The sequence below is a fragment of the Komagataeibacter sp. FNDCF1 genome (genome assembly GCF_021295335.1).
Classification (GTDB): domain Bacteria; phylum Pseudomonadota; class Alphaproteobacteria; order Acetobacterales; family Acetobacteraceae; genus Komagataeibacter.
Genome location: NZ_JAIWOT010000001.1, coordinates 3,339,422 through 3,385,000 on the forward strand (window position 1 = coordinate 3,339,422; position 45,579 = coordinate 3,385,000).

Genomic DNA, 45,579 nt, shown 5'->3' on the forward strand with positions numbered 1-45,579 from the left:
ACCCGGCCATGCCTGACTGGGCCGGGACCGAGACGCTGGCGGGCGCGCTGGAAGGCTTCGGGCTGGATACAGGGCGGATGCATACCGCATCGCGCAGGGATGACCCGGTCATGGCTTATGTCGAGGCCCATATAGAACAGGGTCCGGCGCTGGAAGCACGGGACCGCCCGCTGGGCGTGGTCAGCGCCATCGCCGCCCAGCAGCGCTACAGCATGACCCTGCACGGCATGGCGGGCCATGCGGGCACGGTGGCCATGGCGCTGCGCCGTGACGCGCTGGCGGCGGCGGCCGAGATCGTTCTTGCGGCCGAGCGGATCGGGCGCGCGGGGGCGGACGGGCTGGTGGCCACGGTTGGCGCGCTGGACGTGGCGCCGGGGGCGGCCAACGTGGTGCCGGGGACGGTGGTGATGAGCCTTGATGTCCGCGCCGGTACCAATGCGGCGCGTGACGGGGCGGTGGCCGCCATACTGGATGTGGCCCGCCAGACCTGCCGCACGCGCGGGCTGGAAATCGACATTACCCTCAAGCTGGACCTTGATGCCACGCCATGTGACGGGCGGCTGACCGCGCTCATGGAACGCGCGGTGGACAGCGTGACCGGCCTGCCCGCCCCCCTGCTGGTCAGCGGGGCGGGGCATGATGCGATGATCATGGCGCATCTGGCCCCGGTTTCCATGCTGTTCATCCGCTGTGCCGGAGGGATCAGCCACAACCCCGCCGAATCCGTGACCGGGGCGGATGCGGATGTCGCGCTGCGTGCCCTGATTGCCTTTGTCGGATTTTTGGAAAGACATCCTGGATGACACAGCCCTTCCATGGCCAGATCAACCCTCCCGCCCGGCTGCTGATGGGACCGGGGCCGGTCAATGTCCACCCGCGCGTGCTGCGCGCCATGGCAGCCGACATGCTGGGGCAGTTCGACCCCGAAATGACGGACTACATGAACCAGACGATGGACCTTTACCGTCAGGTTTTCATGACCGCAAACCGCTGGACCATGCTGGTCGATGGCACGGCGCGCGCGGGTATCGAGGCGGCCCTCGTCTCGCTGGTCGAACCGGGGATGAAACTGCTGATTGTGCGCGCGGGCCGCTTTGGCCTGCTGCTGTCGGAAATCGCGGCCCGCATCGGGGCCGAAATCGCAACACTGGACATTCCGTGGGGGGAAGTGGCCACGCTGGAGCAGATCGAGGCGGCGATCAGGACCCATCGGCCGCAGGTGCTGGCATGCATCCATGGCGATACCTCCACCACCATGGCCCAGCCGCTGGATGGCCTGGGCGCGCTGTGCCGCCAGTACGATGTGCTGTCCTATGTCGATGCCACGGCCACGCTGGGCGGCATGCCGGTTGCGACCGACTGCTGGGGGGTGGATGTGGTCAGCGGTGGCCTGCAGAAATGCATGGGCGGGCCGCCGGGTTCATCGCCCATCACCATTTCCGACCGGGCGGCTGCGCATATCTTCGCCCGCCGCCATGTGGAAGCCGGCATCCGTGGCAGCGATACGGCGGATGGCACGCGCCTGCGCATTGCGTCGAACTATCTCGATCTGGCCATGATCATGGATTACTGGTCCGAAAGGCGGCTCAACCACCATACCGAGGCGACAAGCATGCTGTACGCCGCGCGCGAGGCGGCGCGCGTGATGCTGGAAGAAGGGCTGGATGCCCGCTTCGCCCGCCATGCCGCTGCTTCGAAAGCCATGGGGGCGGGCCTGCGCGCCATGGGGCTGGAACTGTTTGGCAGCGACATGCACCGCATGACCAACGTGACGGGTGTGTACATTCCCCAGGGCATTGATGGCGAGCGCGTGCGCGCCCGCATGCGTGAGGATTTCGAGATCGAGATCGGCTCCGCCTTCGGCCCGCTGCAGGGCAGGATCTGGCGTATCGGTGCCATGGGCTACAATGCCGAGAAGCACAAGGTGCTGCTTACGCTGGGCGCACTGGAAGCGGTACTGCGCGCCGAAGGCTACGGTTTTACCGCCGGTGCCGGTGTTGATGCTGCTCTCGCCACCTATAACGCCTGATAACCGGAGAGCACGCCAGTATGCCTGAAGCACAAGCCTACCCGCGTGATCTTGTGGGATACGGGCGTAATCCGCCCGATGCGAAATGGCCCGGCGGGGCGCGCATCGCCGTTCAGTTCGTGATCAATTATGAGGAGGGGGCCGAGAATTCGGTCCTGCACGGTGATCGCGGGTCAGAGGCGTTCCTGTCCGAAATGGTGGGCGCGCACTCCATTCCCGGCGCGCGCGCCATTGCAATGGAAAGCCTGTATGAATATGGCGCGCGCGCCGGATTCTGGCGGCTGCACCGCATCTTTACCCGGCGCCAGCAGCCACTTACGGTATTTGGCGTGGCGGCGGCCATGGCGCGGAATCCGGAAGCGGTGGCTGCGATGAAGGAAGCCGGGTGGGAGATCGCATCCCATGGGCTGCGCTGGATCGACTACCAGCATGTGCCCGAAGCGGTGGAACGGGCGCATATACACGAATGTATCGCACTGCATGCCAGACTGACCGGATCACGCCCGCTGGGCTGGTACCAGGGCCGCACCAGCCCCAATACCGCCCGTCTGGTCGCGGAAGAAGGCGGCTTTGTATACGACGCGGATTCCTATGCCGATGACCTGCCGTATTACGACCGCAGCCATGGCCGCGCGCAGTTGGTCGTGCCCTATACGCTGGATGTGAACGACATGCGCTTCGTGGCCCTGAACGGCTTTACCGAAGGGGAGCAGTTCTTCAACTACCTGCGCGACACCTTTGACGAACTGTATGAGGAGGGGGCGGACAAACCGCGCATGATGTCGGTCGGCCTGCACTGCCGTGTTGCGGGCCGTCCGGGCCGGGCGCGGACGGTGGCGCGTTTTCTGGATTACATTGCCACGCGTGAGAAGGTATGGGTCGCGACACGGCTTGATATCGCGCGCCACTGGCTGAAGGTGCATCCGGCATGAAAAACGTGATGGACCGGGTCGATGCAATGTCCGCGGTGCGGTTTGTCGAACTGTTCGGCCCGATATACGAGCACTCGCCCTGGATTGCCCGGCGCGCACACGCCCATGCGCCCTTTGCGGACCGCGATGCCATGCTCGCTGCCATGCGTCATGAACTGGACCGGGCGACGGAGGCGGAAAAGATGGCGCTGATCCGCGCCCATCCCGAACTGGCGCAGCGCATGGGCGTGGACCCGACGCTCACATCGGCTTCGGCTGCCGAGCAGGCGTGCGCCGGGCTGGACCGCCTGACACCGGACGAATTCGCGACCTTCCGCGCCCTGAATGATGCCTATACCGCCAAATTCGGCATTCCGTTCATCATCTGCGTGCGGCAGTCGGACAAGGAGGGCATTCTGAACGGGCTGTACGCCCGGCTGGAAAACACGTTCGAGGCCGAACAGCAGGCCGCCCTGCGTGAAATCAACAGGATTGCCGCCCTGCGGCTGGCCGATGTGCTGGCACGGCTGGAGCAGGAACCATGAGCACCCTTTCCACCCACGTTCTCGACCTTGTTTCAGGCAGGCCCGCCGCAGGCATGGCGATCAGCCTGTGGGCGGGGCAGGGCTGCCTGTTCCGTGGCGTGACCAATGCGGATGGCCGCTGCCCGGAACTGGGCCAGCAGACCGGGGACATGCAGGCCGGTTCCTACCGTCTGGAATTCAGCGTGGCGGATTATTTCCGCAGCCGCGCTGTCGCGCTGTCGGACCCGCCATTCCTTGACGTGGTGCCCATCGCCTTTGGCATGGCGCGGGGGGCACCGGGGGAAAAAGGCGGGCATTACCACGTGCCGCTTCTGGTCTCGCCCTACGGGTTTTCGACCTATCGCGGCAGTTGAGGGACCGAGATAAGGTTTTGGTGAAGCTTTTTTCAAAAAGCTTCGAAGCACGCCGCCTTTCTGAAAAAAGGCGGCACCCAAAAACTTTTCCTGCCCCTCTTTGGCCATCCCAAGGAAAAAGGGCCGTGGCGGATCAAACGCCACGGCCCTTTTCCATATTCCGCGACAGGCTGGCTGCCGCAGGGTCAGACCGTATCAGACCAGCGCCTGCTTCAGGGCTGCGGTCAGGTCGGTCGTGGTGGCCTTGCCGCCCAGATCACCCGTGCGCACCGCGCCGGAGGTGATGACCTTCTCGATGGCCTTGTCGATGCGGCTGGCCAGATCCTGGCGGCCCACATGCGCCAGCATCATGTTGGCAGCCAGCAGCAGCGATGTCGGGTTGGCCTTGTTCTGGCCCGCAATGTCGGGCGCCGAGCCATGCACGGCCTCGAACACTGCAGCCTTCTCACCAATATTGGCGCCCGGTGCCAGACCAAGCCCGCCAACCAGGCCCGCCGTCAGGTCGGACAGGATGTCACCGAACAGGTTGGTGGTGACGATGCAGTCATACTGCCACGGGTCGGTCACAAGCTGCATGGCGCAGGCGTCAACGATGCGCTCGTTCACTTCCACGCGGCCTTCATATTCCTTGGCGACCTTGCGGCCTTCTTCCAGGAACAGGCCGGTCAGCAGCTTGAGGATGTTGGCCTTGTGCACCAGGGTCACGCGCTTGCGGTTGTTCTTGACCGCGTATTCAAAGGCGTAGCGGACAATGCGGTTGCATTCCCTGCGTGTGGTGTAGCCTGCGCTGGTGGCGATGGCGTGCGGGTCATCACCGTAGGGAATGTAGTTTTCCATCGCCGCGTAGTACCCTTCGAGGTTCTCGCGGAAGATGACGAGGTTGATGTTCTCGAACCGGCCGCCGGGCACGATGGTCTTTGTGGGGCGGACATTCGCGAACAGGCCGAACTCCTGGCGCAGTGTCACGTTGATGGACTTGAAGCCGCCACCGACGGGCGTGGTCAGCGGGCCCTTCAGCGCAAGGCCGGTGCGGCGGATGCTCTCGATGGTTTCCTTGGGGAGCGGGCTGCCGGTGGCGTCGAGTGCCGCGACACCGCCAAGGGCCTTTTCCCATTTGAAGGGTGCATCGACCGCATCCAGGATCTCGACAACGGACTGGACAATCTCAGGCCCGATTCCATCACCGGGAATCAGGGTAGCGGGAATTGTTTTTTCTGTGGACATTCTCGAACGTCTCCCTTTGTGCTTGCTACTGAAAAGCGTTTCAGCATGCGCACCGGCTTGGCGGACCCGGTTCGTTGCCGGGTGCCCCGTCGGAACTGGTTAAAAGTCCTAGGCCGCCCCGCCCCGTGTGACAATCGGGCCACGGGGCCATGGCCGTGCTTTTGCAGTCACATTATCCGGCGTGCAGCGGCGCGCAGGCGGCTTCAAGCCATGTGCGTGCCGGACTCTCCAGATGTGGGGCGATCCTTTCGAAAACCCGTGCATGATAGCGGTCCAGCCATGCAGTTTCGTCAGGTTGCAGCAGGACTGTATCAATCAGCCGCCGGTCAAACGGGGCATGTGTCAGCACCTCGAATTCCAGGAAACTGCGCCTGGCCTCCCCAATGGCGGAAGGCTGGACCAGATGCAGGTTCTCAAGCCTGATGCCGAACGCGCCGGGGCGGTAGTAGCCCGGTTCGTTGGACAGGATCATCCCCGCGCGCAGCGGCACGGGGCGGAAGACGGGGGCAATCGTTGCCGGGCCTTCATGCACGGACAGGTAGCTGCCAATGCCATGGCCTGTGCCATGGTCGTAATCCAGTCCCCCTTCCCACAGGGCATGGCGGGCCAGCGCGTCCAGCGCGTGGCCCGTCACGCCGGTGGGGAAACGCGCGCAAGCCAGGGCAATATGCCCGCGCAGCACGCGGGTGAAGGCATCGCGGACCGTATTGTCCGGTGCGTCAGGCCCGGTCCAGACGGTGCGGGTGATATCGGTGGTGCCAAAGGGATACTGCCCGCCACTGTCGATCAGATAGACCTCGTTCGCACGCAGGGCGCGGTTGGTCCCGGGGGTGACACGGTAATGGATGACCGCGCCGTTCGGTCCCGCGCCGGAAATGGCGGGGAAGCTTTCCTCACGGTAATCGGGGCTTGCGGCCCGGAAGCGGTCGAGCTGTTCCGCCGCGTCCAGTTCCGTGGTGCGGGTGGCGTTGTGGTCCAGCCAGTGCAGGAAGCGGCATATCGCCACGCCATCCAGCAGGTGAGCGCGGCGGCTGCCTTCCTGCTCGGTCGGGTTCTTGACCGCCTTGGGCAGCACGCATGGGTTTTCCTTGCGGATCACCGTGGCGCCCGCATCCGCCAGTGTCTGGATGAACCAGATGGCGTTGCTGGTCGGGTCGACCTGCACGCGGGCCGGGGCCAGCGCCCGCAGCGTGTGCTCCAGCGCATCGGGGGGCAGCACGGTCACGTCCGCCCCCAGCCAGGCGCGGGTCGTGTCCGACAGCTTGGCCGGATCGACCAGCAGGGTCACATGCCCGGTATCATGCATGATGGCGAAGGACAGGGTAAGCGGGGTATAGGGCACGTCACGCCCGCGGATATTGAGCAGCCAGGCAATGGAGGCCGGATCGCTCAGTACCAGCGCGCTTTCACCCGCGTCGCGCAGGCTGGCGGCAAGGGTGGCGCGCTTGTCGTGGCTGGACTGGCCTGCCAGGTCCTCCGGCTGGGGCACGCAGGGGGTGCAGGGTGCGGCGGGGCGGTCGGTCCAGATCCGGTCCACCGGATTGGCGGGCAGGGCGACAAGCGTCAGCCCCGCATCGCTGAAGGGGCGCAGCGCGCTTTCGCTGATCAGGCGCGGGTCGTAGCCGATGCGCCGCGTGCCGCCATGGGTCGCAAGCCAGGTGGGGGGCGGCGTTTCGCGGATGTGCAGCCGCTCCCATGCGGTGGCGTCCACCTGCTGGTCCATCTGGGTGGTATAGCGCCCGTCGGAGAACACGGCGGCACGGTCGGGCAGGATGGCCGCCATGCCCGCACTGCCGGTAAAGCCGGTCAGCCATGCCAGCCGTTCGGCACAGGGGGCGACGTATTCGCCCAGATGTTCATCCCCACGGGGCAGGATAAAGCCGTCAACGCCCATCTGGCTGAGAACGGTGCGCAGCGCGTCAGGTCGGCTGGGGACAGGGGACATGGAAATATCCTTGGTCGGGGGTGATGGGGTCAGGCGGCCGACATGATGCGGTAGAGGAATAGAAGATCCATCCACCGCCCGTATTTCGTGCCGCATTCGGGCAGCAGTCCGCCATGCTGGAAGCCAAAACGCTCGTGCAGCCTGCGTGAGGCGATGTTGGTGGAGGTAATGCCCGCGATCATCACGTGCACACCCGCCGCCTTCGCCCGCTCGCACAGGGCCTGCAGCAGGATGCTGCCAATGCCACGGCGCTTGTAGGCCGGCGCGATGTAGAGCGAGTGTTCAACCGTGTAGCGGTAGCCCGAAAACGGACGGAACGTTTTCCAGCTGCTGTAGCCCGCCACATGGCCATCGGGCATCTGCGCCACCAGCACGGGAAAGCCGCTGGCCTGGCTGGAATGCAGCCATTCCAGCCGGGCGGCAACGGTGGTCTCGTGCGTTTCCCACATCGAGGTACTGTTGAGGATGGCGTGGTTGACGATCGCGACAATGGCGGGAATGTCCGCATCCGTTGCATCGCGGATCAGGATGTCGGATGGATCAGCCATGGGGCCTGCGCAGGATGAGCGTGCCCCAGTCTCCTTCCCGCAGGTGGCGCTCCAGCACCAGTCCGTGGCGGCGGTGGGCGGCCAGCACCATGCGGACCTGCGTGTTCAGCAGCCCCGCAAGGATGGCGGTGCCACCAGGCAGCAGGTTGTGGGCCAGATCGGCCGCCATGGCGCAGAGCGGGCGGGCCAGGATATTGGCGAACACAAGGTCATAGGGCGCATGGTGGCGGATGGCGGGCGTGGACCAGCCATTGCCCAGATGGCACGACACAAGGTTGCCCAGCCCGTTCATCGCGGCGTTGCGCCGGGTCACGCGCACGGACCACGGGTCGATATCGGTCGCCAGCACCGGCGTATGCAGCAGGGCGGCGGCTGCCATGGCCAGGATGCCCGAGCCGCAGCCAAGGTCGAGGATGCGGCGTGGCCTGCGATGGGCCACCATTTCCAGCGCGCGCAGGCAGCCGCGCGTGGAACCGTGCTCGCCCGAGCCGAAGGCAACCCCCGCATCCAGCGTGATGGTGATGCGCTGCGGGTTGGGCGCATCATCCAGATGCGTGCCACGGATGGCAAAGCGCTGCCCCGCAAGCTGTTCGGGAAAGGATTCGTAGGTGCGGGCCAGCCAGCCTTCGGACTCGGTATGGCTGCGTTCCAGTCCGGCATCCACGCCGGTGGCAAGCGCGGCCATGATCAGCCCCGCGCGGAGTTCCTCCTCCCCGCTGCCAATGTCCTTGACACCTTCCACCCGCCACAGGGTCTGGTTGTCGTCCACTTCGAATATGCCAATGGTGGCGCATACGGTGGACAGGGCGGCTTCGTAGGCTTCAACCGCATCCGGGGGTACCGTGACCGATATGGTTTCCAGTTCTGTGGCGTGACGCCGGGGGGAAAGGCTCATTTATACCTGCTCAACAAATGTATCGATCACCCGCTTGGGGCCTGCTTTTTCAAACGCGACTTCCAGCCGGTTTCCCTCGACGGAAGTAATGGTGCCGTAGCCGAATTTCTGATGGAAGACCCGTACGCCAGCCGTCATGCCCGATGCGGTGGCGGTGGGCGTGACATCATGCACGCGCCGTGCGGCCACCAGCGGGAAGGGTGTGCTGCCAAACACGGCGGGGCGGCCAGCGAAGCCGCGCCTGCCATTGGATGTGTCGCCCCGGCTTTCGATATGTTCGGCAGGAAGTTCCTCCACGAAGCGGCTGGGGATGGCGGACTGCCAGTTGCCATAGATGCGGCGGTTGGCGGCGTGGCTTATGATCGCCAGTTTCCGTGCCCGCGTAATGCCGACATAGGCCAGGCGACGTTCTTCCTCCAGCCCCTTCAGCCCCCCTTCATCCAGCGTGCGCTGGGAGGGAAAGACCCCTTCCTCCCATCCCGGCAGGAACACGGTATCGAACTCCAGCCCCTTGGCGCCGTGCAGGGTCATGATGCTCATGCTGTCGGCGCCCGAGCGGTCCTCGGCATCCATGACAAGGGCGACATGTTCAAGAAAGCCGCCGAGGTTCTCGTAATCCGCCAGCGAGCGGACCAGTTCCTTCAGGTTTTCCAGCCGCCCCGGCGCATCGGGGGATTTGTCGGCCTTCCACATGTCGATATAGCCGCTCTCCTCCAGCAGGTGGTCGATGGCGACGACATGTCCCTCGCGCCCCAGCATGTCGCGCGTGGCGCCCAGCGTGCGCATGAGGGTGGCAAGCTGCTCCTTCGCCCGGCCCCTGATCTCGCCCGCCGCCAGCATTTCGAGCACCGCGGCAGTCAGGGGCATCTGGCGTTCGCGGGCATGCATGTGCATCTTCTGCAGGCCCGTGGTGCCCACGCCCCGGCGCGGCACGTTGATGATGCGTTCGAACGCCAGGTCATCGGACGGCTGGCTGACCACGCGCATGTAGGCGATGGCGTCACGGATTTCGGCGCGTTCGTAAAAGCGCAGGCCACCCACCACGCGGTAGGGCAGGCCCAGCGTGATCAGCCGTTCTTCAAACGCGCGGGTCTGGAAGCCCGCGCGGACAAGGATCGCGATCTCCGCCATCGGGTGGCCATCGGCGCGCAGGCGTTCGATCTCCGCGCCGACCATGCGGGCCTCGTCATCCGAATCCTGCACGGAAATCACGCGTACCTTTTCGCCTTCCGCGTCCTCGCGGCCGGGGTGGAGCGTCTTGCCCAGACGTTCCTCGTTATGTGCGATCAGGCCCGATGCCGCACCCAGAATCTGGCGGGTGGAGCGGTAATTGCGCTCCAGCCGCACCACGCGCGCGCCGGGGAAGTCACGTTCAAAGCGCAGGATGTTCTCCACTTCCGCCCCGCGCCATGAATAGATCGACTGGTCATCATCGCCCACGCAGCAGATGTTGGATGGCTGGCTGTCACGATGGGCCAGCAGCCGCAGCCACAGGTACTGGATGGTGTTGGTGTCCTGATATTCATCCACCAGAATGTAGCGGAAGAAACGGTGGTACTGCGCCAGCACGTCGGGGTGCCTGCGCAGGATTTCCGTCATGTGCAGCATCAGGTCGCCAAAATCGCAGGCATTGAGCTGCTTCAGGCGCTGCTGGTAGTCGGTATAGATCTCGGCACAGCGACCATTGGCGAAGTCCGTGTCCTCCGCTGCCGTTATGGCGTCGGGTACCAGCCCGCGGTCCTTCCATCGCTGGATCACGCCCATGATTGCCTGTGGCGGCCAGCGCTTGGTGTCGATACGGTAGGGTTCGAGCACCTGCTTGAGCAGGCGCAGCTGGTCGTCGGTATCAAGGATGGTGAAACTGCTGGTAAGCCCCACATATTCTGCATGCCGGCGCAGCATGCGCGCGCACAGGGCATGGAACGTGCCCAGCCACAGTCCTTCCGCCGGTTCGCCCAGCAGGGCGCCCACACGCTCGCGCATTTCGCGCGCGGCCTTGTTGGTAAAGGTCACGGCAAGGATCTGGTTGGGGCGCGCACGGCCCGAAAGCAGGATATGCGCGAACCGCGTGGTCAGCACCCGCGTCTTGCCCGTGCCCGCACCGGCAAGGACCAGCAGGGGGCCGTCCGTGGTCTCGATCGCGTCCCGCTGTTCGGGATTGAGGCGGTTCAGGTAATCCGGCGCACGGCCGGTTGGGATAAGGCTGTCCATGGCACTGTCTTCTATAGCAATCCCTGCGCGGGGGCACCAATGCTATCAGTCAGGGCCACATAATGCGGTTGCGATGCCACGATGGGCTGGAGGAGAATGCGGTTGAAGGCTGGGGAGATTGTAAAAAAAGCCGTGGCCACGGGGCCGGGTGGCCACCGGGCACGCATGCGCCAGCGCATCCGCATGGCTGGCGCGCAGTCGCTGGCGGATTATGAACTGCTGGAAGTCCTGCTGTTCGCGGCCGTTCCCCGGCGGGATACCAAGCCGCAGGCCAAGGCGCTGCTGGCGCATTTCGGCAGCCTGGAAGCCGTGCTGGAGGCCACGCCCGCAGGGCTGCGTGCGGCAGGGCTGGGGCCGCGCGGGGTTGCGGTCATGGCCTGTCCCGCGCTGGCGGCCCGGCGGCTTGCCCATGCCGACCTGCGCGGGCGTGTGCTCCTGCCCGACATGCCAACGGTGCTGGACTACTGCGACCGCCTGCCCATTCATGATTCCAGCGGGGTGCGGATGCTCCATCTTGACGCGGCGGCCCATCTGCTGGCCGATGAAATCGTGCCGATGGATACACCCGCAGCCCTGTGCCGTGCCATCCTGGCGCGTGCGCTGGACCTGCATGCCGTATCACTGATTGCAGTGCGGGACACGGGCGCATCCCCGCCGCCCGCGCAGGCGGACACGGCGGACCGGCGCTGGGCGCGCATGCTGTACATCCACGCCCGGCTGATGGGGCTGATGGTACAGGACTGTCTGCTCCGGGGGGCAGGCACGACGGTCAGCCTGCGCGCCTTCATGCAGGACTGACGCTTCGTTCAGCCATGGGCATCGGCTGCGGCAAACTGCTGGCGGATGGCCTCCAGCAGTTCGGATGGCTGGCTGACCAGCGCATCGGCCCCGGCTTCCGTCAGTTCGGCCCGGGTGCCATAGCCCCACAATACGCCCAGTGCACGGACATGATTGGCGTGCGCGCCACTGATGTCGAAGCGGCGGTCACCAATCATGAGCGCGTCTTCGCGGTTGATGTCCTGCTCGCGCAGCAGGGCTGCGATCAGTTCGGGCTTTTCGGCACCGCTGTCATCCGCCCGCGCGCCGGCCAGCCCGTCAAAATACTGCACGAGATTACGCAGGTGCAGGATCTTGCGCGCCAGGTGCCGCGGCTTGGATGTCGCCACAAACAGCCGCACGCCCCCGGCCGAGAGCGTCTCGATCACTTCGCGCATGTGATCGAACACGGGGCTTTTGTGCATGCCTTCCGATTCGTAATGCTGGCGGTAGAGCGCCATTGCCTCCTCTACCCGGTCATCGCCGTAATGGGCGAGAATATGGGCGATCAGTTCCTCCAGCGGGGGGCCGACCACCCATGTCAGGTCTATCGACAGGTCGGGTTCATGCCCCAGGTCACGCAGTACGGCATGGATGGAGTCCACGATGCCATCGCGGGAGCGGACAATGGTTCCGTCCAGATCAAAGAGTACGGTATGGGATTTCTTGAAATGCATGCAGGTCTATAACCTCCTCGTCCTGCCCGTATCATGTACCATCAGGCTGACATTTGTCCTGAAATTGTTGGGAAGTCCCGTTTTGTCCGATCACAGGCCACAGGCTGCCGTATCGGTTCCCCTGTCCGGAACCATAAGCCGGGCGGATGACCATGCCTTCCTGCAGCGCCTGATCCGCACGCTTGATACCAGCCATCCGGCACCGGACCGGATGGCGGCTGAACTGCTGGAGCGTTTCGGTTCGGCCGGAATGGTGCTGTCCGCGCATGTCGGCGCGCTGGATGAGGTGGCAGGCCGGGGCACCACCCTGCCACCCCTGCTGGCCGTGATGCGTGAGGCAGCACTCCGGCTTTATCGCAGCCGGGTGCGCAGGACCGATGTCCTATCCGGGCAGGCGGGGCTGGAAGCCTACCTGCAGGCCTGCATGGGCCATGAGGTGGTCGAGCAGTTCCGCGTGCTGTTCCTTGATGCCGGGTTCCACTTGCTTTCCGATGAATTGATGGGTACCGGCACGGTCAACCATTCCCCCGTCTACCCGCGTGAGATCATGCGCCGCGCCCTGAATCTGGGCGCGGCCCGGCTGGTGCTGGCGCATAATCACCCGACCGGCCGGGCGGAACCGTCGGGCGCGGATATTGAGATGACCATGCGCATCGCCCAGATCGGCAGGCTGATGGACGTGGAGGTGCACGACCATATCATCGTCGGCAATGGTCGTACCCTCAGCTTCCGTGCCGCGGGGCTGCTTGTCTAGTCGCCTTCTTTATCCATCGGGCGCGCCAGCGGTCCAAGGGCGGCATTCACCCCGAACTCCCCTGGCAGGCCACCTGCGGGAAACAGCACGTTGACATGCCCCATCTTGCGGCCGGGCCGGGCTTCAGCCTTGCCATAATGATGGGCAAGCAGGCCGGGAGTGGCCATGATCCGCGGCCACAGCGCCATGTCATCGGGGCCGATCAGGTTTTTCATCACCGCGTCGCCATGGCGGACGGCGGGCGGTAATGGCAGGCCGGTTACCGCGCGCACATGCATCTCGAACTGGTCCACCGGGCAGGCATTCATGGTCCAGTGGCCGGAATTGTGCGGGCGGGGCGCGATCTCGTTCACGCGCAGGCTGCCATCATGGTCGACGAACATCTCGACCCCCAGCAGCCCGACCAGACCGAGCGCCGTGGCGATGCGTCGCGCCAGTGCCTGCGCCTGCGTCGCGATATCGGGGGCGATGCGGGCCGGGGCCAGGCTTATGTCCAGTATCCCGTCACGGTGGCGGTTTTCGGTCACGTCAAAGGTGCTGATCTCGCCCTGTCCGTTGCGCGCCACCATCACGCTGACCTCACACGCGAAGCGCACCATGCCTTCGGCCACCAGCGGGTGGGGGCGCAGCGTGTCGAATGCGTGGTCCAGATCGGCTTTACTGCGGATGCGGGCCTGACCCTTGCCATCATAGCCAAGGCGCGTGGTCTTGAGGATGAACGGATAGCCCAGCGCATCCGCCGCCCGGTCCAGATCAGCCCGGGTCTCCACCGCATGCCATGGGGCGACGGGAATGCCGTTTTCCCCCATGAAGGTTTTTTCGGCAATGCGGTCCTGGCTTATGCGCAGGATGGCGCCCGCCGGGTGCACGGGGCGAATGCTGGAAAGCAGGTCCAGTCCGTCGGCGCTGATATTCTCGAATTCGAAGGTAATGACATCCACCGCATCGGCAAAGCGGCGCAGGGCGTCGTGGTCATCATACTGGCTCACGGTAATGGCGTGGGCGACCTGGGCTGCCGGGCCATCGGCCTCGGTGGTCAGGATATGGGCGCGATAGCCAAGGCGGGCGGCGGCAACGGCGGACATGCGGCCAAGCTGCCCGCCGCCAACAATGCCAAGGACGCGGCCGGGAGGGAGCGCGCTCATCGGGTCGGTTCCCCTGCCACGGATTCCGTCTGCCTCGCGCGCCACGCAGCCAGCCTGTGCCCCAGTGCCGGGTCGGACAGTGCCAGGATGGAGGCAGCCAGCAGGGCGGCATTGGTTGCCCCGGCCCTGCCGATGGCCAGCGTGCCCACGGGAATGCCGCCGGGCATCTGGACGATTGACAGCAGGCTGTCCATGCCCTTGAGCGCATGCGATTCGACCGGCACCCCCAGCACCGGCAGCGCGGTCCATGCGGCACACATGCCCGGCAGGTGCGCAGCCCCCCCCGCACCGGCAATGATGACCGACAGGCCGCGCTCCTGTGCCGTCTTTGCATAGGTGGCCAGGCGGTCCGGCGTGCGGTGGGCGGATACGATGCGCACTTCATGCGCGATCTCCAGCGCCTCCAGCACGGCGGTGGCGTGGCGCATGGTTTCCCAGTCGGACTGGCTGCCCATGATCAGCCCCACGCGCGGGGAAGGTGTGCCGGAGGGCGAAGGGGGAGGGGTGGGCACGATTGGCGTACTCTCGTCTTGTGTATTCAGGCGATGCTGTCCGGGATCAGGCGGCTTTCCAGCCATGTGATCTCATCCTTCAGCAGGAGCTTGCGCTTTTTCAGCCGTTGCAGCTGCAACTGGTCCGTTACCTGCAGGGCCATGCGGCTTATGACCGTATCAAGGTCACGGTGTTCGCTGCGCAGTTCGTGCAGCTTGCGAAGGAGGGTATCCCGATCTGTCAGCATGGCGGCTCGTCTGTTAGGTGGGCATGTCCCTATCCTAAGCATATCCGCCGCAAAAGGCGAAATGCCGGGGGCCGTGTCCTTGGCCTGCAATTTTAACATGGAATTCCGCCGCGCGTCTGGTCTAGCCTGACCGGGTTGCAGCAAAAGACGCTGGAGGATTCCATGTCGTACGAAGCACGTATCAACAGCCTCAAGACCCGTCATGCACGGCTCGATGCCCGCATTTTTGACGAGGACCGCAGGCCCCTGCCTGATGAGGGGACCATACGGCGCCTGAAGCTTGAGAAACTTCGCGTAAAGGAAGAGATCGAACGCCTGGCCCGGCTGGGCTGACCGGGCGGTCTGGTCACGCTTGCGCCGCCCATCACGGGCGGCGGGGCGGATCAGATGGCGTGATCGCCGTCGTCATCCAGTTCCAGCGGCGGCGGCACGGCCTGGCCTTCACGCGCCAGGCGCTCATTGGCGGCCAGCACCATTGCGTTCAGGTCCGTCTGGCTGCACAGGCCCAGCGTGACCGGGTCACGCGGCTTGATGTTGGGGCTGTTCCAGTGCTGCTTGGTCCGCACCTTCTCGATGGTGTCTTTGGTGGTACCCAGCAGCTTGCTGGTCTGCTGCTCGGACAGCTGCGGGAAGTTGCGCAGGATGAAGGCAATCGCATCCGGGCGGTCATTGCGCTTGGCCACAGGCGTGTAGCGCGCGCCCTTGGAACGGCGGTTGATCGGGTTGGCGGGCGGAAGGCCCTTCAGCCGTGCCTCGGGGTCCTTTTCGCAGCGCGTGATTTCCACCTGCGTCAGCTGGTGGTGGGCAATCGGGTCATAACCCCGGATTCCCTGTGCCACTTCCCCGTCGGCGATGGCCTGGACCTCCAGGGGGTGCATTCCACAGTATTCGGCAATCTGGGTAAAGGTCAGTGCCGTCTTTTCAATAAGCCACACGGCGGTCGCCTTGGGCATCAGGGGCAGGGCAGTCATTATCAATCAGGTCCTACAGCGTGTGGCGCCACACGCAGGCACCTGAGAGGGTGTTCGAAACGGTTCCTTCCCGGAGCGGGAACCGTGCGTACCTGCTGGCGCGCCAGAAACAGAAAACACTCGTGGCAGTGATATGACGGTTGCGGGTAGCAAAGGTCAAGACTTCAATCCGTGCGGCCGGGATGTTTCGCATCAATAAAAAACGGGGGCGGACCACTGGCCCGCCCCCGCTGCATGCCGTGGGCACTATCCCTTATGCCGCGCAGCAGCCTGCGGGCCGGGGGGCGGATGCCGTCGCCTGGGCCGCGATGGCGCTATCCATGTCGGCACCATCAGGCCGGTCCGTTCCGGGCTGCCGGTCGTTCTGGGCGTCACCCGCCAGGGACTGCCCGGACGAGACGGGAATGCGGCGCGGCTTGAGCGCCTCGGGCACGATCTGGCGCACGGCTATGCGCAGCAGGCCGTTGGTCAGGTCGGCATTTTCCACCACTACATGGTCGGCCAGCACGAAGCGGCGCTCGAATGCGCGCGTGGCAATGCCGCGATAGAGCATTTCCCTGCCCTGTGCCGGGGCATCGCCCACACGGCCGGACACGATCAACGTGTTGTCCTGCACCGTAAGTTCGATATCATCGGGGCCAAACCCGGCTACCGCCATGGTCAGGGTGTACTGGGCGTCGGACAGTTTTTCGATGTTGTAGGGGGGATAGGACGGGCTGACCGGGTTCTGGGCCGCCGTATCGACAAGCTGGGCCAGACGGTCAAATCCTATGGCGCTGCGGAACAGCGGCGCGAAATCATAAGCCATGTTCATAACCTCCATGAAGCAAGGTCTGCTGCAATGCGGTCCCTCGGTTGAGCGGACCGCCATTTCCGGTTGATGCGCACGGACCCGCTTGGGCGCCCGGCGTATTCCAGACATGGGAATGCCCGGCCCCCCGTTCAAGGGACCGGGCATTCCCGGCAGTACAGACTTCGGTAGTGGGAGGCGTAGGGCGATCAGCCCTTCTTGCGCTGCCCCAGTGCACCGAACTTCTTGTTGAACTTGGCGACCTGGCCCCCGGTGTCCATCATGCGCTGCACGCCGGTCCATGCCGGATGGGACTTCGGGTCGATGTCCAGGCGCAGCGTATCGCCGGGCTTGCCGTAGCAGGAACGGGTCTTGTACTCGGTGCCATCGGTCATGATGACATTGATCTCGTGATAGTCGGGGTGGATGCCGGATTTCATTTCAAACAACTTTCGCGCTGGGCCCACCGATGCCGACCGGGGGCGATGTATCGGCAGGCGTATAGACGACAAGGACCGGCAAGATCAACACCCGATCCCCATAAAAGCCGGTTTGCCCCGCCAGCCGGCCCGGGTGTTACCCCGTTGCATCATGATGGCGCAGGCTGTGGCGGTCGGTGCAATATGGTGTCGTCATGGCGGCGGGATGTTGCTAGACCTGAACCATCTTCGATCAGATCAAAGGATTGGCCTTCATGGCAAAACTGCCGGACCACGTGCCCGAACTGCACGTAAAGGATATTCACGTACCTGGCTGGCTGGGGGAATTCCGCGCCTTCCTGATGCGCGGCAATGTGGTTGACCTGGCGGTTGGTGTGATCGTGGGTGCTGCGTTCACCGCAATCGTGAACAGCCTGGTCAAGGATATCTTTACCCCGATACTGGGCCTGCTGATCGGTGGTATCGACTTTACCAACCTGTTCGTCACGCTGCGCGGGCCGCATCTTGCCACGCTGGCCGAGGCACAGAAGGCCGGGGCGGTCACGCTCAATGTCGGCCTGTTCCTCAATGCCGTGATCCAGTTCATCATCATCGGCTTTGTCATTTTCTGGGTCGTGAAGGTGATCAACCGCCTGACCGTGAAGAAAGAGGCCGAGAAGCCCGCCACCCCCCCGGCACCCCCGCGCAACGAGGTGCTGCTGCAGGACATTCTCGATGTGCTGAAGGCCGACGCCGCCGCGCAGAAGGCTGCGACCACGCCCAAGGCCTGAGCGTTCCCGACAGGCTGCGACTGCATGACGGGCATCCGGAAGGGTGCCCGTTTTTCATGCGCGCGGTTCTGGCCACCTTGTGCCATCCACCGGAACTGCCCAATATCCTCTCCTATGTGGGGGCAGCTGGTTCATGACTGATTTCAAACGATATGTACGCACGGGCCTGCTGGCCGTGGCGGCCACGGGCCTTCTCGCGGGGTGCCACAGTGCAGCGCCGGAGCGGGACATGGCCCACCTGCCGCCCTCCGCGCGGGATTACCTGCTGGTTACATCCTATTTCATGGCGGAAGGAGGGCTGGTCAGCCGCCTGCAGGATGGCGGTCTGTCAGGCCAGCAGGTGTATGACATGGCCATTTCGCTCAAATACGGCAAGCGCATGCTGCTGGCCGCGCTCAGCAAACCCTCCGGCGCCGCGCGGCGCAGGGGGCAGCAGGCGGTGGAACTCATGGTCGCATGCACCAACCAGCCGGATCCCTCCACGCTGGGGGGCAGGACGCCCGCGCGCTGCCTGCCCGGCGCACCGCTTCTTACGACGGTGGCCCCGCCTGATTCACATGGCCCCGACGCAAAAGGGCAGGTGCCGCCACAACCGGCCGCACCTGCCCGCAGGTAATCCCGCGCGCGGAGTCGCTGCGCGAACATTCATGCCCGGTGTAGCGTGGTTAGGTGCGCGCGGGCGGCCGTGCATCACGGCGCAGGCGTTTCTCCCCCATCAGCAGCAGCAGTGGTGCCGCGATGAAGATGGAGGAAGACGTGCCCACCACAATCCCGAACAGCATCACCCACGCAAAGCCCGACAGGCTGGCGCCGCCAAACAGCGCCAGTGGGAGTGCCGCAAGGAACACGGTGCATGACGTGCCCAGCGTGCGGCTGAGTGTTTCATTGATCGACAGGTCAATCAGTTCCGCCAGCGGCATGGTGCGGTATTTGCGCAGGTTTTCACGCACGCGGTCATACACCACCACCTTGTCGTTGGTGGAATAGCCAAGAATGGTCAGGATGGCGGCCACCATCACCAGATCGAATTCGAAATGCGTGATGACCAGGAAGCCGATGGCCTTGGTCAGGTCCAGCACCAGCGTCACCACCGCGCTGACTGCGAACTCCCACTCAAAACGGAACCAGATATAGGCCAGGATCATCAGCAGGCTGATGCCCAGCGCCAGCATCCCGTTGTGGAACAGTTCCTTCGAGACCGAGGCGCCCACCGCATCCGCCCGCAGCACCTGCGCGCCGGGCAGGGTGGCGATGGCATGGCGCACGGAATCGACCATGGCCTGCGTGCGTGCCTCATGGTCGGGTTCGCTGTCGGGCGGGGTATCCAGGCGGATCAGCACGTCATCCGGACCACCAAAGGACTGCACGCCGGCGGCCGTTACATGCTGCGCCGCAAGTGCTGCGCGGATGGCGTTGAAATCCGCCGGTCCCTGCGTGCGCGCTTCCACCACGATACCGCCGCGGAAATCCAGCCCCAGCGTCAGGCCGGGGTGGAAGAACAGGATCAGCGAGGCGATGGACAGCACGGCCGATGTGGCGAGACCGATGAAACGGCCCCGCATGAAGTTGATTTTCGTGCCACGCGGCACGAACCGGAGAAGGGGACGGTCAAACATCATGCGGCGCGCCTCAGACCGGCAGGGTGCTGGGGCGTGTGCGGGCATACCAGCGCACCATCAGCATCCGCGACAGGAGAAGGGTGGTGAACAGGGTCGTCACGATACCGATCGTGATGGTCAGCGCGAAGCCGCGCACCGGCCCGGTTCCGAAAACGAACAGCATCACATGCGCCAGCAATGCGGTGGCGTTACTGTCCACGATTGTACTGGTGGCCCGCTCGAAGCCTGCCTGCATGGCCTGGAGCGCGCTGCGGCCACGGGCCACTTCCTCGCGGATGCGTTCGTTGATCAGGATGTTCGCATCCACCGCCATACCCAGCGTCAGCAGCATGCCCGCCATGCCCGGCAGGGTCAGCGTGGCCTCGAACAGCGACAGGATGGCCGTCATCAGCACCAGGTTGGCCAGCAGCGCCATGTTGGCGTACCAGCCGAACCGGCCATAGAACAGCGCCATGAACGCGATCACCAGCACGAAGCCGGCAGCCAGGCTGTAACCGCCCGCCCGGATCGAATCCGCACCCAGTGACGGGCCGATGGAACGCTGCTCGATCACGTTGAGCGGGGCCGGCAGCGCGCCCGCGCGCAGCAGCAGCGCCATGTCGGTGGCCTGCTGCGCGCTGAACCCGCCGGTGATCTGCCCGCTGCCGCCGGTAATGGCGGTGCGGATGACCGGGGCCTCGATCACCTTGTTATCCAGCACGATGGCGAAGCGCTTGCCCACATTGGCCCGCGTCACGTCACCGAATTCCTGCGCGCCGGTCGAATCGAACGTGAAGTTCACCGCCCATTCGCCGCTCTGCTGGTCGATCGAGGCACTGGCGTTGGTCAGGTCCGCGCCATCCACGTCCACATGCGAGAACACCGGCAGCTTGCTCTGCCCGTCACTCATGGGCAGCATTTCTACGCCCGGCGGCGGCACGGAAGACCCGATGGCGGAATCCGCCACCAGATGGAACGTCATCTTCGCCGTGGTGCCCAGCAGGTTCTTCACCCGCTCGGGGTCGCTGATGCCGGGCAGTTCGACAATGATCCGGTCTTCGCCCTGGCGGGTGATCTCGGGGTCGATGGCGCCGGTTGCGTCGATACGGCGGCGCACGATCTCGATCGACTGGGTCACCGCGTCATAGGCGCGCTGGCGGGCGGCTTCGGTGGACAGGGTGATGGCGATCTGGCCGCCATCGGCCTGTTCCACGCTGAATTCGCCCGGCACGTTCATCGGCATGGCGCGCAGCGCCTTCAGGTCGGGCTGCGTCTCTTCGGGTGTGCGCGGCGTGAACGTCACGCCATGGGCGGTGGCGGCCAGGTTACGGTAGCCCAGCGAATTCTTCAGCAGGGTCTGGCGTGTTTCATCCTGCAGCCCGCGCACCCGGTCGGCCGCCACACTGTTCATGTCCACCTGCAGGAGCAGGTAGGAGCCGCCCCGCAGGTCAAGCCCGAGGTGGATCTGGCGCCAGGGCAGGGATGCCATGGGCTGGCTTATGACATTGGGCAGGCACAGCGCCAGCCCGATCAGACATACGCCAATGACCGAGGCCATTCTGAGCCGACTGTAATACATCATGACTTGATGGAGTGCTCCCTGCGCCCGGCTGCACCGGTTCCCTTGCCCGGCATGGTCAATGTACCGTGTGTACGAAATTCAGTGGCGGGAACATGCCGGTCCGCGCCCGATGATGCAACCGCTGATGCGCCACACGCGCGGCCGACGTTGCCGTTTTGCCGCATTCCCTGCCTCATTCATGCCCGGTGTGACCATGGCGGGGGTGTGCGCCGTGGCCGCTGGCTGCTAATCGGGGTGGGCAGACCACAACAGGGCGGGAACGGGGCATGGCGCAGGCGGCAGGCACGGACAGGGCAGGGCGGCAGCTGCGTATCGGCATTGTGGGGGCAGGGCATTTTGGCCGGTTCCATGCGCTCAAGGTACTGGATTCCACGCGTGAAGTGCTGTCGGGCATCCATGATCCGGACACGCGGCGCGCAGGCGTGGTGGCGCGTGAGGCGGGTGGCGTGCCGGTGCTGTCCTACCCCGACCTGCTGGCCTGTTCGGATGCGGTCATTGTCGCGGCCCCTGCCGAACATCATTTCGCCCTTGCCCGCCAGGCCCTTTTGGCGGGGCGGCATGTGCTGGTGGAAAAACCCATGGCCGCGACGCTGGAGCAGGCCGATGAACTGGCCGCTCTGGCACAGGCGCGGAATGTGGTGCTGCAGGTGGGGCATCTGCTGCGCTATTCGGCCGAGCACCGTGCCATTACCGAGCGCATTTCCCGCCCGCTCTATATCGAGGCCACGCGCATCGCCCCCTACAAGCCGCGCGGCACGGATGTCTCGGTCATCCTTGACCTCATGATCCATGACCTTGATCTGGTGCTGGCCATCGTGGACAGCCCGATCGAGAGCGTGGACGCGCTGGGTGCGGCCGTCAGTTCCCCCTTCGAGGACATTGCCAATGCCCGCGTGCGTTTTGAAAACGGCTGCGTGGCCACCATCGCCGCCAGCCGCATCTCGCTCAAGACCGAGCGGCGGATGCGTGTTTTCTCGCAGGAAGGCTATCTGTCCGCCGATTTCATGAAGCGCGAACTGACCATGATCGGGCGTGAGCGTGGGCTGCCGCTGCCGGGCACGGGCGGCTTCCGGCGTGAAGCTGTGACATGGCGTGACCATGATACCCTTGCCGCCGAGCATGCGGCCTTTGCAGCGTCCTGCCTGGATGGGGCAAAGGTGCTGGTCGATGCAGCGGCGGGCCGCCGCGCACTGGCCGCCGCCCTTGCGGTGACACAGGGCATTGCCGACACCCGCGCGCGGATGGAGGCATCCGGCCTGATCATTCCGCCCGTTCAGGAAGACTGAAGCGTCTCGCGCAGCATTTCCAGCTCAAGCCAGCGTTCTTCCGCCGCCGTCAGGTCGGCCTGTGCCTTTTCCAGCGCGGTGGTGGCGGCGGTAAAGGCAGCCGGATCGCGGGCATAAAGTCCCGCATCGCTCAGGATCGTGCGCAGGCGCTCGATCTCGGCCTCCAGCGCCGCCATCTGTCTGGGCAGCTGTTCCAGCGCGTGCTTGTCCTTGTACGACATCTTGCGCGCGGGCTGGCGGGGTGAGGCCGTGGGGGCGACATCGGTTCTGGGGGATGTGGTTTCCGCGCGTTCCTGCCGGGGGCGGGTGGCCAGTGCGGCATCCTGCCGCTGGGCCAGCATGTCGCTGTAACCGCCGGCATATTCCACCCATTTCCCACCGCCTTCGGCCATCAGGATGGAGGAGGCGACCCGATCGAGGAAGTCGCGGTCATGGCTGACCAGCAGTACCGTGCCGGAGTAGGTGGCCAGCATGTCCTGCAAAAGGTCCAGCGTTTCAAGGTCGAGATCGTTGGTGGGTTCATCCAGCACCAGCAGGTTGGATGGCCGCGCCAGCGCGCAGGCCAGCATGAGCCGCCCGCGCTCGCCACCCGACAGCACGCCCACCGGCGTACGCGCCTGCTCGGGACGGAACAGGAAGTCCTTCATGTAACCGATGACATGGCGCTTTTCGCTACCGACCTGCACCATGTCGCCCCCGCCGCCCGTCAGCGTATCCGCCAGCGTGGTGTCGGGATCAAGCGAGCGGCGCTGCTGGTCCAGTGTCACGACATCGAGCGCGCTGCCGATGCTGATGGTGCCGGAATCGGGTTTGTCCAGTCCCGTCAGCAGGCGCAGGAGCGTACTCTTGCCCGCGCCATTGGCGCCCACAATGCCCAGCCGGTCGCCACGCAGCACGCGCAGGTCCAGATGGCTGACCACCGGATGGGCGGGGTTGTAGGCGCGCGAGATATCCTCGGCTACCGCCACCAGCTTGCCCGACAGGTCGCTCTCGCGTGCTTCCATCTTCAGGCCGCCAGGCTGGCGGATGGCGGTGCGGCGGGTATTGCGCAGTTCCGCCAGTTCGGCCACGCGGCGGACGTTGCGCTTGCGGCGCGCGGTCACGCCGTAGCGCATCCAGTCTTCTTCCCGCGCAATCTGGCGGTCCAGCTTGTGGCTGTCGCGCTCCTCCTGCTCCAGCACCTCTTCGCGCCATGTCTCGAAGCGGGCGAATCCCTGGTCCAGCCTGCGGGTGATACCCCGGTCCAGCCACACGACCGAGCGTGACAGCGTTTCCAGCAGCCTGCGGTCATGGCTTATGATGACCATGGCCGAGGAGAGCGACAGCAGTTCGCGCTCCAGCCATTCAATGGTGGGCATGTCCAGATGGTTGGTGGGTTCATCCAGCAAAAGCAGGTCGGGTTCGGGTGCCAGGGCACGGGCCAGCGCGCAGCGACGGGCTTCCCCGCCCGAAAGGGTGGTCGGGTCTTCCGTGCCGTTCAGCCCCAGTTCGCCCAGCAGCAGTTCGGCGCGGTATTCCGGGTCACCCGGCCCCATGCCTGCGCGCACGTAATCCAGCGTGGTGGCGAATCCGGACAGGTCGGGTTCCTGCGGCAGGTAGCGCACGGTGGTGCCGGGCTGGACGAAAACGGTACCGTCATCGGCCTGGATCTCTCCCGCCGCGATGCGCAGCAGGGTGGACTTGCCACAGCCATTGCGGCCGACAAGGCACAGGCGCTCGCCCGGGCCCACGCCAAATCCCGCCCCGTTGAGCAGCGGCGCGCCCCCGAGGGTAAGGGTAATGTCCTGAAGGAGAAGAAGGGGAGGAGAAGCCATATCCGCTTATGTCCCTTCTGCCGGCCTGTGTGCAAGGCCGCGATGGCGGGGTCAGCCCTGTGCTGCCCCTTCCAGTATGTTCAGGAACGACAGCCCCCAGCCCAGCGCCGTGCGGGTGCCGATGCTGTCCCAGCATGCCTGCCAGCGTTCGCGCCGTTCATCGGCTGACATGAGCATCGCGCGCTCCAGCGCGTCGGCCATGTCATCATGGTCGAGCGGATTGACCAGCACGGCGGCCTCAAGCTGCCTGGCCGCCCCCGCCAGGCGCGAGAGGATCAGCACGCCCGGGTTTTCCGGGTCCTGCGCTGCGATGAATTCCTTGGCCACAAGGTTCATCCCGTCGCGCAGGGGGGTGATGTAGCCGATATCGGCCAGCCGCATGTAGCCCGCCACGGTGGGGCGCGGGCTGCCACGTGTCAGGAAGCGCAGCGGTGTCCAGTCCGCCTGCCCGCGATGGGCATTGAGCTGGCCGATCTGGTGCTCCAGCGTGTTGCGCAGCGCCTTGTAGGAGGGAACGTCCGTCCGGCTTTCCGCCGCGATCTGCAGGAATGTGACCTGCCGCTCGCGCTGCGGGTAGGTTTCCAGAAAGCGCTCGTAACCCGCCAGCCGGTGGTCCAGCCCCTTGGTGGGGTCCATGCGGTCCACGCCAAAGACCAGCCTGCGCCCCGCAAGCGAGCCGGAAAGCCTGCGCAGGTCATCGGATTCCGCTGCTTCCCGCGCCGTGGCGGCAAAGCGCTCGGGGTCGATCTCGACGGGAAAGGTGCCGACCCGTACCATGTGCCCCTCGAACACGAGCCCGTCTTCTCCCTGCGGCACGGCGCCTGCCGTACGGGTGGCGGCAAAGATGAAATTGGCCGTATCGTCCGCCGTCTGGAACCCCAGAAGGTCCGCCTTGAGCAGGTCGCGCAGGAAAGTGCCGCCATCGGGCGCGGTCGCCAGCATGTCCGGCGCGGGAAAGGGGGTATGGAGGAAGAAGCCGATGGGCTGGCGCACGCCGTGGCGGCGCAGCAGGGCCGCCAGTGGCAGCAGGTGATAGTCGTGGATCCAGATGATGTCATCCGCGCGCAGGAGCGGCAGCAGGTTTTCACAGAAGCGTTCGTTGACCGACCAGTAGGTGGCGAGTTCACGCCGCTCGAAATGGATGTGCTCGGGCAGGGAGTGCATGAGCGGCCACAGCGTGGAATTGGAAAAGCCGGTGTAGTAGTTGCGGTGCTCGGCAGGGGTCAGGCCGATGGTGGCGTATTCCACGCCCCCGGCCTTCTGGATCGCGGGGGGGAGATGCGCGGCGTCGGAGTGGCAGGTCCCGTTCCAGCCGAACCACATGCCGCCCTTGCGTGCCAGCAGGTCCATCAGCACGACGGCAAGGCCGCCGGGACGCAGCCCTTCCTTGGGGACGGGAACGCGATTGGAGACGATGACGAGCCGTTTCATTCTGCCCTCTCTGCTAAGCTGTCGCGCGGTGGACAGGCCCCATCCCGCTGCCACGGCAGATGCGGAGCATATACGTAACGGCCGGGGGAGGGGATGCCGCTGGCGCCAGTGCTGGCATGCGGTTGTGTCAGTTCAGTGACACACCGCCGGAAACGGCCTGATAGGTGGAGACCGCAAGCGTGAGCGGCTCGAAGGGCTTGGTGATGACGAAGGCCGGCTCGATGGTGTCCCCCGTCAGCAGGCGTTCGGGATAGGCGGTCACGAAGATGATGGGAATGTCCTGGTGCTGCAGGATGCTGGAGACGGCGTGCATCCCGTCCCCCCCGTCACCCAGGTTGATATCGGCGAGGATCAGTCCCGGGCGGGTTTCGCGTGCCAGGCGGACGGCCTCGGCCTCGCTGCTGGCGACGCCGGCTATGGTATGGCCGCACTGGCGGACCAGTTCCTCGATATCCATCGCGATGATGGGTTCGTCCTCGATGATCAGTACGCTGGTCTGCGCGCACGAGCGCAGGCGGACATGGGCGTCCTCCAGCATGGTTTCCGCCTGCGCGGGTGACAGGGACAGGACCTGCGCGGCATCCGCCACGGGCAGTTCCTCAAGCGATGTCAGCAGGAGCAGCTTGCGCGCGAGCGCTGGCATGCCGACCGCCTGTTCATGTTCCCCCGCATGCGCCGCGTGCTGGCGCGAGATCCATTGGTAAAGACGCAGCCTTGGTGGCATGGAAGGATCATCCACCGCCATGAGTTCACGCAGGCTTTCGGCTACCAGCAGGTCGCCGCTGGACTGGCTGCCACATAATGCGCGGGCATAGCGCCGGGCATAGGGCAGGGCGCGAAGCAGGTCTTGACGCCGTGATAGCGGCATGAGGCATTCATCTCCCCGGATAAACTGTTACACTCCGGATCATGACAGCGTTGGGCTGTGCTGCAAGAGTTGAAGAGTAAACAAACTGGAATCCAGAATACCACTTGATCCGCTGGCGGTCACGCACTTGCGTGGGGAGATGCTCTCCCTTCTGCCGCAACTGCGTGGTTTTGCCCGATTCCTGACCGGACAGCCCGCAGCGGCGGACGATCTGGTGCAGGAAACCGTGCTGCGCGCGCTCGCGGCGCTTGACCAGTTCACGCCGGGCACCAGCATGAAGGCATGGCTGTACACCATCGCGCGCAACCTGTTTTACGAGCAGGTGCGCCACAGGCGGCGTGAACATGACGTGATGTCGGACTATGCCCTGCGTCCCGACCGCCCCGAAAGCACGATGGCGGAAGGCGGGGCGGACACCCTGCGCGACCTGGATGGCGCGATCTGGCGGCTTTCGCCCCGCCTGCGTGAGGCGCTGGTTTTGGTTGGCGTACAGGAAATGACCTATGTCGAGGCCGCCGCCGTATGCGGCGTGACGGTTGGCACCATCAAGGCCCGTGTCTCGCGCGCGCGGCTGCAGATCATGCAGTACATGCGTACCGACGGGGCCGGGGGCGGGACATAGGGCGACTTTACCTGCCTCCTCGCGTTTTCGTTACATGGGCGGATGTAACCTTTCGCTCTTCCCGTTCATTGCCCCTGCATGAACAACACAGAAGGGGAGAAGAAAATGACCAGCAGCTTTCATGACGAGATGATTGCAATCCTGCCCCGCCTGCGTGTCCAGGCCCTGTCGCTCACGCGCAACCGTGCGGCGGCGGATGATCTGGTGCAGGATGCCGTGTGCAACGCGCTTGCCGCACAGCACAGCTTCACGCCTGGCACCAACTTTTCCGCGTGGATGCACCGCATCCTGCGCAACCGTTTCATTTCCGACCTGCGCAAGAAGCGCGAGACCGGCAACATCGATGACGTGCCCGCCGCCGCCATGGCGGGCAGCGGCGCGCATGAAGAACGCCTGGTGGTCAAGGAACTGGCCGAAGCCATGGGGCGCCTGCCCGCCGACCAGCGTGAGGCGCTGGTGCTGGTGGTGATGCAGGGCATGAGCTACGATGAACTGGCCGCCGCCACCGGCTGCGCCGTCGGCACCGCCAAGAGCCGCGTGTTCCGTGCGCGCCGGCAGTTGGCCACCTGGCTCTATGGTGAAGAGCGCGACATGTCGACCGTGGAACTGCGCGGTGCGGTGCAGCGCCTGCGCTCCCGGGTGGAGGAACAGGCCGTGGCATCGTTCTGACAGGCGAATTCCCACTTTGAATTGTGGCGCTGATATGGCACTGACACATATGCCCGCGCCAGTCTCTTGGGATAGAACAGGGTATGATGCGGTCCTGGCATGTGCAGGGATTGTAAAGTGGGAATTTACTTCGGGATAATGCGATGGCTCTGAAGGACAAGTGTCCTCCCAGGCAACCAGGAAAGAAGTCCACAGACAGATCGGATGATGCGTTCGAGCTATGGTTGAAGAGGGGGCTGCATCAGTTGTTCGATGATGTGACCAAGGAACCTGTCCCCGAGGAGCTCCTGCGTCTGATTGAGGAAGACCGGAAACGGACAAAATAATGTCCGTATTCCCATCTTCCGGTCAGGGCAGGCAGCATACCCGCCACCGTAGCCTGTTCACCCGTATCGGGCGTGTGTTCGATGCCGTGCGCGGCCGGATGATGGCCATCATTCTCCTTGCCGCGACACCCATTGCCCTTATCGGGGCGGTGCAGGCCTGGCACAGCTACCATAGCACGCTGGAAGCACCGGGCTACCGCACGGACATGGCCGTGGCGCGCATCGATCTGGAACTGCGCCACGAATCCGAACATCTCGGCTCGCTGCTCCAGGCCGTCTCCCGCATGCGCCTCGATGATGTGGGGATGCGTCACATGCTGGAACTGGTCCAGTCCCTGACCGGCCGGCATTACAGCCAGATCGCCCTGACCGATGACCGGGGCAGCATCCTGTCCGCCGTGGGCCGCATGAGGGACCCGACGCCGCTTACGGTAGATGACATGCCCCGGTTCCAGGGCAATGTCGGCATGCGGGCGATAACCGATCCGGTTACCCATGTTCCCGCCTTCTTCCGCATTACCGTTGCCACCATGATCGGTGATGATGCCGGTCGCCCGGCGCGTCCGGGCTATCTTACCGCCATCATGCCGCTGGCCTGGCGCAGCGGGATCCTGCAGGCCAGCGACCCCCGGCTCGATCTCGTGCAGCATGACGGACCGATCGAGATATGGGTGCTCGGAAACGGTGGGCGCATGGCGGTCCCGCTGTGCTCGGACTGTGCCTGGGCCCCCCGCCCCCCGGAGCGGATCATGCAATGGTCACGTGTCATGATGGCGCAGGGAGAGGAACTGGCGCATATCACGCTGTCCGACGGGGCATTTTCCGTAGGGCGCGTGATGGGCGGGGTCCATGTCCTGACCATGACACGGCGCAACGCGGGTGAGCGGCATGCCGTGGTGATGTTCGCGATCTCGCTGGTCACGAGTGGACTCCTGCTGCTGGTGGGGCTGCTTGGCGCCTCCAAGAGCGCCGACGTGCTGGTGATCACGCCGCTGCGTCGGCTGACCGCATCGGTCAATCAGTGGCAGCTGGGTGGCATGTATGAAGTCCGCTCCAACTGGGCCATGCCACTTGAGGTCAGGCAGCTGGCGCATGCCTTCAGCAAGGCGACACGCAGGCTGGCACGGCATGAAAAGCGGCTGGAACGCGCGCAGGTGCGCCAGGAACTGCTGCTCAAGGAAATGCACCACCGCGTCAAGAACAACCTCCAGATCGTGGCATCCCTGCTCAACCTGCAGGCAGGCCGCATCCGCCTGCCCGCGGCGCGTGAGGAATTTGCCCAGGCGCGCGACCGTGTGCGCGCGCTGGCCACCCTGCACCGCTACCTGTACGCCGATGGTGAACTGTACAGCCTGAACATGCAGAGCTTCGTGCGCGAACTGTGCGGCCAGATCATGCATGCCATAGGCGAATCCGACGAAGGGCGCATCACGCTCGATATCCGTGTGGACGACCTGCTCATGGTGCCCGACCAGGCCGTGCCGCTGGCCCTGATCGTGACGGAGGCGGTCAGCAACACGATCAAATACGCCTTTCCCGACCATCAGCACGGCACGCTGGAGGTGGGCCTGCGCGCGCTGGATGGCGGCCGCGCATGCCTGTGGATTGCCGATAACGGCGTAGGCATGGCCGCCATGCGCAACCAGCCGCAGGGGAATGATCCCGAAGCGCGCAGCGGGATCGGCATGCAGCTTATCCGCGGCTTTGCCCGCCGCTTGGGGGTGAACTCCAGATGTTTGAGGAAAACGGGACGCGATATGTCCTTGTTTTCCCGCTCAAGCAGCCCGAAGAGGACGAAACGGGCGGCTGACCGCATGCAAAAATGCATGGCAGAGTTATGTTATGGGCAGTTTAGGGCGGTTCATGATGACTGTCCCTGTGCCGTGTCATTCGGTATAGGGAGCGGTCATGAGCGATGACAAGACAGTGATGAAGGCGTGGACGAAGACACAGTCGCGTCTGGGGCGCAGGCTGGCCATGCCTGTTGTGTTGCTGGGTCTGGCGGTGGCCATGGTTGCCGTGGGGCAGGTCTGGTGCGTGGCCAATGTGCTGGCCTGCGTGCTGGTGCCGGGCGGCATGCAGGTGGCGCTGTGGCCGCTGGCCGGTCTTGCCATGCTGGCCGTGCTGCGCGCCGCGCTGCAGGTGGGGGCGGACATGCTGGCCGCCCGTGCCGGCATGAAGGCGCGCGCCCGGCTGCGCGGCGGGGTGGTCGATGCGATCCTGCGCGGCGGCCCGGGGCTGCTGCGCAATCATCATAGCGGGGAACTGACCGCACTGGCCGTTGACCGGATCGAGGCGCTGGACGGGTTCTTCTCCCGCTGGCTGCCTGCTTCGGTGCTGTGGATGGCGGCCCCGCTTGTCATCGGTGTCCTTGCTGCCTTGGTCCAGCCAGGTTCCGCGCTGATCATGGCCGTGTGCGGCATTGCCGTGCCGTTTGGCCAGGCGCTGTTCGGTATTGGCGCGGCGGTGGCCTCACGCAACCAGTTCCTTGCCATGACGCGCCTGCAGGCCCGTTTCCTTGATCGCGTGCGCGGGATTGCCACCATCGTGCTGTCGGGCAGGACGGAGGATGAAACCCGCCGCCTCGCCGCCGCGGCGGAGGAACTGCGCGTCCGGACAATGAAGGTACTGCGCGTGGCGTTCCTGTCCTCGGCGTCCATCGACTGCGCGCTGGTGGTGGCGCTGGTGCTGGTGGCGCTGCGTAACGGGGCGCAGGTCATGGCGCTGCATGAACAGGGCGTATCCGCCACGGTCATGGCGGCGTCCGTGGCACGCGGGCTGTTTGTCGTGCTGCTGGTGCCGGAATTCTTTGCTCCCTTTCGCAGCCTTGCCCTTGCCTATCAGGACCGCGCCCATGCATCCGGGGCGGCGGCGGCCATGCGGATCCTGCCCGATGCCGCCAGCGTGCGGTCCCAGGGTCAGGCGCTGCGTGATGCGGGGCACGGTATTGCCGTGACGTTCGAGGATGTCGGCTTTACGTGGGATGCAGCCCGTGGGCCCACGCTGGAACATGTCTCCTTCAGCGTGCCCGCGGGGCAGGCGGTGGTACTGTGGGGGCCATCGGGCTCGGGCAAGTCCACCATCATCGAGATGCTGCTGGGCTTCATCCGGCCCGACAGCGGGCGCATCACCATCAATGGTGCCGACATGGCGGGCATTGACCCCACGGCCCTCATGGCCATGACGTCATGGATCGGGCAGAAACCGGTGCTGTTCGCGGGTACGCTGCGTGAAAACATCCTGTTCGCCCGCCCCGATGCGACCGAGGGCCAGTTGCAGGCGGCGGTCACGGCGGCGGCGGCGGACAGTTTTGTCGCCCTGCTGCCACACGGGCTTGATACCCGGGTTGGTGAAGGCGGGTTCGGCCTGTCGGGCGGCCAGGCGCAGCGCGTGGCCGTTGCGCGCGCCTTCCTCAAGGATGCACCGCTGCTGCTGCTTGATGAACCGACATCCCATCTTGATCCGGAAACGGAGGCGGACGTGTTCACCAGCCTGCGCAGGCTGGCGGAACACCGCACCGTCATCCTGGCCAGCCATTCACCGGCAGCGGCGGGCTTTGGTGGCCAGCGGATCGACCTTGACCACGGGCGTATTGTCACCAGCGGGGAGCATGCATCGTGAAATCCACGGAAAACCGGGAATTTTCGCGTCAGGCACGGCGCGAGGGGGTTCTGGCCCCGGTGCTGCAGATCCTGCACATCTGGCAGCGCCGCGCACCGCTGCTGACGGCGGGCGCGCTCCTGTCGCTTCTGGCCCTGCTGATCGGGCTGCTGCTCATGCGTGCTGCAGGGCTGCGGGTTGCGGCCATGACGGTGGGCATGCTGGTGGTCACCACCGGGGCGCTGCGTATCTTTGGCGTCTCACGCATTGTCCTGCGCTATACCGAACGGCTGGTCACGCATGATGCCATGTTCCGCGCGCTGGCGGACGTGCGGGTCTGGTTCTTCCGTCATCTGGCGCGCGGCGCGGCCGCGGGGCTGGGTTTCCGCCGGGCGGGGGACCTGCTTTCGCGGCTTGTATCAGATGTCGAGACGCTGGATGGACTGTACCTGCGCATCATCATCCCGCTTGCGGGGGCGCTGCTGGTGCTGCCGTTCCTGTTCATTGCCGTCAGCATGGTAAATACCGAACTGGCGGTGGTGGTGGGCGGACTGTTCGCCTGCGGGGCCTTTGGCCTGCCGCTGGTCGCCGCCATGCTGGGGCGGCGCGAGGGCGGGCTGGTCAACCATGCCAGCGCACAGCTGCGTATCGGCGTTCTGGACATGGTGGGCGGCCTGCGCGAGATCGCGACATTCGGCGCGGAAGGCCGCATGCTGGACCATGTCCATGCACGTGACGCGGCATTGTACCGTGCGCAGATGAAGCAGGCGCGGATGCTGGCCATGGCCGGTGCCGCGTCCTATCTGTGCGGGCAGGCGGCTGTCGTAGCGGTGCTGGCGGCAGCCCTGGGGCTGGGCCTGCCACGCATCGCCCCCCTGCCTGCGGCGGCGGTACTGTTCCTGACCGTGGCGGCATTCGAAAGTGTTGGCGGACTGACACGCGCCGGGGCGCTGGCGGGCAACATTACCCGTGCCGCGGCCCGTGTGGTGGCGGTGGGCGCCATGCCCGAGCATGCCCCGCCGGAAGGCACGGAACCAGCGCCCGCGGGAACCGACATCCGCTTTGAAAACGTATCCTTCCGCTGGCAGGCAGAACGTGCGCCGGTGCTTGATGGCCTGAATCTGGCGGTCAGGGCGGGTGAACGTATTGCCGTACTGGGCGCGTCGGGCGCGGGCAAGTCCACACTGGCAGCGCTGCTGCTCAAGGTCGTGGCGCCGGAGGCCGGGCGCATAACCCTGGGGGGGCAGGATATCGCCACCATCCGCGATGAGGCGCTGCGCGAGCGCATTGCGTGGCTTTCACAGGCGACGCATCTGTTTGCCGATACGATTCGCGCCAACCTGCTGCTGGGTCGCCCTGATGCGGATGAGGCCGATCTGTGGGCCGCACTGGAACAGGCCCGCGTGGCCGACGTGGTGCGTGACCTGCCCGAAGGCCTGGACAGCTGGCTGGGGGAAGGGGGCGCAAGCCTGTCCGGCGGTCAGGGCAGGCGCCTTGCCCTGGCGCGCGTCCTGCTTTCACGCGCGCCGATCCTGATTCTGGACGAGCCCGCGACCGGTCTCGATGCACGGACCGAACAGGAATTCCTGCTGACCCTGAACGAGGTGACACGCGGGCGCACGGTCATCCTGATCGCCCACCGGCTGACGGGGGTAGAAAAACTGGATCAGGCATGGCGGATTTCTGGCGGCAAAATGGCGGCTATTGGTGCATAAGAAGGCGGGCATGCCCGCCCAGAGGATTGACGTGCCCTGTCTCACAGGGCACGAAGTAGCGGAAAACCGGGTCGGACACTCCAGAAGACTGAAGGCGGTCCGTCTTGAATCTCTGAATCAGGAGTAAATTCATCATGCGTCGCCTGTCCCTTCTCCTTGGTCTCGGTCTGCTGACAGGATGCGCTGGTGGCCATCCGGGCAAGTATGTCGTGTTCTTTACCGAGAACTCCACCCAGCTTGACGCCCCCGCCCAGACCGTCATCACGCAGGCCGCCCAGCGCGCCGTTGCCAGCCATGCCAAGGTGCGCGTTGAAGGCTATGCCTCCGCCAGCCATGACCTGTCGGCTGATGAACTGCTGGCCATCGACCGCGCCAAGATCGTGGCCCGGCAGCTTGTGGTTGATGGCGTGGATACCAGCCGTATCCGCCAGCAGCCCCGTGGCCCGATGAACAACGAGAGCGGTGCCCTTGCCTCCCGCCGGGTCGAGATCGAGGTGGGTGGAAGCTGAACGAAGAACCCCCGTTTGACGAGATGACGGCATCCACCGGTCCATCGCGCAACCCGCGTGAAGTACTGGCGGAGGTTTTCGGTTTTCCCGATTTCCGTGGCCTGCAGCAGCAGGCCGTGGATGAGGTCATGGCCGGGCGCGACTGCCTTGTGCTCATGCCCACCGGCGGTGGCAAGAGCGTGTGCTACCAGGTGCCGGCCCTGGCCCGCCCGGGCACCGGGCTTGTCATCTCGCCGCTGATCGCGCTGATGGATGACCAGGTGGCCGCCCTGCGCCAGCTCGGGGTCAATGCTGGCGCGCTCCATTCCGAGCTGGAAGCCGACGAGGCCGCCCGTGTCCGCTCCGACCTGGTGGCGGGGCGGCTTGATATCCTCTATGTCTCGCCCGAGCGGCTGCTCTCTCCGGGCATGCTGGAGCGGCTGGGGCGGCTGACGCTGTCCGTCATCGCCATTGACGAAGCCCACTGCATTTCCGCCTGGGGGCATGAATTCCGCCCCGAATATCGCGAACTTGCGGCCCTGCCGCAGCACTTCCCCCATGTGCCACGCATTGCGCTGACCGCCACGGCGGACCCGCGCACCCGCAGCGACATCCTTGAAGCGCTGGCCATGCCGGACGCGACCGTGCTGAAGGCCAGCTTCCATCGTGCCAACCTTGATATCGCGGTCCGGCCCAAGACATCGGAACTGCGCCAGCTGACCGCCATACTGGACCGGCACCGGGGTGCTGCCTCCATTGTCTATTGTGGCAGCCGCAGCAAGACCGAACGGATTGCGCGTTCGCTGGCGGGCAAGGGGTATGCCGCGCTGCCGTTCCATGCCGGGCTTTCCCCGGTTGAAAAGCGCGCGGCCCTGATGCGCTTCCGCTCGGGTGAGCCGGTGGTGATCGTGGCGACCATCGCCTTTGGCATGGGTATTGACCGGCCCGACGTGCGCGCCGTGGTGCATCTGGACATGCCGTCCTCCCCCGAGGGGTATTACCAGCAGATCGGCCGTGCGGGCCGCGATGGTGAACAGGCCGAGACGGTCCTGCTGTATGGCGGTGATGACATGGCACGCGCGCGCTACTGGCTGGAGCAGTCCAACGCGCCCGATGCCCAGAAGCGGATCATGAGCGCGCGGCTCGAAGCCATGATCGCCCTGACCGAGACGACCGGCTGCCGCACCCAGTCTCTCCTGTCCTGCTTTGGCGAGGAACTGGACCACGCCTGCGGCCACTGCGACAACTGCCGCAACCCCGTCGCCACCTTTGACGGTACGGTGGCGGCGCAGAAGGTGCTGTCCGCCATCTACCGTACCGGCCAGCGTTTTGGCGCGGTGCATGTGGTGGGCGTGCTGCGCGGCAAGGGATCGGATATGGTCTCGCGTCACGGGCACGAGAAGCTGAGCGTATTCGGCATAGGCCAGGACCGGCCGGAACCCTTCTGGCGCGGGGTGATCCGCCAGCTGATCGCGCGCGGGGCAATAAAGGTCACGGGTGAATATAATTCCCTGGCCCTTGAGGAAGGGCGCGCGCGGCCCATATTGCGGGGCGAGGAACCGATCATGCTGCGTGAGGACGCGACCGAGGACCTGAAGTCCGCCGGCCGCACGGCGACGGGTACCCCCCGTGCGCAGCGGCCCGAGCTTGCGCCCGATGCGGCGGCACGGTACGAGGCGCTGCGTACATGGCGGCTGGGGGAAGCGCGGGAGCAGGAAATCCCGCCCTATGTCATTTTTCATGATGCCGTGCTGCATGATATTGCCATGGAACGGCCCACCACGCTGGATGAACTGGGCATGATCCGTGGGGTGGGCGGCTCCAAGCTGGCACGTTACGGTGCCGCCGTGCTGGATGTGCTGGCGGAAGTCGGCGCCTGACGCGGCCCGCAGGCGGCCTGTCTGTTTTGCCCCAAGTAATCAGGAGCCGGTTTCGCATGCGTTGCCCCTTTTGTGGAAATGACGATACACAGGTCAAGGACAGCCGCCCGCATGAAGATGGGGCGGCCATCCGGCGCAGGCGCATCTGCGGCTCGTGCGGGCAGCGCTTCACCACCATCGAGCGGGTGCAACTGCGTGATCTCGTGGTCATCAAGGCCGATGGACGGCGTGTGCCGTTCGAGCGTGAGAAGATGGCGCGCTCGGTGCGGATCGCACTGCGCAAGCGCCCGGTCGATGCCGAGCGGATCGAGCGGATCGTCAACGGGATTGTCCGCCATCTTGAAGCCATGGGGGAGACGGATATCCCGTCACGCGATATCGGGCGGCAGGTCATGGAAACGCTGCGCGAGATTGATTCCGTCGCCTATATCCGCTTTGCCAGCGTGCACTGGGACTTTCGGGAAACAAAGGATTTTGCCGATATCCTGGACACGATCTCGGCTTCCGTGTCGGGAGAGGAAGCCAGGGACCTCCCCCCCGTGGACGACAAAGACAAAGATTGAACTGGACCCCGCCGCCCAAAGAGGCGATGAAGCCCTGATTTCGCACCATCGCCACAGCAGGAGTAACGCGCCATGACACAGACAGACGGTGATCGGCAGCCCCGGGTCCGTTCCCGCACCGCATCGCGCGTGGCGGCGGTACAGGCCTTGTTCCAGATCGAGCAGGGCGGTGAAAGCCCCGATCATGTCATAAACCAGTTCAACCGCCACCGGCTGGGCACGTCCGTCGGGCACGACTGCAGCTATGCCGAAGGGCAGGTGCCCGACGCCGATGCCCGCCTGTTCAGCATCGTGGTGCGGGGCGCCGTGGCCCGGCAGGAACGCATTGACGGCCTGCTGCACGAAATCCTGCCCCCATCATGGCCGCTGGCCCGGCTGGACCCGGTGCTGCGCGCGATCATGCTCGCGGCGGGTGGCGAGATGACGGGGGCCGACCCCGTTCCCGCGCGCGTCATCATCAATGAATACATGGATATTGCCCATGGCTTCCTGGCGGGGGATGAACCGCGCATGCTCAACGGCGTGCTGGATGCCCTGTCGCGGCGCGTGGACGAACCGGCCCGCCCCGCGGAGCCCGCAGCCGGAGTGGACACGCCTGCGGAGCAGACGCCGGACAGCCCGGCATCCTGATGTGCGGAAGGGAATGCGGCAATGGCCCTGCCGGATGACGGCTTGCCAGCCGAATTCGGGTTCATAGCCCGTGTTTTCCGCCCGCTTGCGGGCGATGGGGCGCTTGACCTGCGTGATGATGCCGCCGTGTTCGCCCCGCCTGCCGGGCGGCAGCTTGTCATGGCGGCCGACGCGATGGTGGAGGGCATGCACTTCCTGCCCGATGACCCGGCGGACACGGTTGGCCGCAAGCTGCTGCGCTGCAACCTGTCCGACCTTGCGGCCATGGATGCGACCCCGCTTGGCTACCTGCTGACGGTCTCCATGCCCCCCGTGCGGGACGAGGCGTGGTTTGCGGGTTTTGCCGCCGGTCTGGCGCAGGACCAGCAGGAATATGGCATTACCCTGCTGGGAGGGGATACGACATCCACCACAGGCCCGCTTGTGCTGTCCCTGACCGTGGTGGGGCATGTCGCGCCCGGCATGGCCCTGCGCCGCGGTAATGCGCGTGTGGGGGACGGATTATGGGTGACCGGCACGATTGGTGATGGTGCGATGGGGCTGCTGGCGCGCCGTGGCGAGGTTCCCGATCCGGACGGGTATCTTGCCGGCCGCTACCAGTTGCCACGCCCCCGGCTGGGGCTGGGCCTGGGGGGCATCGCCTCGGCCGGCATGGATATATCCGACGGACTGGTGCAGGACCTTGGGCACATGGCGCGCGAAAGTGGCGTGGGCGCGGTCATTCATGCGGGGCAGGTGCCACTCTCGCCTGCCGTGCGCGCGCTGGGGCCGCAATGGCTGCCCACATGCCTGGGCGGGGGGGATGACTATGAACTCCTGCTGGCGGTTCCGGATGCACATGAAGCGCTGATGCTGGAGCATGCGCAGCAGCGCGGCGTGCAGGTCAGCCGTATCGGGCAGGTGGTGGCCGGTACGGGCGTGCGCGTGCTTGATGGCGGCGGGGCTGAGATGGTGCTGGCCCGGCGTGGCTGGAGCCACGTGAAGGATGGTGCGTAAGCGCGTTCAGTCCGCCAGCGGGCGGTCATACACGCGGTAGCGCTTGCACGGCTGCGGCGTGATGCGTTCGATCAGGCGGCGCATGGGCAGGTTGGTTTCCAGCACCCAGCCCAGCTCGACGGTCCGGTAGGGGAGGCTGCGCCCGCGCTTCATCAGTTCGGTAATGGCAAGGGCGGGCATGATGGCCCCCAGCGCCGTCCCGTCCAGCGTCGAGCTGACGCCCAGCAGGATGACACGGGCCGAATGGAATTCATGCCGCAGCAGCCGCTTGCCCAGCTTGAGCCACCCCAGCGGGGAAGGGTCCCCGTTCAGATCCCATGAGATATCGAACACATTGGGCACCACCAGTGCAACGCAGACCGGCTTGCCCGCCTGTTCGATCAGCACGAAATGCTCCGGCCGCAGGATGGGCTTCATCTCCACGATCATGGACTGGATATCCTCGCGCGCCAGCGGGATCGAGCCCCAGTTGTTGCGCCAGGCGTCGTTGTAGAGCGTGCGCAGGATCTCGCCATCTTCTTCGATCCGGTCCATGCGCAGGCCACGGGTGGTGACATTGCCCAGCCGCCCTTCGCCCAGGCGCAGGCTGGCGGGCACCAGATGGGCTTCCTCCGCATCGGGGCCGGTGCGCATCTGGTAGGCCACCAGGTCACGTATCTTGGTGCAGCCACACGCTTCCATCATGGGCGGCAGCCATTGCGGGTGCCATGGCATGGCCACCATGGGCATGGCGTGGTGGCCTTCGATCATCACCCCGAACTCACCGTTGCTGTCCAGTGTCTGGGGGCCGCGCATGAGCTTCATGCCATGCTGGCGCAGCCATGTACCCGCCGTATCCAGCAGGGCGGACACCACCTCCAGGTCATCGATCGCGTCCAGCGCCCCGAAAAAACCGACCGGTTCGCCATAATGCTCCATGGAAATGGGGTCGATCTGGGCCGAGATCCGCCCCACGGCCCGCCCGCCACGCATGGCTAGAAAATACTGTGCCCGCCCCTTCCGGAAAAAAGCGTTCTTGCGTGGTGTCAGCAGGTCGCGCTGGGTCAGGTCCAGCGGTGGCACGTAACCGGGTAGGCCGGCGTACAGGCGGCGGGGCAACTGGATAAAGGTGGTCATCTGACGAAAGCCGGAAACGGGAATGATAGTAAGACGATCGGTTTCGTTCATGACCGGTTCGTTGCATCCTGAACATTACCGGCATGGCCCCTGTTTCCGTGATGGAACCGCGCAGGGTATGCAGGCATGGGTTAAGAGAAGTGATTCGGTGGTCCGTCCTGATGTTGTGCTCATGGCACAGATGGACCCCGAAAAGGAAGATGGACAATGACAGTAAGGACCGCTTCACGCATGGATGAAGGCAGATATGTGCTGATTACAGGTGCATCCAGCGGGATCGGGGCGGAACTTGCCTGGCTTTACGCCGCCCGTGGGCGCCCGCTGGTACTATGGGGGCGCAATGCCGGACGGCTGGAAAGCGTGGCAGCTCGCGCGCGCAGTTACGGGGTGGCGGTCCATACGCGGCTGCTGGACGTGGCCGATGGCGCGGCGGCGATTGCAGCCCTGCGTGAGGATGATGCCACCCATCCGCTCGGTATCGCGATCCTGGCTGCGGGACTGGGTGACATGCGGCGCGGGGATGACGTGGTTGAACGCGCGGAGGACGTGCTCAGGCTGGGGCTGGTCAATTACGCCACGCCATCGGCCATGGCGGCGGCGGCGGCGGAATGCATGGTCCCGCGCGGGCGGGGGCATATCGTGCTGATCGGCTCGGTGGCGGCCTTTCATGCCCTGCCGTTCGCCGCTGCCTATTCCGGCTCCAAGGCGGGGCTCAAACGCTTTGCCGAGGCACAGCAGATGGCGCTTGCCCCTCTTGGCATCGGTGTGACGCTGGTCTCGCCGGGGTTTGTGGATACGCCCATGAGCCGCCGCGTGGTCGGCGCCAAGCCATTCCTGCAGACAGCATCCATGGCTGCGCGCAGGATCGCACGCGCGGTGGACCGTGACCGGCCGCATCTGGTCTTCCCGTTCCTGTTTTCCGTGCTGCGGCTGGTCGATACGCTGATGCCGTGGCCGCTCAAACGGCGCATCCTCTCTGCGATCAGGGCAGATCAGATGGACTGAGCGACAGGGCAGGCATGTAGTTCATGTAATGGAATTTGAAGCTGACCGGAATGATTGTGGCCGTTTCGTGACATTGATCAATGAAATTGCCCGGTACATGGGCTTTTTTTCTAGCCAGATATGCTAACCACGATGCCTGTGGTGCCTGACTTGTGTTGCCTGTTGCTGGCGGTGCATAAGTCAGGCACGGTCGCAGGCTGTTTTTATTTTGTAATTGCGGGCAGGGAGCATGCCGCATGGGCACGGAGCGTGACCGGACATGAAAGAGATCGTAGCAGTTGATATTGGCGGCACGCATGCGCGCTTCGCCATTGCCCAGGTGGATCAGGGGAGGGTTGTCACGCTGGGGGAAGCCACGACCCTGAAATGTGCCGATCACGCCAGCCTCCAGTTGGCATGGGAAGCCTTTGCCCGCGTGGTTGACCGCCCGCTGCCCCGGGCGGCAGGCATAGCGGTGGCCTGCCCCATCAAGGGCGATATCCTCAAGCTGACCAACAATCCGTGGGTGATCCAGCCCGCGTGGCTACCGGTCAAGCTGGGGGTGGACGAACTGATCCTGGTCAATGATTTCGGGGCGGTCGCCCATGCGGTGGCGCAGGTGGGGGCGGACAGCCTCCAGCATATCTGCGGTCCTGACGTGCCGCTGCCCGAGGAAGGTGTCACGACTGTTGTCGGACCGGGCACCGGGCTGGGTTCGGCCTATGTCGTGCGCCGCAAGAACGGTTATTTCGTATGCGAGACCGAGGGCGGGCATATCGATTTCTCCCCGCTTGACCCGCTTGAGGACCGGATCCTGACCGTGCTGCGCCGCCGTTACCGCCGGGTATCGGTCGAACGCGTGGTTTCCGGTCCGGGGCTGCTGAACCTTTATGAAGCCATTGCCGAAATGGGTGAGCTTTCGGTCAAGGCGCGTGATGACAAGGCGCTGTGGACCATGGCGCTGGAAGGTTCCGACCCCGTGGCAGCGGCTGCGCTGGAGCGTTTCTGCCTCAGCCTTGGTACTGTCGCCGGCGATCTGGCCCTGGCGCAGGGTGGCGGCGCGGTCGTGATCGCGGGTGGCCTGGGGCTGCGGCTTGCCAAGCACCTGCCCAGCTCCGGCTTTGCCGAGCGCTTCGTGGCCAAGGGACGCTTCGAGGGCATGATGTCGGAAATGCCGGTCAAGCTGATCACCTATCCGCAGCCCGGCCTGCTGGGCGCTGCTGCCGCCTTTGCCGAGGCGTATCGCTGATCCCGGGCACTTCGTGCCATCCGGCGGCGTTCCTGCCCCACGGGCCATGGGGCCGCCGGACCATCCACAGGCCCCTGATGGCGTAAGCGCGCTGCGTCAGCCGCGCCACAGATGGCCGGGCATGGCATCGTAATGCCGGGTCAGGAAATCCAGCAGCACCGTGATCAGGCGCGCCATGTCATGCGCGTCCTGCCGGGTATGGTAGGCCAGTTCCTGCATCGGCATGTTGTTGATCATGGTGGCGATCAGGATGCGCTCATAGCGGTTGCCGATGATTTCATGAATGTATCTGTAGCGGTTGATGGACCCCATGCGTCCGTTAAGGCGCCGACGTGACAGGCCAAGCGATACCTGATCGAACTGTGGATCATCCTCTCCCAGCACACCGATGCGGTAATCCGTGGCCCAGAAGCGCGCGGCGGCGATATGCTGCGCGTTCAGGGTGCCAATACGGTGCAGCACGTCGATTACGGTCGGCAGCGGCAGGTCGGCGGCACGCTCCTCGCCAAGGGATGCGGGGACAGGGGCGGTAGGGCTGTCAGCGGGCAAGGGGTTTGCTTTCATTGCGGCACATGGGGCGTATCATCTTCATTTTCCCTCATGTGGGTCAATTGAAAGCGTGATGTCCATGCTGCCCGGCATGAAAATATATAAAAACCCGTCCATAAAAAAACGGCATCACCCGGGTTGGGGTGATGCCGCAAGGTTCCGTGAGGAAGATTGGGAAATCGACGGTCGGGACTCTGTCGGGTGACTCACGGGTTGCATTTTCATTAATGATAATAATTATCATTATCAAGAAAAAAATGCATCCAATCCAACTTCCATGCGGTGGACCGGAACGTGAAAACGTGGTGCGATGGCTGCAACAACCCGGAATAACCATCACGGCAGGGGACAGCATGGCCATTACACCGCTTGAAGTCGCCACACGGCGGGCAGGGGGGCGACGCGGAGCCGACATTCTGCTGGAAATTCTGGAAAGTGAAGGGGTTCGCTACATTTTTGGCAATCCCGGCACTACGGAACTGCCGCTGATCGATGCCCTGCAGCGCCGGCCGGATCTGGCCTACATCCTGGCCCTGCAGGAAGCGAGTGTGGTGGCCATGGCGGATGGTTACGCCCAGGCGGCGGGTCGGCCCGGTTTCCTCAACCTGCATACGGCGGGGGGGCTGGGCCATGGCATGGGCAATCTGCTCAATGCCAGTGTCTCCCAGACACCGCTTGTGGTGACGGCGGGCCAGCAGGATTCCCGGCACACGATTTCCGATCCGCTACTGTTCGGTGATCTGGTCAGCATTGCCACGCCTGCCGTCAAGTGGGCGCAGGAAGTGCTGCATGCCGACCAGCTTCCCGTTCTGGTACGCCGTGCCTTCAACGATTCGATGGCCGCCCCTTCCGGTCCGGTCTTCCTCTCGCTGCCCATGGATGTGATGGAGGAGGCGAGTGATGTCGATATCGGGTTTCCTTCCCTGATCAACCGTGACTCGATAGCAGGCGGCCTGCCGGAACTGGCGCGGGCGCTGGCTTCGATCACGCCGGGGCGGCTGGCCATTATTGCGGGTGACGAGGTGCATGGCGCGAATGCGGCAGCCCAGGTCGCGGCGGTGGCCGATGTGCTGGGGGCGCCGGTTTATGGCGCGTCTTGGCCATCGCGCATACCGTTTGCCACGTCCTGTCCGCTCTGGGCTGGCAACATGCCCACGCGCGCGACCGATATCGCCCAGCGCCTGTCGGATTACGATGCGATCTTCGCACTGGGTGGCAAGTCGCTGATCACCATTCTGTATTCCGAAGGTTCTCCCGTGCCGCCGGGCTGCGCGGTCTATCAGGTCTCGGCCGATGCGCGCGACCTTGGCCGCACGTTCCAGACACCGCTTTCACTGGTGGGTAATATCCGCGCATCGCTGGAGGTCCTGCTTCCGCTGCTGGAGCGTGCGACCCATCCCCGCCGGGATGCCTTCATCGCGGCGCGCGACCGTGTCGTGGCCGCCCGCCAGGTCAGGCGCGCACAGGCGGAGGAACTGGTTGCCCACCATCGGGGTGATCCGGTCGTAGCCCCCTGCGTTGCGGCGCATGAGGCCGTGCGCGCCATCGGCCCCGCCGTGGCGATCGTGGATGAGGCGATTGCCACATCCTCCTACACCCGCATGTTCCTTGATAGCGACTGGGCGGCGCAGTATTCCTTCCTGCGTGGCGGGGCGCTGGGGTGGGGCATGCCTGCCGCTGTCGGGGCCTCGCTCGGGTTGGGGCGTGAGCCGGTGGTCTGCCTTGTGGGCGACGGGGCGGCGCTCTATTCCCCCCAGGCCATGTGGACCGCCGCGCATGAACGGCTGCCCGTGACCTTCGTGGTGATGAACAACCGTGAATATAACGTGCTGAAGGGATTCATGCGTGGGCAGACGCATTATGTCTCGGCGCGGGAGGGGAATTTTCTCGCAATGGACCTGCATGATCCACCGGTTGACTACCAGGCCATGGCGGCATCCTACGGCCTGGAGTCCCGCCTGGTTACGCGGGCGCAGGACATTGCGCCCGTGATCGAGGCCGCCATGGCTTCCGGCCGGCCCAATCTGGTGGAAATCGTGATCAGTACGGTCGGCTGAGGCGCCCCGTCCCTGCCTTAATGAAGGGGGAAGGTGCAGGTGGCGGGCGTGGCTTCCATCCGTTCGCTACCGGGATCGACCCGCAGGGTCAGGCGCATCACGGCCGCAGCCAGATGTGCGCCACTGGTGTGCATGGTGGTCTTGATGTCCACCCCGTGGTTGTTGTCCAGCACCGCCACGTTGCGGCCACGGGCAATGGTTGCTTCTGCCCGAACGGACCAGTACGTGCCATTGATGTCGGACAGGCGGGCAAGGTTGTATACCGTTCCTTCCCCCCGTAACCGGCTGTAGCCGATGCCGACCGCGCCACCACCGGTGATCCTGACCGGATAGGAATGACCTGCGAAATAAAGCCGTCCCCTGCCCCATGAATAGCCGCCCGCCAGCGCGACATCGCGCAGGCTGAAGCACAGCCTGGCGGTTGGCTGTCCCAGCGCGTCGGCCGCCCACGCGGCCGGAGTGTCCAGCAGCAGCCCGGCTGCAAGGATAAACGGGGCGGAAAGGTAAGCTGCGCGCACGGTATGTTCCTGTTACAATATGCTGGGTGTATGAAGAGCATATGTGGAATAAGGGGCGGTCCGGCATGGTCGACCGCTGGCGTCTTTTGTATTTCAGTCGATTACCATCAAAAGGCAACCCCTGTCTGTTCAGCACCGCCCCCGGGTCGTGCAGGGAAAAAGGAGCCGTCCCGATGCAGCCTTCCCCCGTGTCCATGGATTACGATAGCCCGGACTGTCAGGCCATCCTGCACGGGATTCGGATGCAGGCTCCCTTTGTATATGGATTGACCAATTATGTCGCGGCGACCCTGAGCGCCAACGTGCTTCTGGCCGTGGGTGCGGCCCCCGCCATTGGGGCCGCCCCGGGCTGGGCCAGCAGTTTTGGCGCCAGTGCGGCTGGCATGTGGGTCAACACGGCGGGACTGATCAATGGCGACGTGCAGGATATGCGTAACGCCATTGCCGTTGCCGGTGCGGCCAATGTGCCATGGGTGCTCGACCCCGTGGCCATGGGGGCGGGGGCGGCCGAGTATGATGCGCTGATCCGTACCCTGGCTGCCGGGCGCCCCGCGGTCATTCGCGGCAATGCCAGCGAGATCATGGCCCTGGCGGGGGGGGCTGGCACGGCGCGCGGGGTGGAAACCACCGCCACGATTGCACAGGCCGTGCCACTGGGGCAGGCGCTTGCGCATGCGCAGGGGGCCATCGTGGCCATCAGCGGGCCGGAGGATCATATTCTTGCCCCCGATGGGCGGCAGGTCATCGTGCCAGGCGGCCATCGCCTGCTGACCACCGTTACGGGGGCGGGATGTGCGTTGGGTGGGCTGATCGCCGCGGCCTTGGCCGTAGCCCCGTCGGGGCCGGAGCAGCTTCATGCCGTTGTGGCGGCGCATGCCCTGTACGCACGCGCCGCCGAGATGGCGGCGCCTGCAGCACGGGGTACGGCCTCCTTCGCAACGGGGTTTGTCGATGCCCTGTCGCAACTGCAGCAGACGGCGGGTTGCCCGCCCGCAGTCTGATCAGGAAATATCCGCCATGAGGGAGACATGCGCCGCAATGATCTTCCAGCCATCAGGCGTGCGGATCCATGTCTGGCTCTGCCGTCCGATCCGCGTGCCACCATGGCGGCGGAATTCCAGGTCAACCGTACCCGTATCCGTGCCAATTGCGGTGATATGGCGCCGCAGCACATCGCGCGGCGGTGAACCACCAGCACGGTTGCGGCGGAAGGCCGCTATCTCTGCAAACCCGTACAGGGTCTCCCCCACGCCATAGCGTACCGTTTCCGGCCCG

The 45,579-nt window shown here is 65.0% G+C and carries 46 protein-coding genes and 1 pseudogene (2 of these 47 only partly in view); 26 read left to right on the plus strand and 21 right to left on the minus strand.

Going from position 1 to position 45,579, the window contains the following annotated elements; genetic code table 11:
* The 5 genes in view from LDL32_RS15655 to uraH are tightly spaced (at most 20 nt apart) and all read left to right on the plus strand, a layout consistent with a single transcriptional unit that may run on beyond the window.
* Positions 1 to 803, plus strand: partial view of an allantoate amidohydrolase gene (locus tag LDL32_RS15655; RefSeq protein ID WP_233068371.1) — the 3' portion only. It extends 469 nt beyond the left edge of the window; 803 of the gene's 1,272 nt are visible here — the last part of the coding sequence; the start codon falls outside the window, past its left edge; its stop codon occupies positions 801 to 803.
* Entirely contained in the window at positions 800 to 2,029 is a 1,230-nt protein-coding gene (locus LDL32_RS15660) for an alanine--glyoxylate aminotransferase family protein (RefSeq protein WP_233068373.1), read from the plus strand. The genes LDL32_RS15655 and LDL32_RS15660 overlap by 4 nt, the downstream gene beginning before the upstream one ends.
* Positions 2,030 to 2,049: 20 nt before the next feature.
* Positions 2,050 to 2,961, plus strand: coding sequence for an allantoinase PuuE (puuE, locus tag LDL32_RS15665; protein ID WP_233068375.1), 912 nt, complete (start codon positions 2,050 to 2,052; stop codon positions 2,959 to 2,961).
* 8 nt (positions 2,962 to 2,969) lie between these two features.
* The gene (uraD, locus tag LDL32_RS15670; protein WP_233068996.1) at positions 2,970 to 3,485 is read left to right on the plus strand and encodes a 2-oxo-4-hydroxy-4-carboxy-5-ureidoimidazoline decarboxylase; all 516 of its coding nucleotides are present in this window, start codon (positions 2,970 to 2,972) and stop codon (positions 3,483 to 3,485) included.
* Positions 3,482 to 3,838, plus strand: a complete 357-nt coding sequence (gene uraH / locus LDL32_RS15675; RefSeq protein ID WP_233068376.1) for a hydroxyisourate hydrolase — start codon at positions 3,482 to 3,484, stop codon at positions 3,836 to 3,838. Before uraD ends, uraH begins: the two co-directional genes overlap by 4 nt.
* Positions 3,839 to 4,033: 195 nt before the next feature.
* Here the strand turns inward: uraH and LDL32_RS15680 are convergent, their stop codons facing one another.
* The 5 genes from LDL32_RS15680 to LDL32_RS15700 all read right to left on the minus strand — a co-directional run bounded on the left by LDL32_RS15680 (position 4,034) and on the right by LDL32_RS15700 (position 10,661).
* Positions 4,034 to 5,062: an isocitrate/isopropylmalate dehydrogenase family protein gene (locus LDL32_RS15680; RefSeq protein WP_233068377.1), complete on the minus strand. Its 1,029-nt coding sequence runs from the start codon at positions 5,060 to 5,062 to the stop codon at positions 4,034 to 4,036.
* Between the two features lie 172 nt (positions 5,063 to 5,234).
* Positions 5,235 to 7,007 carry an aminopeptidase P family protein gene (locus tag LDL32_RS15685; protein WP_233068378.1) on the minus strand — a complete coding sequence of 591 codons (1,773 nt, stop codon included), beginning with the start codon at positions 7,005 to 7,007 and terminating at the stop codon, positions 5,235 to 5,237.
* A 29-nt stretch (positions 7,008 to 7,036) separates the two neighbouring features.
* Positions 7,037 to 7,555, minus strand: a complete 519-nt coding sequence (locus LDL32_RS15690) for a GNAT family N-acetyltransferase (protein ID WP_233068379.1) — start codon at positions 7,553 to 7,555, stop codon at positions 7,037 to 7,039.
* Positions 7,548 to 8,450 (minus strand): 50S ribosomal protein L11 methyltransferase, encoded by a 903-nt coding sequence (locus tag LDL32_RS15695; protein WP_233068380.1) that lies wholly within the window; start codon positions 8,448 to 8,450, stop codon positions 7,548 to 7,550. Before LDL32_RS15695 ends, LDL32_RS15690 begins: the two co-directional genes overlap by 8 nt.
* Positions 8,451 to 10,661: an ATP-dependent helicase gene (locus LDL32_RS15700; protein ID WP_233068381.1), complete on the minus strand. Its 2,211-nt coding sequence runs from the start codon at positions 10,659 to 10,661 to the stop codon at positions 8,451 to 8,453.
* 96 nt (positions 10,662 to 10,757) lie between these two features.
* Here LDL32_RS15700 and LDL32_RS15705 point away from each other — a divergent pair, with 96 nt between their 5' ends.
* Positions 10,758 to 11,459, plus strand: coding sequence for a JAB domain-containing protein (locus LDL32_RS15705; protein WP_233068382.1), 702 nt, complete (start codon positions 10,758 to 10,760; stop codon positions 11,457 to 11,459).
* 8 nt (positions 11,460 to 11,467) lie between these two features.
* On the opposite strand, the gene LDL32_RS15710 is transcribed toward LDL32_RS15705, so the two are convergent.
* The gene (locus tag LDL32_RS15710; protein WP_233068383.1) at positions 11,468 to 12,154 is read right to left on the minus strand and encodes an HAD hydrolase-like protein; all 687 of its coding nucleotides are present in this window, start codon (positions 12,152 to 12,154) and stop codon (positions 11,468 to 11,470) included.
* Positions 12,155 to 12,236: 82 nt separating this feature from the next.
* Between LDL32_RS15710 and LDL32_RS15715 the strand changes: the two genes are divergently transcribed.
* On the plus strand, positions 12,237 to 12,908 hold the full coding sequence (locus LDL32_RS15715) for a RadC family protein (protein ID WP_233068384.1): 672 nt from the start codon (positions 12,237 to 12,239) through the stop codon (positions 12,906 to 12,908).
* Here the strand turns inward: LDL32_RS15715 and LDL32_RS15720 are convergent.
* From LDL32_RS15720 to LDL32_RS15730, 3 genes are read right to left on the minus strand one after another with little or no spacing between them, the layout of a single operon-like run.
* Positions 12,905 to 14,053 carry a 5-(carboxyamino)imidazole ribonucleotide synthase gene (locus LDL32_RS15720; RefSeq protein WP_233068385.1) on the minus strand — a complete coding sequence of 383 codons (1,149 nt, stop codon included), beginning with the start codon at positions 14,051 to 14,053 and terminating at the stop codon, positions 12,905 to 12,907. The two genes, LDL32_RS15715 and LDL32_RS15720, sit on opposite strands and share 4 nt — an antisense overlap.
* Positions 14,050 to 14,565 (minus strand): 5-(carboxyamino)imidazole ribonucleotide mutase, encoded by a 516-nt coding sequence (gene purE / locus LDL32_RS15725; protein WP_370636780.1) that lies wholly within the window; start codon positions 14,563 to 14,565, stop codon positions 14,050 to 14,052. Before purE ends, LDL32_RS15720 begins: the two co-directional genes overlap by 4 nt.
* 26 nt (positions 14,566 to 14,591) lie before the next feature.
* Entirely contained in the window at positions 14,592 to 14,792 is a 201-nt protein-coding gene (locus LDL32_RS15730; protein ID WP_007399319.1) for a YdcH family protein, read from the minus strand.
* 162 nt (positions 14,793 to 14,954) lie between these two features.
* On the opposite strand from LDL32_RS15730, the gene LDL32_RS15735 reads away from it, so the two are divergent.
* Positions 14,955 to 15,125, plus strand: a complete 171-nt coding sequence (locus LDL32_RS15735) for a YdcH family protein (protein WP_233068386.1) — start codon at positions 14,955 to 14,957, stop codon at positions 15,123 to 15,125.
* Between the two features lie 50 nt (positions 15,126 to 15,175).
* Here LDL32_RS15735 and LDL32_RS15740 read toward each other — a convergent pair whose 3' ends face one another.
* The 3 genes from LDL32_RS15740 to rpmE form a co-directional block, all read right to left on the minus strand.
* Positions 15,176 to 15,763, minus strand: a complete 588-nt coding sequence (locus tag LDL32_RS15740) for a DUF1013 domain-containing protein (RefSeq protein ID WP_233068387.1) — start codon at positions 15,761 to 15,763, stop codon at positions 15,176 to 15,178.
* A gap of 253 nt (positions 15,764 to 16,016) precedes the next feature.
* Positions 16,017 to 16,571 (minus strand): Hsp20 family protein, encoded by a 555-nt coding sequence (locus tag LDL32_RS15745; protein WP_233068388.1) that lies wholly within the window; start codon positions 16,569 to 16,571, stop codon positions 16,017 to 16,019.
* A 191-nt stretch (positions 16,572 to 16,762) separates the two neighbouring features.
* Entirely contained in the window at positions 16,763 to 16,993 is a 231-nt protein-coding gene (rpmE, locus tag LDL32_RS15750; RefSeq protein ID WP_233068390.1) for a 50S ribosomal protein L31, read from the minus strand.
* A 254-nt stretch (positions 16,994 to 17,247) separates the two neighbouring features.
* On the opposite strand from rpmE, the gene mscL reads away from it, so the two are divergent.
* Positions 17,248 to 17,763 (plus strand): large conductance mechanosensitive channel protein MscL, encoded by a 516-nt coding sequence (gene mscL, locus LDL32_RS15755; RefSeq protein ID WP_233068392.1) that lies wholly within the window; start codon positions 17,248 to 17,250, stop codon positions 17,761 to 17,763.
* Positions 17,764 to 17,896: 133 nt separating this feature from the next.
* Positions 17,897 to 18,379 carry a hypothetical protein gene (locus LDL32_RS15760; protein WP_233068394.1) on the plus strand — a complete coding sequence of 161 codons (483 nt, stop codon included), beginning with the start codon at positions 17,897 to 17,899 and terminating at the stop codon, positions 18,377 to 18,379.
* A 49-nt stretch (positions 18,380 to 18,428) separates the two neighbouring features.
* Here LDL32_RS15760 and secF read toward each other — a convergent pair whose 3' ends face one another.
* Entirely contained in the window at positions 18,429 to 19,379 is a 951-nt protein-coding gene (secF, locus tag LDL32_RS15765; protein WP_233068998.1) for a protein translocase subunit SecF, read from the minus strand.
* 13 nt (positions 19,380 to 19,392) lie between these two features.
* Positions 19,393 to 20,943, minus strand: coding sequence for a protein translocase subunit SecD (gene secD, locus LDL32_RS15770; RefSeq protein WP_233068395.1), 1,551 nt, complete (start codon positions 20,941 to 20,943; stop codon positions 19,393 to 19,395).
* 266 nt (positions 20,944 to 21,209) lie between these two features.
* Here secD and LDL32_RS15775 point away from each other — a divergent pair, with 266 nt between their 5' ends.
* Positions 21,210 to 22,229, plus strand: a complete 1,020-nt coding sequence (locus LDL32_RS15775; protein ID WP_233068396.1) for a Gfo/Idh/MocA family protein — start codon at positions 21,210 to 21,212, stop codon at positions 22,227 to 22,229.
* On the opposite strand, the gene LDL32_RS15780 is transcribed toward LDL32_RS15775, so the two are convergent.
* The 3 genes from LDL32_RS15780 to LDL32_RS15790 all read right to left on the minus strand — a co-directional run bounded on the left by LDL32_RS15780 (position 22,217) and on the right by LDL32_RS15790 (position 26,342).
* The gene (locus LDL32_RS15780) at positions 22,217 to 24,043 is read right to left on the minus strand and encodes an ABC-F family ATP-binding cassette domain-containing protein (RefSeq protein ID WP_233068397.1); all 1,827 of its coding nucleotides are present in this window, start codon (positions 24,041 to 24,043) and stop codon (positions 22,217 to 22,219) included. The genes LDL32_RS15775 and LDL32_RS15780 overlap by 13 nt on opposite strands.
* A 51-nt stretch (positions 24,044 to 24,094) precedes the next feature.
* Entirely contained in the window at positions 24,095 to 25,474 is a 1,380-nt protein-coding gene (locus LDL32_RS15785; RefSeq protein ID WP_233068398.1) for a trehalose-6-phosphate synthase, read from the minus strand.
* A gap of 127 nt (positions 25,475 to 25,601) precedes the next feature.
* Positions 25,602 to 26,342, minus strand: coding sequence for a response regulator (locus LDL32_RS15790; RefSeq protein WP_233068399.1), 741 nt, complete (start codon positions 26,340 to 26,342; stop codon positions 25,602 to 25,604).
* Between the two features lie 139 nt (positions 26,343 to 26,481).
* Between LDL32_RS15790 and LDL32_RS15795 the strand changes: the two genes are divergently transcribed.
* The 11 genes and pseudogenes from LDL32_RS15795 to thiL all read left to right on the plus strand — a co-directional run bounded on the left by LDL32_RS15795 (position 26,482) and on the right by thiL (position 37,831).
* Complete coding sequence (locus tag LDL32_RS15795; protein WP_233068400.1) at positions 26,482 to 26,964, plus strand: sigma-70 family RNA polymerase sigma factor; 483 nt, start codon at positions 26,482 to 26,484, stop codon at positions 26,962 to 26,964.
* Between the two features lie 105 nt (positions 26,965 to 27,069).
* Complete coding sequence (locus tag LDL32_RS15800) at positions 27,070 to 27,633, plus strand: sigma-70 family RNA polymerase sigma factor (protein WP_233068401.1); 564 nt, start codon at positions 27,070 to 27,072, stop codon at positions 27,631 to 27,633.
* Positions 27,634 to 27,776: 143 nt separating this feature from the next.
* Complete coding sequence (locus tag LDL32_RS15805) at positions 27,777 to 27,959, plus strand: hypothetical protein (RefSeq protein WP_116703556.1); 183 nt, start codon at positions 27,777 to 27,779, stop codon at positions 27,957 to 27,959.
* Positions 27,959 to 29,769: pseudogene (locus LDL32_RS15810) on the plus strand (sensor histidine kinase). The gene LDL32_RS15805 and the pseudogene LDL32_RS15810 overlap by 1 nt, the downstream one beginning before the upstream one ends.
* 98 nt (positions 29,770 to 29,867) lie before the next feature.
* A complete protein-coding gene (gene cydD / locus LDL32_RS15815; RefSeq protein ID WP_233068402.1) occupies positions 29,868 to 31,580 on the plus strand; it encodes a thiol reductant ABC exporter subunit CydD in 1,713 nt (570 codons plus the stop codon).
* Positions 31,577 to 33,274 carry a thiol reductant ABC exporter subunit CydC gene (gene cydC / locus LDL32_RS15820; RefSeq protein ID WP_233068404.1) on the plus strand — a complete coding sequence of 566 codons (1,698 nt, stop codon included), beginning with the start codon at positions 31,577 to 31,579 and terminating at the stop codon, positions 33,272 to 33,274. Before cydD ends, cydC begins: the two co-directional genes overlap by 4 nt.
* A gap of 134 nt (positions 33,275 to 33,408) precedes the next feature.
* Complete coding sequence (locus LDL32_RS15825) at positions 33,409 to 33,783, plus strand: OmpA family protein (protein ID WP_233068406.1); 375 nt, start codon at positions 33,409 to 33,411, stop codon at positions 33,781 to 33,783.
* A 23-nt stretch (positions 33,784 to 33,806) separates the two neighbouring features.
* Positions 33,807 to 35,642: a DNA helicase RecQ gene (gene recQ / locus LDL32_RS15830; protein WP_233068408.1), complete on the plus strand. Its 1,836-nt coding sequence runs from the start codon at positions 33,807 to 33,809 to the stop codon at positions 35,640 to 35,642.
* Between the two features lie 56 nt (positions 35,643 to 35,698).
* Complete coding sequence (gene nrdR / locus LDL32_RS15835; protein ID WP_233068409.1) at positions 35,699 to 36,205, plus strand: transcriptional regulator NrdR; 507 nt, start codon at positions 35,699 to 35,701, stop codon at positions 36,203 to 36,205.
* Positions 36,206 to 36,277: 72 nt separating this feature from the next.
* Entirely contained in the window at positions 36,278 to 36,835 is a 558-nt protein-coding gene (nusB, locus tag LDL32_RS15840; RefSeq protein WP_233068410.1) for a transcription antitermination factor NusB, read from the plus strand.
* A gap of 21 nt (positions 36,836 to 36,856) precedes the next feature.
* A complete protein-coding gene (gene thiL / locus LDL32_RS15845; protein WP_233068411.1) occupies positions 36,857 to 37,831 on the plus strand; it encodes a thiamine-phosphate kinase in 975 nt (324 codons plus the stop codon).
* Positions 37,832 to 37,837: 6 nt separating this feature from the next.
* Here thiL and LDL32_RS15850 read toward each other — a convergent pair whose 3' ends face one another.
* Positions 37,838 to 38,998, minus strand: a complete 1,161-nt coding sequence (locus LDL32_RS15850; RefSeq protein ID WP_233068412.1) for a hypothetical protein — start codon at positions 38,996 to 38,998, stop codon at positions 37,838 to 37,840.
* A 156-nt stretch (positions 38,999 to 39,154) separates the two neighbouring features.
* Between LDL32_RS15850 and LDL32_RS15855 the strand changes: the two genes are divergently transcribed.
* Positions 39,155 to 39,952: an SDR family oxidoreductase gene (locus tag LDL32_RS15855; protein ID WP_233068413.1), complete on the plus strand. Its 798-nt coding sequence runs from the start codon at positions 39,155 to 39,157 to the stop codon at positions 39,950 to 39,952.
* 259 nt (positions 39,953 to 40,211) lie between these two features.
* A complete protein-coding gene (gene glk / locus LDL32_RS15860; protein WP_233068414.1) occupies positions 40,212 to 41,180 on the plus strand; it encodes a glucokinase in 969 nt (322 codons plus the stop codon).
* A 96-nt stretch (positions 41,181 to 41,276) separates the two neighbouring features.
* On the opposite strand, the gene LDL32_RS15865 is transcribed toward glk, so the two are convergent.
* Entirely contained in the window at positions 41,277 to 41,729 is a 453-nt protein-coding gene (locus LDL32_RS15865; RefSeq protein ID WP_233068415.1) for a hypothetical protein, read from the minus strand.
* Positions 41,730 to 42,082: 353 nt separating this feature from the next.
* Here LDL32_RS15865 and LDL32_RS15870 point away from each other — a divergent pair, with 353 nt between their 5' ends.
* Positions 42,083 to 43,786, plus strand: coding sequence for a thiamine pyrophosphate-binding protein (locus LDL32_RS15870; RefSeq protein ID WP_233068416.1), 1,704 nt, complete (start codon positions 42,083 to 42,085; stop codon positions 43,784 to 43,786).
* A gap of 17 nt (positions 43,787 to 43,803) precedes the next feature.
* Here the strand turns inward: LDL32_RS15870 and LDL32_RS15875 are convergent, their stop codons facing one another.
* Positions 43,804 to 44,304: a hypothetical protein gene (locus LDL32_RS15875; RefSeq protein WP_233068418.1), complete on the minus strand. Its 501-nt coding sequence runs from the start codon at positions 44,302 to 44,304 to the stop codon at positions 43,804 to 43,806.
* Between the two features lie 173 nt (positions 44,305 to 44,477).
* Between LDL32_RS15875 and LDL32_RS15880 the strand changes: the two genes are divergently transcribed.
* Positions 44,478 to 45,305 carry a hydroxyethylthiazole kinase gene (locus LDL32_RS15880; RefSeq protein ID WP_233068419.1) on the plus strand — a complete coding sequence of 276 codons (828 nt, stop codon included), beginning with the start codon at positions 44,478 to 44,480 and terminating at the stop codon, positions 45,303 to 45,305.
* On the opposite strand, the gene hpxZ is transcribed toward LDL32_RS15880, so the two are convergent.
* On the minus strand, positions 45,306 to 45,579 hold the 3' portion of the coding sequence (gene hpxZ / locus LDL32_RS15885) for an oxalurate catabolism protein HpxZ (protein ID WP_233068421.1). The gene runs 116 nt beyond the window's last position; the window shows 274 of its 390 coding nt (coding positions 117-390); the start codon falls outside the window, past its right edge; the stop codon is at positions 45,306 to 45,308.

What these genes read in the sequence shown, in the direction of transcription:
- LDL32_RS15660 (WP_233068373.1), top strand. Translation starts at nt 800, where the DNA reads ATGACACAGCCCTTCCATGGCCAGATCAACCCTCCCGCCCGGCTGCTG.
- puuE (WP_233068375.1), top strand. Translation starts at nt 2,050, where the DNA reads ATGCCTGAAGCACAAGCCTACCCGCGTGATCTTGTGGGATACGGGCGT.
- uraD (WP_233068996.1), top strand. Translation starts at nt 2,970, where the DNA reads ATGGACCGGGTCGATGCAATGTCCGCGGTGCGGTTTGTCGAACTGTTC.
- uraH (WP_233068376.1), top strand. Translation starts at nt 3,482, where the DNA reads ATGAGCACCCTTTCCACCCACGTTCTCGACCTTGTTTCAGGCAGGCCC.
- LDL32_RS15680 (WP_233068377.1), bottom strand. Translation starts at nt 5,062, where the DNA reads ATGTCCACAGAAAAAACAATTCCCGCTACCCTGATTCCCGGTGATGGA.
- LDL32_RS15685 (WP_233068378.1), bottom strand. Translation starts at nt 7,007, where the DNA reads ATGTCCCCTGTCCCCAGCCGACCTGACGCGCTGCGCACCGTTCTCAGC.
- LDL32_RS15690 (WP_233068379.1), bottom strand. Translation starts at nt 7,555, where the DNA reads ATGGCTGATCCATCCGACATCCTGATCCGCGATGCAACGGATGCGGAC.
- LDL32_RS15695 (WP_233068380.1), bottom strand. Translation starts at nt 8,450, where the DNA reads ATGAGCCTTTCCCCCCGGCGTCACGCCACAGAACTGGAAACCATATCG.
- LDL32_RS15700 (WP_233068381.1), bottom strand. Translation starts at nt 10,661, where the DNA reads ATGGACAGCCTTATCCCAACCGGCCGTGCGCCGGATTACCTGAACCGC.
- LDL32_RS15705 (WP_233068382.1), top strand. Translation starts at nt 10,758, where the DNA reads ATGCGGTTGAAGGCTGGGGAGATTGTAAAAAAAGCCGTGGCCACGGGG.
- LDL32_RS15710 (WP_233068383.1), bottom strand. Translation starts at nt 12,154, where the DNA reads ATGCATTTCAAGAAATCCCATACCGTACTCTTTGATCTGGACGGAACC.
- LDL32_RS15720 (WP_233068385.1), bottom strand. Translation starts at nt 14,053, where the DNA reads ATGAGCGCGCTCCCTCCCGGCCGCGTCCTTGGCATTGTTGGCGGCGGG.
- LDL32_RS15730 (WP_007399319.1), bottom strand. Translation starts at nt 14,792, where the DNA reads ATGCTGACAGATCGGGATACCCTCCTTCGCAAGCTGCACGAACTGCGC.
- LDL32_RS15735 (WP_233068386.1), top strand. Translation starts at nt 14,955, where the DNA reads ATGTCGTACGAAGCACGTATCAACAGCCTCAAGACCCGTCATGCACGG.
- LDL32_RS15740 (WP_233068387.1), bottom strand. Translation starts at nt 15,763, where the DNA reads ATGACTGCCCTGCCCCTGATGCCCAAGGCGACCGCCGTGTGGCTTATT.
- LDL32_RS15745 (WP_233068388.1), bottom strand. Translation starts at nt 16,571, where the DNA reads ATGGCTTATGATTTCGCGCCGCTGTTCCGCAGCGCCATAGGATTTGAC.
- rpmE (WP_233068390.1), bottom strand. Translation starts at nt 16,993, where the DNA reads ATGAAATCCGGCATCCACCCCGACTATCACGAGATCAATGTCATCATG.
- mscL (WP_233068392.1), top strand. Translation starts at nt 17,248, where the DNA reads ATGGCAAAACTGCCGGACCACGTGCCCGAACTGCACGTAAAGGATATT.
- LDL32_RS15760 (WP_233068394.1), top strand. Translation starts at nt 17,897, where the DNA reads ATGACTGATTTCAAACGATATGTACGCACGGGCCTGCTGGCCGTGGCG.
- secF (WP_233068998.1), bottom strand. Translation starts at nt 19,379, where the DNA reads ATGTTTGACCGTCCCCTTCTCCGGTTCGTGCCGCGTGGCACGAAAATC.
- secD (WP_233068395.1), bottom strand. Translation starts at nt 20,943, where the DNA reads ATGATGTATTACAGTCGGCTCAGAATGGCCTCGGTCATTGGCGTATGT.
- LDL32_RS15775 (WP_233068396.1), top strand. Translation starts at nt 21,210, where the DNA reads ATGGCGCAGGCGGCAGGCACGGACAGGGCAGGGCGGCAGCTGCGTATC.
- LDL32_RS15780 (WP_233068397.1), bottom strand. Translation starts at nt 24,043, where the DNA reads ATGGCTTCTCCTCCCCTTCTTCTCCTTCAGGACATTACCCTTACCCTC.
- LDL32_RS15785 (WP_233068398.1), bottom strand. Translation starts at nt 25,474, where the DNA reads ATGAAACGGCTCGTCATCGTCTCCAATCGCGTTCCCGTCCCCAAGGAA.
- LDL32_RS15790 (WP_233068399.1), bottom strand. Translation starts at nt 26,342, where the DNA reads ATGCCGCTATCACGGCGTCAAGACCTGCTTCGCGCCCTGCCCTATGCC.
- LDL32_RS15795 (WP_233068400.1), top strand. Translation starts at nt 26,482, where the DNA reads ATGCTCTCCCTTCTGCCGCAACTGCGTGGTTTTGCCCGATTCCTGACC.
- LDL32_RS15800 (WP_233068401.1), top strand. Translation starts at nt 27,070, where the DNA reads ATGACCAGCAGCTTTCATGACGAGATGATTGCAATCCTGCCCCGCCTG.
- LDL32_RS15805 (WP_116703556.1), top strand. Translation starts at nt 27,777, where the DNA reads ATGGCTCTGAAGGACAAGTGTCCTCCCAGGCAACCAGGAAAGAAGTCC.
- cydD (WP_233068402.1), top strand. Translation starts at nt 29,868, where the DNA reads ATGAGCGATGACAAGACAGTGATGAAGGCGTGGACGAAGACACAGTCG.
- LDL32_RS15825 (WP_233068406.1), top strand. Translation starts at nt 33,409, where the DNA reads ATGCGTCGCCTGTCCCTTCTCCTTGGTCTCGGTCTGCTGACAGGATGC.
- recQ (WP_233068408.1), top strand. Translation starts at nt 33,807, where the DNA reads ATGACGGCATCCACCGGTCCATCGCGCAACCCGCGTGAAGTACTGGCG.
- nrdR (WP_233068409.1), top strand. Translation starts at nt 35,699, where the DNA reads ATGCGTTGCCCCTTTTGTGGAAATGACGATACACAGGTCAAGGACAGC.
- nusB (WP_233068410.1), top strand. Translation starts at nt 36,278, where the DNA reads ATGACACAGACAGACGGTGATCGGCAGCCCCGGGTCCGTTCCCGCACC.
- thiL (WP_233068411.1), top strand. Translation starts at nt 36,857, where the DNA reads ATGGCCCTGCCGGATGACGGCTTGCCAGCCGAATTCGGGTTCATAGCC.
- LDL32_RS15850 (WP_233068412.1), bottom strand. Translation starts at nt 38,998, where the DNA reads ATGAACGAAACCGATCGTCTTACTATCATTCCCGTTTCCGGCTTTCGT.
- LDL32_RS15855 (WP_233068413.1), top strand. Translation starts at nt 39,155, where the DNA reads ATGACAGTAAGGACCGCTTCACGCATGGATGAAGGCAGATATGTGCTG.
- glk (WP_233068414.1), top strand. Translation starts at nt 40,212, where the DNA reads ATGAAAGAGATCGTAGCAGTTGATATTGGCGGCACGCATGCGCGCTTC.
- LDL32_RS15870 (WP_233068416.1), top strand. Translation starts at nt 42,083, where the DNA reads ATGGCCATTACACCGCTTGAAGTCGCCACACGGCGGGCAGGGGGGCGA.
- LDL32_RS15880 (WP_233068419.1), top strand. Translation starts at nt 44,478, where the DNA reads ATGCAGCCTTCCCCCGTGTCCATGGATTACGATAGCCCGGACTGTCAG.